This window comes from Pseudomonas sp. BRG-100, from assembly GCF_000737955.1.
GTDB classification, from domain to species: domain Bacteria; phylum Pseudomonadota; class Gammaproteobacteria; order Pseudomonadales; family Pseudomonadaceae; genus Aquipseudomonas; species Aquipseudomonas synxantha_A.
Window position 1 is genome coordinate 208515 of sequence record NZ_JPRX01000001.1, and the last position, 54985, is coordinate 263499.

At 58.6% G+C, this 54985-nt stretch carries 61 protein-coding genes, 1 tRNA gene and 1 pseudogene (1 of these 63 running past the window's edge); 38 read left to right on the plus strand and 25 right to left on the minus strand.

The genetic code is table 11. The features are described from left to right. Positions 1 to 451: 451 nt before the first annotated feature. The 10 genes from JH25_RS25910 (at position 452) to JH25_RS25865 (ending at position 8649) form a co-directional block, all read left to right on the plus strand. Positions 452 to 973, plus strand: a complete 522-nt coding sequence (locus JH25_RS25910; RefSeq protein WP_032875466.1) for a fimbrial protein — start codon at positions 452 to 454, stop codon at positions 971 to 973. Between the two features lie 47 nt (positions 974 to 1020). Beyond that, a complete protein-coding gene (locus tag JH25_RS25905; RefSeq protein ID WP_032875469.1) occupies positions 1021 to 1581 on the plus strand; it encodes a fimbrial protein in 561 nt (186 codons plus the stop codon). A gap of 19 nt (positions 1582 to 1600) precedes the next feature. Continuing rightward, positions 1601 to 4213: an outer membrane usher protein gene (locus JH25_RS25900; protein ID WP_081883267.1), complete on the plus strand. Its 2613-nt coding sequence runs from the start codon at positions 1601 to 1603 to the stop codon at positions 4211 to 4213. After that, positions 4210 to 4971 carry a fimbria/pilus periplasmic chaperone gene (locus JH25_RS25895; protein WP_032875472.1) on the plus strand — a complete coding sequence of 254 codons (762 nt, stop codon included), beginning with the start codon at positions 4210 to 4212 and terminating at the stop codon, positions 4969 to 4971. The genes JH25_RS25900 and JH25_RS25895 overlap by 4 nt, the downstream gene beginning before the upstream one ends. Before the next feature lie 20 nt (positions 4972 to 4991). Further along, positions 4992 to 5564 carry a fimbrial protein gene (locus JH25_RS25890; protein WP_032875475.1) on the plus strand — a complete coding sequence of 191 codons (573 nt, stop codon included), beginning with the start codon at positions 4992 to 4994 and terminating at the stop codon, positions 5562 to 5564. Between the two features lie 10 nt (positions 5565 to 5574). After that, entirely contained in the window at positions 5575 to 6069 is a 495-nt protein-coding gene (locus JH25_RS25885; protein ID WP_032875478.1) for a fimbrial protein, read from the plus strand. A gap of 29 nt (positions 6070 to 6098) precedes the next feature. Then, positions 6099 to 6578: a fimbrial protein gene (locus tag JH25_RS25880; protein WP_032880956.1), complete on the plus strand. Its 480-nt coding sequence runs from the start codon at positions 6099 to 6101 to the stop codon at positions 6576 to 6578. Between the two features lie 11 nt (positions 6579 to 6589). Continuing rightward, positions 6590 to 7129, plus strand: coding sequence for a fimbrial protein (locus JH25_RS25875; RefSeq protein ID WP_032875481.1), 540 nt, complete (start codon positions 6590 to 6592; stop codon positions 7127 to 7129). 117 nt (positions 7130 to 7246) lie between these two features. Continuing rightward, on the plus strand, positions 7247 to 8218 hold the full coding sequence (locus JH25_RS25870) for a fimbrial protein (RefSeq protein ID WP_032875484.1): 972 nt from the start codon (positions 7247 to 7249) through the stop codon (positions 8216 to 8218). Between the two features lie 149 nt (positions 8219 to 8367). Then, on the plus strand, positions 8368 to 8649 hold the full coding sequence (locus JH25_RS25865; protein WP_032875487.1) for a hypothetical protein: 282 nt from the start codon (positions 8368 to 8370) through the stop codon (positions 8647 to 8649). Positions 8650 to 8658: 9 nt separating this feature from the next. Here the strand turns inward: JH25_RS25865 and JH25_RS25860 are convergent, their stop codons facing one another. Together JH25_RS25860 and JH25_RS25855 are read right to left on the minus strand one after the other, a co-directional pair. Next, the gene (locus tag JH25_RS25860) at positions 8659 to 8889 is read right to left on the minus strand and encodes a hypothetical protein (RefSeq protein ID WP_032875489.1); all 231 of its coding nucleotides are present in this window, start codon (positions 8887 to 8889) and stop codon (positions 8659 to 8661) included. Between the two features lie 199 nt (positions 8890 to 9088). Then, positions 9089 to 9439, minus strand: coding sequence for a hypothetical protein (locus tag JH25_RS25855; protein WP_005788197.1), 351 nt, complete (start codon positions 9437 to 9439; stop codon positions 9089 to 9091). 213 nt (positions 9440 to 9652) lie between these two features. Between JH25_RS25855 and JH25_RS25850 the strand changes: the two genes are divergently transcribed. From JH25_RS25850 to JH25_RS25805, 11 genes are all read left to right on the plus strand, one after another. Next, positions 9653 to 9955 (plus strand): DUF1883 domain-containing protein, encoded by a 303-nt coding sequence (locus tag JH25_RS25850; protein ID WP_003173824.1) that lies wholly within the window; start codon positions 9653 to 9655, stop codon positions 9953 to 9955. Between the two features lie 25 nt (positions 9956 to 9980). Next, complete coding sequence (locus JH25_RS28510) at positions 9981 to 10148, plus strand: hypothetical protein (protein ID WP_164699482.1); 168 nt, start codon at positions 9981 to 9983, stop codon at positions 10146 to 10148. 3 nt (positions 10149 to 10151) lie between these two features. Beyond that, the gene (gene alkB / locus JH25_RS25845) at positions 10152 to 10817 is read left to right on the plus strand and encodes a DNA oxidative demethylase AlkB (protein ID WP_032875491.1); all 666 of its coding nucleotides are present in this window, start codon (positions 10152 to 10154) and stop codon (positions 10815 to 10817) included. Between the two features lie 75 nt (positions 10818 to 10892). Continuing rightward, entirely contained in the window at positions 10893 to 11942 is a 1050-nt protein-coding gene (gene ada, locus JH25_RS25840) for a bifunctional DNA-binding transcriptional regulator/O6-methylguanine-DNA methyltransferase Ada (RefSeq protein ID WP_032875492.1), read from the plus strand. Positions 11943 to 12038: 96 nt separating this feature from the next. After that, positions 12039 to 13103: an NAD(P)H-dependent flavin oxidoreductase gene (locus JH25_RS25835; RefSeq protein ID WP_032875493.1), complete on the plus strand. Its 1065-nt coding sequence runs from the start codon at positions 12039 to 12041 to the stop codon at positions 13101 to 13103. Positions 13104 to 13216: 113 nt separating this feature from the next. Continuing rightward, positions 13217 to 13966, plus strand: coding sequence for a molybdate ABC transporter substrate-binding protein (gene modA, locus JH25_RS25830; RefSeq protein ID WP_032875495.1), 750 nt, complete (start codon positions 13217 to 13219; stop codon positions 13964 to 13966). Beyond that, entirely contained in the window at positions 13967 to 14647 is a 681-nt protein-coding gene (gene modB, locus JH25_RS25825) for a molybdate ABC transporter permease subunit (RefSeq protein WP_032875497.1), read from the plus strand. Positions 14648 to 14652: 5 nt separating this feature from the next. Continuing rightward, positions 14653 to 15732 (plus strand): molybdenum ABC transporter ATP-binding protein, encoded by a 1080-nt coding sequence (gene modC, locus JH25_RS25820; RefSeq protein ID WP_032875499.1) that lies wholly within the window; start codon positions 14653 to 14655, stop codon positions 15730 to 15732. A 74-nt stretch (positions 15733 to 15806) separates the two neighbouring features. Beyond that, positions 15807 to 16856 carry a DNA topoisomerase IB gene (locus JH25_RS25815; RefSeq protein WP_005788182.1) on the plus strand — a complete coding sequence of 350 codons (1050 nt, stop codon included), beginning with the start codon at positions 15807 to 15809 and terminating at the stop codon, positions 16854 to 16856. 124 nt (positions 16857 to 16980) lie between these two features. After that, positions 16981 to 18615 (plus strand): ABC-F family ATP-binding cassette domain-containing protein, encoded by a 1635-nt coding sequence (locus tag JH25_RS25810; protein WP_032875501.1) that lies wholly within the window; start codon positions 16981 to 16983, stop codon positions 18613 to 18615. 69 nt (positions 18616 to 18684) lie between these two features. After that, positions 18685 to 19389, plus strand: a complete 705-nt coding sequence (locus tag JH25_RS25805; protein ID WP_032875504.1) for a YoaK family protein — start codon at positions 18685 to 18687, stop codon at positions 19387 to 19389. A gap of 148 nt (positions 19390 to 19537) precedes the next feature. Here JH25_RS25805 and JH25_RS25800 read toward each other — a convergent pair whose 3' ends face one another. The 4 genes from JH25_RS25800 to JH25_RS25785 all read right to left on the minus strand — a co-directional run bounded on the left by JH25_RS25800 (position 19538) and on the right by JH25_RS25785 (position 21354). After that, a complete protein-coding gene (locus tag JH25_RS25800) occupies positions 19538 to 19891 on the minus strand; it encodes a hypothetical protein (RefSeq protein WP_005788175.1) in 354 nt (117 codons plus the stop codon). A gap of 172 nt (positions 19892 to 20063) precedes the next feature. Then, positions 20064 to 20375 (minus strand): AzlD domain-containing protein, encoded by a 312-nt coding sequence (locus JH25_RS25795; protein WP_005788173.1) that lies wholly within the window; start codon positions 20373 to 20375, stop codon positions 20064 to 20066. Then, complete coding sequence (locus JH25_RS25790; protein WP_005788171.1) at positions 20372 to 21067, minus strand: AzlC family ABC transporter permease; 696 nt, start codon at positions 21065 to 21067, stop codon at positions 20372 to 20374. The genes JH25_RS25795 and JH25_RS25790 overlap by 4 nt, the downstream gene beginning before the upstream one ends. Before the next feature lie 71 nt (positions 21068 to 21138). Beyond that, on the minus strand, positions 21139 to 21354 hold the full coding sequence (locus JH25_RS25785) for a hypothetical protein (RefSeq protein WP_005788169.1): 216 nt from the start codon (positions 21352 to 21354) through the stop codon (positions 21139 to 21141). 175 nt (positions 21355 to 21529) lie between these two features. Between JH25_RS25785 and JH25_RS25780 the strand changes: the two genes are divergently transcribed. The 8 genes from JH25_RS25780 to JH25_RS25745 all read left to right on the plus strand — a co-directional run bounded on the left by JH25_RS25780 (position 21530) and on the right by JH25_RS25745 (position 29265). Further along, a complete protein-coding gene (locus JH25_RS25780; protein WP_032880957.1) occupies positions 21530 to 21886 on the plus strand; it encodes a metalloregulator ArsR/SmtB family transcription factor in 357 nt (118 codons plus the stop codon). Between the two features lie 19 nt (positions 21887 to 21905). Further along, positions 21906 to 23189, plus strand: coding sequence for an arsenic transporter (locus JH25_RS25775; RefSeq protein WP_032875509.1), 1284 nt, complete (start codon positions 21906 to 21908; stop codon positions 23187 to 23189). Positions 23190 to 23200: 11 nt separating this feature from the next. Next, positions 23201 to 23692 carry an arsenate reductase ArsC gene (locus JH25_RS25770; RefSeq protein ID WP_032875512.1) on the plus strand — a complete coding sequence of 164 codons (492 nt, stop codon included), beginning with the start codon at positions 23201 to 23203 and terminating at the stop codon, positions 23690 to 23692. 148 nt (positions 23693 to 23840) lie between these two features. Beyond that, positions 23841 to 24452 (plus strand): LysE family transporter, encoded by a 612-nt coding sequence (locus tag JH25_RS25765; protein ID WP_032875515.1) that lies wholly within the window; start codon positions 23841 to 23843, stop codon positions 24450 to 24452. Between the two features lie 318 nt (positions 24453 to 24770). Continuing rightward, a complete protein-coding gene (locus tag JH25_RS25760) occupies positions 24771 to 25064 on the plus strand; it encodes a hypothetical protein (RefSeq protein ID WP_032875518.1) in 294 nt (97 codons plus the stop codon). 235 nt (positions 25065 to 25299) lie between these two features. After that, positions 25300 to 28014, plus strand: coding sequence for a magnesium-translocating P-type ATPase (gene mgtA, locus JH25_RS25755; protein WP_032875522.1), 2715 nt, complete (start codon positions 25300 to 25302; stop codon positions 28012 to 28014). Positions 28015 to 28077: 63 nt separating this feature from the next. Continuing rightward, positions 28078 to 28425 carry a DUF2493 domain-containing protein gene (locus JH25_RS25750; RefSeq protein ID WP_005788155.1) on the plus strand — a complete coding sequence of 116 codons (348 nt, stop codon included), beginning with the start codon at positions 28078 to 28080 and terminating at the stop codon, positions 28423 to 28425. 18 nt (positions 28426 to 28443) lie between these two features. Next, a complete protein-coding gene (locus JH25_RS25745) occupies positions 28444 to 29265 on the plus strand; it encodes a hypothetical protein (protein ID WP_032875525.1) in 822 nt (273 codons plus the stop codon). On the opposite strand, the gene JH25_RS25740 is transcribed toward JH25_RS25745, so the two are convergent. Further along, positions 29262 to 29957, minus strand: a complete 696-nt coding sequence (locus JH25_RS25740; RefSeq protein ID WP_032875528.1) for a tellurite resistance TerB family protein — start codon at positions 29955 to 29957, stop codon at positions 29262 to 29264. The genes JH25_RS25745 and JH25_RS25740 overlap by 4 nt on opposite strands. Positions 29958 to 30082: 125 nt before the next feature. On the opposite strand from JH25_RS25740, the gene JH25_RS25735 reads away from it, so the two are divergent. Then, positions 30083 to 30610 carry a DinB family protein gene (locus tag JH25_RS25735; protein WP_032875531.1) on the plus strand — a complete coding sequence of 176 codons (528 nt, stop codon included), beginning with the start codon at positions 30083 to 30085 and terminating at the stop codon, positions 30608 to 30610. Between the two features lie 114 nt (positions 30611 to 30724). On the opposite strand, the gene JH25_RS25730 is transcribed toward JH25_RS25735, so the two are convergent. Beyond that, positions 30725 to 31201 (minus strand): hypothetical protein, encoded by a 477-nt coding sequence (locus tag JH25_RS25730; RefSeq protein ID WP_032875533.1) that lies wholly within the window; start codon positions 31199 to 31201, stop codon positions 30725 to 30727. Positions 31202 to 31425: 224 nt separating this feature from the next. Here JH25_RS25730 and JH25_RS25725 point away from each other — a divergent pair. From JH25_RS25725 to JH25_RS25715, 3 genes are all read left to right on the plus strand, one after another. Then, positions 31426 to 31512: transfer RNA gene (locus tag JH25_RS25725), tRNA-Leu, on the plus strand. Positions 31513 to 32013: 501 nt separating this feature from the next. Beyond that, the gene (locus JH25_RS25720; RefSeq protein ID WP_032875536.1) at positions 32014 to 32292 is read left to right on the plus strand and encodes a hypothetical protein; all 279 of its coding nucleotides are present in this window, start codon (positions 32014 to 32016) and stop codon (positions 32290 to 32292) included. Between the two features lie 658 nt (positions 32293 to 32950). Further along, complete coding sequence (locus JH25_RS25715; RefSeq protein ID WP_032803527.1) at positions 32951 to 34399, plus strand: serralysin family metalloprotease; 1449 nt, start codon at positions 32951 to 32953, stop codon at positions 34397 to 34399. 124 nt (positions 34400 to 34523) lie between these two features. Here JH25_RS25715 and JH25_RS25710 read toward each other — a convergent pair whose 3' ends face one another. Then, positions 34524 to 35162 (minus strand): NAD(P)H-dependent oxidoreductase, encoded by a 639-nt coding sequence (locus tag JH25_RS25710; protein WP_032875538.1) that lies wholly within the window; start codon positions 35160 to 35162, stop codon positions 34524 to 34526. Between the two features lie 25 nt (positions 35163 to 35187). Between JH25_RS25710 and JH25_RS25705 the strand changes: the two genes are divergently transcribed. After that, positions 35188 to 35724, plus strand: a complete 537-nt coding sequence (locus tag JH25_RS25705; RefSeq protein ID WP_236648006.1) for a MerR family transcriptional regulator — start codon at positions 35188 to 35190, stop codon at positions 35722 to 35724. A 110-nt stretch (positions 35725 to 35834) separates the two neighbouring features. Here JH25_RS25705 and JH25_RS25700 read toward each other — a convergent pair whose 3' ends face one another. From JH25_RS25700 to JH25_RS25630, 16 genes and pseudogenes are all read right to left on the minus strand, one after another. After that, positions 35835 to 37694, minus strand: coding sequence for a calcium-binding protein (locus tag JH25_RS25700; protein WP_032875541.1), 1860 nt, complete (start codon positions 37692 to 37694; stop codon positions 35835 to 35837). Positions 37695 to 38082: 388 nt separating this feature from the next. Continuing rightward, entirely contained in the window at positions 38083 to 38709 is a 627-nt protein-coding gene (locus JH25_RS25695) for a hypothetical protein (RefSeq protein ID WP_032875543.1), read from the minus strand. Then, a complete protein-coding gene (locus JH25_RS25690) occupies positions 38709 to 39407 on the minus strand; it encodes a hypothetical protein (RefSeq protein ID WP_032880962.1) in 699 nt (232 codons plus the stop codon). The genes JH25_RS25695 and JH25_RS25690 overlap by 1 nt, the downstream gene beginning before the upstream one ends. 55 nt (positions 39408 to 39462) lie before the next feature. Continuing rightward, positions 39463 to 40224: a phosphate ABC transporter ATP-binding protein PstB gene (gene pstB, locus JH25_RS25685; RefSeq protein WP_019817112.1), complete on the minus strand. Its 762-nt coding sequence runs from the start codon at positions 40222 to 40224 to the stop codon at positions 39463 to 39465. Between the two features lie 76 nt (positions 40225 to 40300). Beyond that, on the minus strand, positions 40301 to 41194 hold the full coding sequence (gene pstA / locus JH25_RS25680; protein WP_005788134.1) for a phosphate ABC transporter permease PstA: 894 nt from the start codon (positions 41192 to 41194) through the stop codon (positions 40301 to 40303). Continuing rightward, a complete protein-coding gene (gene pstC / locus JH25_RS25675; protein ID WP_005788132.1) occupies positions 41191 to 42159 on the minus strand; it encodes a phosphate ABC transporter permease subunit PstC in 969 nt (322 codons plus the stop codon). The genes pstA and pstC overlap by 4 nt, the downstream gene beginning before the upstream one ends. Before the next feature lie 75 nt (positions 42160 to 42234). Continuing rightward, positions 42235 to 43266, minus strand: a complete 1032-nt coding sequence (gene pstS, locus JH25_RS25670; RefSeq protein WP_005788130.1) for a phosphate ABC transporter substrate-binding protein PstS — start codon at positions 43264 to 43266, stop codon at positions 42235 to 42237. Positions 43267 to 43488: 222 nt separating this feature from the next. Continuing rightward, positions 43489 to 43785 (minus strand): hypothetical protein, encoded by a 297-nt coding sequence (locus JH25_RS25665; protein WP_032875547.1) that lies wholly within the window; start codon positions 43783 to 43785, stop codon positions 43489 to 43491. 27 nt (positions 43786 to 43812) lie between these two features. Then, a pseudogene (locus JH25_RS27740) lies at positions 43813 to 44103 on the minus strand (transporter); the annotation flags it as partial. A 106-nt stretch (positions 44104 to 44209) separates the two neighbouring features. Next, complete coding sequence (locus JH25_RS25655; RefSeq protein ID WP_032875553.1) at positions 44210 to 45628, minus strand: OprD family outer membrane porin; 1419 nt, start codon at positions 45626 to 45628, stop codon at positions 44210 to 44212. Positions 45629 to 45747: 119 nt separating this feature from the next. After that, positions 45748 to 46374: an isochorismate family cysteine hydrolase YcaC gene (gene ycaC, locus JH25_RS25650; RefSeq protein ID WP_003191542.1), complete on the minus strand. Its 627-nt coding sequence runs from the start codon at positions 46372 to 46374 to the stop codon at positions 45748 to 45750. Between the two features lie 64 nt (positions 46375 to 46438). Beyond that, entirely contained in the window at positions 46439 to 47128 is a 690-nt protein-coding gene (locus tag JH25_RS25645; protein ID WP_032875555.1) for an isochorismatase family protein, read from the minus strand. A gap of 248 nt (positions 47129 to 47376) precedes the next feature. After that, positions 47377 to 47535, minus strand: a complete 159-nt coding sequence (locus JH25_RS27745; RefSeq protein WP_081883268.1) for a DUF2474 domain-containing protein — start codon at positions 47533 to 47535, stop codon at positions 47377 to 47379. Next, entirely contained in the window at positions 47522 to 48538 is a 1017-nt protein-coding gene (gene cydB, locus JH25_RS25640; protein WP_032875558.1) for a cytochrome d ubiquinol oxidase subunit II, read from the minus strand. Before cydB ends, JH25_RS27745 begins: the two co-directional genes overlap by 14 nt. 15 nt (positions 48539 to 48553) lie before the next feature. Beyond that, the gene (locus JH25_RS25635) at positions 48554 to 49975 is read right to left on the minus strand and encodes a cytochrome ubiquinol oxidase subunit I (protein ID WP_032875561.1); all 1422 of its coding nucleotides are present in this window, start codon (positions 49973 to 49975) and stop codon (positions 48554 to 48556) included. A gap of 132 nt (positions 49976 to 50107) precedes the next feature. Continuing rightward, complete coding sequence (locus JH25_RS25630; RefSeq protein WP_032875563.1) at positions 50108 to 52432, minus strand: FdhF/YdeP family oxidoreductase; 2325 nt, start codon at positions 52430 to 52432, stop codon at positions 50108 to 50110. A gap of 411 nt (positions 52433 to 52843) precedes the next feature. Between JH25_RS25630 and moaA the strand changes: the two genes are divergently transcribed. The 4 genes in view from moaA to moaE are tightly spaced (at most 46 nt apart) and all read left to right on the plus strand, a layout consistent with a single transcriptional unit that may run on beyond the window. Continuing rightward, positions 52844 to 53842 carry a GTP 3',8-cyclase MoaA gene (moaA, locus tag JH25_RS25625; protein WP_032875566.1) on the plus strand — a complete coding sequence of 333 codons (999 nt, stop codon included), beginning with the start codon at positions 52844 to 52846 and terminating at the stop codon, positions 53840 to 53842. 46 nt (positions 53843 to 53888) lie between these two features. Further along, a complete protein-coding gene (gene moaC / locus JH25_RS25620) occupies positions 53889 to 54383 on the plus strand; it encodes a cyclic pyranopterin monophosphate synthase MoaC (RefSeq protein WP_032875569.1) in 495 nt (164 codons plus the stop codon). Further along, positions 54380 to 54631 (plus strand): molybdopterin converting factor subunit 1, encoded by a 252-nt coding sequence (moaD, locus tag JH25_RS25615; protein WP_032875572.1) that lies wholly within the window; start codon positions 54380 to 54382, stop codon positions 54629 to 54631. The genes moaC and moaD overlap by 4 nt, the downstream gene beginning before the upstream one ends. 3 nt (positions 54632 to 54634) lie before the next feature. Then, positions 54635 to 54985, plus strand: partial view of a molybdopterin synthase catalytic subunit MoaE gene (gene moaE, locus JH25_RS25610; protein WP_032875575.1) — the 5' portion only. It continues 105 nt past the right edge of the window; the window shows 351 of its 456 coding nt (coding positions 1-351); the start codon lies at positions 54635 to 54637; its stop codon lies off the right edge, out of view.

A 54985-nucleotide genomic window follows, 5' to 3' on the forward strand; every position in this document is an offset into this window, starting at 1 on the left:
TGTATTTGTCGGCGCCGTGCGACCTCTCCGCCCTCGACACTTAGTTGTTTCGCTTCGTAATTAACTATTGTTTTTTAGTTCGCGTAATCCCATTCTTACATCCGCAGCCCCAACTAACATATTCTTATTTATTAGAGTGTGGCTCATTTCCTACAGTCAAAATCAGATTTTTGGCAAATCGCCATATCCTTCCTATATATCCTTACACCGTGTAGCTACACAACTAACGGAATGTGCCGACTTACTTTCTCATGGCAAAACAGCACAATCACTTCCACTTCGAGCGTACCCGTGAATTGCAATACAACTAGTTGGAAACTGTGATTATTCAACAGCCGACTCGGCCGACGACTGGCCGGCGTTCCGGGAGCTATGTTTGGGGTGAAACAGTCAGTCCCGCTCGCAATGGTGACGGGGCTCTTCAATGACATTTTTATGCGGGCATCTGCAAATGAAAACCAAGTTCAAAACTGCGCTGTTTACCCTCGGGCTGTTCGCGGGCTCGATTTCTGGAGCTAACGCGGCAGATGGGACCATTACCTTTCTGGGATCGGTCCACTCGGGGGCCTGCTCCATCAAGCCTGAATCCGTAGATCAGAGCGTTCACCTGGGCGCAATCGCAAAGCATCAATTGCAGGCAGGCGGAAAGTCTGAAGCCCGCCGTGTGCTGATAGAGCTTGAAGGCTGTGACCTGGCGGGCCTCACCGACAACACCGTGACCACAACCTTTACCGCGGCGCCGTCAACCGACGTCCCTGGGGCGATCGGCACCGTCGGTAGTGCAGGCCGCGTGGGCATCATGATGACCCATGGCGGCAGCCCTGTTCAGCTCGGTGTGGCGACGGTGCCCCAGGCCATTTCTACCGGTGATAACACCCTGGAGTTCGGCGCCTATGTTCAAGGCGCTGCTACCGGCGACATCGTCCCGGGCGATTTCAGTGCAGTCACTAATTTCACCTTGGCTTATCAGTAAGTTTTCCCCCCGCCACTTTCGGTGGCGGGGGGCTGGTGGAGATAGCGGTGAAAACATTCATAAGTCTAGCGATCACCTCGTCGCTGGCGATGCTCATCAGCCCTTACGTTTTTGCGCAGACGCTTGCACAGGGCGAGGGTGTGGTCACGCTGGGCGGAGAAGTCGTTGACTCGGCTTGCGGGTTGGAGCTGACCAGTGCTGATCAATCCATTGAAATGACGCCCGAACCCATAGGTCGGCTTTTACGCAATGCGTTGGGAGAGCCTCACCCTTTCGAGTTGCGCCTGGTCAATTGCTCGCTGACCCGTCCCGACCCACATCGCCCAGGGGCGACGTTGCCTGATTGGCAACATCTGCGCGTCACGTTTGACGGCCCTCGCGACAGAGAAGGCCGCTCCTTTGCCGCCTTTGGTGATTCACAGGGGATCGCCTTCCATATTTGGGATTCGGCCGGCCAGGAGAGTGTTCCGGGTGAGCAGATGGCGCCGCACCCCTTGGCGGAAGGTGACATGACACTTCACTACACGCTGCGGCTGGTGGGTAACGGGCTGCCGCTGGCACCTGGCGCACATCGCGTCGCCGTGCGGTTCAAGTTGGAATACTTTTGAACATTGATGGGTTGCTTTCATGCTGAATGCGTCGAAGATCAAAAACAAGCTGCGTCCGAGTCTGGTTGGCGGGCTGATGTCACTGGCAGGAACTGCATGGGCCGGCGGTGATATCGAATTCAATACGGACGTTCTTGATCTCAATGATCGCACCAATATCGATTTGTCTCGATTTGCACGCAGCGGGTTCATTTTGCCCGGCACCTACACGATGCTTGTACAGATAAATGGCCAGCCTGTTTCCGAGCAATCGGTGGCATTTTACCCGCCCGAGGATGACCCCAAAGGGAGCCAGGCGTGTTTGTCAGTTGACCTGGTGGAACAACTGGGCCTGAAGGCATCCGAAGCGGCCAGCCTGACCTGGTGGAAAGGTAGCGAGTGCCTGGACATTCACAGCCTGCCAGGTACGGAGGTCAGCGCGGATCTGGCGACCTCCACGCTGAGCATCAACCTCCCCCACGCCTACCTTGAATACAGCGCGATCAATTGGGACCCACCCGCACGCTGGGATGAAGGGGTGCCAGGGCTTTTGATTGACTACAACATGACGGCGCAGTCCAACGCTCAAAAAAACGAGCGTACCCGCAATCACCTCAGTGGTAATGGCACCGTGGGTGCCAATGCCGGGGCTTGGCGCCTGCGTGCCGATTGGCAGGGGCGTGTCGACAGCGCGAGGGACAGATCTGCCGGGGAGCAAAAACTGGAATGGAGTCGTTACTACGCTTATCGCGCGATACCTGCGCTGAAGGCGCGCCTGTTGGTGGGAGAGAACTACCTGTATTCGGATCTGTTTGACAGCTTCCGTTTTACCGGGGCGGCGCTCAACTCGGACGAAAGCCAGTTGCCACCTAATTTGCGCGGTTACGCCCCTGAAGTGCTCGGGGTGGCCAAAACCAATGCCAGGGTGGTAGTCAGCCAGCAAGGGCGCGTGCTGTATGAAACCCTGGTGGCAGCCGGCCCATTTCGCATTCAGGATCTTAATGATGCCGTCGCCGGCACGCTGGATGTGCGCGTCGAGGAGCAGGACGGCTCGGTGCAGACTTTCAAGCTCAACACTGCTGGTGTGCCCTACCTCACGCGCCCCGGGCAGGTTCGATACAAACTGGCAACTGGTCGCCCTTCCAGTCTTCAGTACGGCGCTGACGGTAATCTCTTTGGCACGGGCGAGTTTTCGTGGGGGGTCAGCAACGGCTGGTCGCTGTTTGGCGGCGCTATAACGGATAAGTACTACCGGGCGGCAACGATTGGGGCGGGACGTGACCTTTTGGCTTTGGGCGCCCTCTCGCTGGATGTTACCCAGTCCCACGCCAACGTGTGGAATGAAACGCTGTCCGGTAAATCCTTGCGCCTGCAATATTCGAAGAACTTTGAACAATACGACAGCCAAGTAACCTTTGCCGGCTACCGGTTCTCCGACAAGAACTTCTTGAGCATGAGTGAATACTTGGATGCTCGTCACTACGGAATGAACGGCGAACTGGCTGGGCGCGAAAAATACGATGAGCACGGTCAATACACGGGTGGATGGAAGCCTGTGGGTGGCAGCAAGGCGCTTTATACAGCCACTGTAAATAAGCAGTTTCGAGACTTGGGCGCCACTGTCTACGCCAGTTACAACAAACAAACTTATTGGACCCGACCGGCGACTCAACGCTGGAACTTGACGCTGTCACGTTATCTCAATATTGGCACCGTCAAAAACATGAGCCTGTCTTTGAACGTGTACCGCACTCAGGATTACAACTATAAGGATAACGGTATGGCGCTGACGGTCAGTGTGCCACTGGGGCGCAGCGGCACACTATCGTTGGACGCTAACAGAACCGCGGGCAAAAACGGGTTTTCAACCCGCTACAGTGATCGCATTGATGAGCGCAACAGTTACCAACTCAGTGCGAGCGACAATTCGGCCAGCGGCTATCTGAGCCATGCGGGTGACCAGGCTGACTTGACGCTTGCTGCCAGTCGGCAGCAAGGCAACTACACCAGCCTCAGCATGTCAGCTCGCGGCGGTGGCACGCTCACGCCTCACGGGGCAGCGCTGCATCGTACCAACAGCATGGGCGGGACCCGCCTGATGGTCGATACCGGCGGTGTTGCTGATGTGCCGGTGCGCGGTTACGGCACGCCAACCCGCAGTAATGCGTTTGGCAAGGCCGTCATTTCCGATTTGAGCAGCTACCAGCGTACGGCCGCCAGTGTCGACCTGGAACGCTTGCCGAGCAATGTCGAAGCCACCCAGTCGGTCACCCAACTGACGCTCACGGAAGGGGCCATCGGTTATCGCGCCCTGGAACTCATTTCCGGTGAGAAAGCCATGGCTGTCCTGCGTCTGCCGGATGGCAGTGCGCCGCCCTTCGGTGCAATGGTCAAAAACACAAAACAGCAGGACACCGGGATTGTGAATGACGGCGGCAATGTCTACCTGAGCGGTATTCAGCCAGGCGAGCAGATGGTCGTCAGTTGGAGCGGCCGCGAGCAATGCACCCTTACCTTACCCGTCGTTTTGCCTGCGGATGGCCTGACCAATGCACTGCAACTGGACTGCCGGATGGCAGTCACCGATCAACCCTTGTCCGCGCCGGCAGAGCTGACCGGCAAGCACACCGCCCCGGAGACTACATCATCATGACATTGAACATACGCATCACACTCTCGACCCTCACACTGCTGGCGCTCAGCCTGAGCCAAAACGCCACCGCAGCGATTGGCCTGGACCGTACCCGGGTGATTTTTGATGGCGGCAAGGATGCCACCAGCGTGAGCATCACCAATAACAACACCCAGCTGCCTTATCTGGCCCAAGGCTGGATCGAGGATGAGCAAGGCCAGAAGATAACCACACCCTTGATCGTGTTGCCACCGGTGCAGCGCGTAGAACCCGGCAAACAAAGCCAAGTGAAGGTCCAGGCGTTACCGGCAGCCAAGTCCCTGCCCCAAGACCGGGAGACGGTCTATTACTTCAACCTGCGGGAAATTCCACCTCGCACCGATAAGGCCAACACGTTGCAAATCGCGTTGCAGACCCGTATCAAATTGTTCTACCGACCACAAGCCATCGCGCCCAGCCAACAAGAAGTTTCCAACCCCTGGCAGGAGCGCCTGACCCTTACCCGACAAGGCGAGCGTTATCAAGTCAATAACCCGACGCCTTACTACGTGACGCTGGTGGACGCACGTAGCAGCAAGGACGGCAAGACCGTCGCGGGCTTCGAGCCGCTGATGGTCCCGCCCAAAGGTGCGGTGACGTTAGGCCCGACGATCAAAGCCCTCGGTTCCACGCCTCATCTTGCCTACGTCAATGATTACGGCGCACGCCCACTGCTGGCCTTCTCCTGCAGCGGTGAGACTTGCAAGGTGAACCTGCAAGCAGCACCGCCTAACCAGTAAGTCTGCCGCCGGAGTAAGCCATGAAACCGCACTATATGAAGGTACTGAGCGGCCTGTTACTGGCCTGTTGGGGGAGTGCGCAGGCCGCGGATGTCGAGGGTATGAATGGCGTGCTGAATATTTCCGGGTCCATGCATGAAACACCTTGCAGCCTGGAAATGAACTCGCTGCATCAAACCATTGACCTGGGCGTGGTATCCACCAGCCAGTTACGCCGGCCCGGCGATCAGGCAAACCAGGTGGCGTTCCAGTTGCGCTTTACCGATTGCAATCGCACCGCCGGCAGCATCCGCAGTGAACGCACCGGCAATCTTACGTGGAGTGCCTTTCAGCCGGTGCTATCGGTCGCATTCCTTGCGCCTGCGGATGCCGATGATTCACGGCTGGTCAAAGTGCAAGGCATCACCGGGATGGGCCTGCAGCTGACCGACTCGCTTGGGCGGGATGTACAACTGGGATCGAGGGGCGAACCGCTGTTCTTGCCCCTGGGCGGCAACACCAAAACCTGGAACGTCCGGCCCACTCGCACCTCCGCGCCACTGTCCAGCGGGGCATTCCGCGCCGTGGTGGATTTCAGGCTCAATTATGAGTAAGAGCAGAGCAATGGCTAAATCAAACGGTTCGTGGGCTGTATTTATCGCGAGCAACCTGCTTTTGGCGCTCAGCCAGGGGGTTCAGGCCGATACCAACCTGACCATCCGAGCGGTCATCATCGCGCCGCCCCCGTGTGTCATCAACAGCGGAAGCACGCTCAACGTGCCTTTTGGCAATGACCTGCTGACCTCTCGGATTGACGGCGTCAACTACCGTCGAGATGTGCCCTACACCGTCACCTGCGCCTCCCCTTTCAGCAATGCGTTGACACTGGAACTCAAGGGCACGAGTGCCGCGTTTGACAATCGCGTGCTCGTGACCCGCAAACCGGATCTTGGCGTGAAGCTGTTCGTCAATGGCGCTGATTGGCCCTTGAACACGGCGGTGAACTTTACCTATCCCAACGTTCCGGTGGTGCAGGCAGTACCGGTCAAACGCGCAGGCAGCACCTTGACCGGTGGAACATTCGATGCGGCAGCCACTCTGGTGGTGGATTACCAATGAAATCGATCACCGATAAAGAGAACCGAGCCATGACCCTTTGGCCGCAGAGAGCGCTGCTCGCCTTGTGTTCCATCGGCCTTTGCAGTGGTGCATCAGCCAACCTGACTTTCAGCGGCACGCTGAATGAGCCGCCGCCTTGCACCATCGATGCCGGCAACACGATTGAAGTCGATTTTGGTGACGTCGGGATAAAGCGCGTCGACGGTGTGAGGTACCGCCAGGGCGTCGGCTACACCATTAGCTGTGGCACCGACACCCTGCCATGGGAGCTGAAGTTGAGCGTCAACGGTACCGCCACATCGTTTGACGGTTCAGCCGTACAGACCAGCGTGCCGGAGCTGGGCATTCGGGTTTTCCAGAATAACCAGCCGTTTCCACTCAACACACCCCTGGACATCATCCTGTCGTCACCGCCCGTACTGGAAGTGGTACCGGTCAAACAGCCGGGGGCAACCCTGGCGCCCGCAAGGTTTACGGCGGTGGCCACGCTGTTGGCCGAATACCAGTAGGAGTCGAATCAATGGGACACAAGCGCCATACAGCTTGGCCGTCTACTGCGCTGATACTGGCCCTGGGCCTGATCGGCGAGGGACAAGCAGCGGACAATCTGAGCTTCAAGGGCAACCTGGTTCAGGAGGCTTGCACGCTGCGTCCTGGTGACGATGCCGTCACCTTGGAACTCTGGGACGTCACCAGCAAACACCTCTACATCAACACACGCTCACAGGGCAAAGATTTCAGGCTGCACCTGGAGAACTGCGACACCACGGTTGGCTCCACCGTCACCATCACGTTTGGCGGCAGGGAAAATGCCGCGCTGCCCGGAATGCTCGCGCTGGACGCAGGAAGTGGCGCCTCGGGTATCGGGGTTGGCATAGAGACGCCGAGCAACAAGCCACTGCCGTTGAACACCGTCAGTGATGCGCAGGTGTTGGGTGACGGCAGCAATGTGATCGCGCTTAAAGCCTTTGTGCAGGGCGAGCCGCAGGCCATCAGTGACCAGACCATCGGGCAAGGCGTGTACAGGGTGACCTCTACTTTTACGTTGGACTATCCGTAGCCGCTCCTCGGCAGAGAACGGCATGGACAAACCCTTAACTCTCTTCCGGACGGTTTCAGCACGGGGCTGTATACCTGCGCAGCGACCTGCGGACAGAGGAGCAATGAGAGATCAAAAATGAAACAACTCTATGGAGCTATAGTGCTTCTCGTGCTGCTGAGTAGTGTCACCACGACCGTGCGAGCAGCGGATTGCCGCGTTAATGGCGGACCATGGCAATACGTAGGCGACGGCGGAATTCTTAACCTGCAGGTCCCCGTCAACGTTAGTCTCGGCTCGGACAGCACCCGTATCATTCTTGAAGGCGCGTGGCTGGACTGCCGATTTACCTTCTGGGCTGCTCACCCTACGCGCATAGACTTTTGGGGAACAGCGGCGCCAGCCGGCCCTCCCTGGGTGCCCGGTCCGAAATTTTCCAACCAAGGTACCGGCTTACGCATAAACGGCGCGTTTTATAACACTCCAGTGCCGTTTAACATCCGGATCGCGACCATGCCTAATAACGGTGCGGCGTATCCCATCAGTGTGGCCCCCTATATCTTGCTGCGAAACGATCCGAGCAACCCTATCGAGGTTCAAAGAGGGGATGTCCTGGGCATGCTGAATCTCTACCAAACGAACAATTACAGTTCGGGAACTACGAGGCTCGTACTCACGTACACCGCCGCGAACAACTTCGGCGTCTCCCCATCGACTTGCACGATCAACAATAACAACCCGATCGAGATCAACTTCGGCGACGTAAACCAGCGGGCGATCGGCAGCGATCCACTGACCACGCCCATTCGTACCAACCGCAGGCTAAGCTACTCATGCCCGAATAGCGGAATTACCACGCCGATAACCATCACCTACAAAGGCATCCCGTCGTCGTTTGATAATCGGCTCCTGACAATGACCAACCCCAACGTAGGTACCGCCCTTGTACGTGCAGGCTCTGCGGTTCGAGTCAACGGTTCATTCCTGACCCAAATTACCAACAGTGTAGGAGGCGATGATGTGACGTTTTCGCTGGTGGGACAAGCGGGCTCGCTCCCTGCAGCTGGGGCAATCAGCGGGAGCGGCGTGCTGGTGATGGGAGTGCCCTGACGGCCACCAACAGCTGACTTACGCTAACCAAAGGTGCGCAAGCGCAGTACTTGCAACGGCGACTGCACACCAGGTGGCAGTTCGCTATAATCCGCGCCAACGCCCCACGATAGTGTCAGCGCCCTCTACCCTCTCGACGAAGACCTTTTATGAAAAAAATCCTGGCACTGACTGCGGTACTAGCACTTGCCGGCTGCACGACCGCTTCCGACACTTTGCTGAAAAATGGCGAACAAGGCTTGACTATCGACTGCTCGGGCGAGGCCAACTCATGGGCCAGTTGCTACGAGAAAGCTGACGCCTCTTGTGCCGGCACCGGTTACCGCATCGTCGGCACCAACGGCACGCCAGCCCTCAAGGACAGCGACAAGACCCTGGGCCAGGACGTAGGCAATTTCAAGGGCCGCAGTGTGGTGGTGGTGTGCAAGTAAACCGCCGGGCTACAGATGCACTTCGGCAAACTTGATACCCAGGCCGCGCAAGATTTCGATGAGGTCATCCAGGCGTGCAAATGATTCGACCTCGTCCTGATCGTCTACCAGGAAGTAACTGCGGCCGCCGCTTTTCTTGAAGAATACGATCCACTCGCCCAGATCGGCGGGGTTCTGGATGACATGGGTCGCCGAAATCTGACCTTCGGCCTGACGGGCTTTGACGTGTTCTCGTTTCATAACGGGCTTTCCAGAAAGAACAAATGCCGCTCGAACCCAAGGTTTGAGCGGCATCTTTATAGTGAATGCACGACAGTTTAACGGATGCCCTGCCCGATCAGCACGGACGCATAGGCAAAAAAAGCCCCAATCCTGCAGGATCGGGGCTTTTTATCGGATTCAGTGCGTAGGGTGAGACGCCTTGCCGGCGCAACCAGACTCAGCCGGAAATGCACTCTTCCCCAGCTTTCTTCACGTCGCCCGGCCGGATCGGCACGTTGGACATGCTTTCATAGAGCTTGATACTGCTACCACTGGAGCGGTCTTCGATTTCGAAGATCGCAGAAGGGTCCGCCGAAAACTTCTGCGGCACGATGACCTGGATACCGTCTTTATGGGGTTCGATCTGTGGCGGCCGACGGGTCGCCTCCAGTTTGCGCACAACACACGCCGCATATTCCTGCGGTTTCTTCCCTGAGATGACCACCAACGTTGGCGGGGTCTGCTTGATATCTGCAACCGAAGCACACCCAGCAATTGCCAAGGCCAGCACCAACACACTCCACTTCATACTAAAACCTCCGATAAAGACCCTACGACAGCGGGGATGGTAAATTTCTCCCAGCAACGTAGGATTTATCTCTGATAACACGGTAAATAACTGTTTTTAATTGTCGAAGTCGTCGACGACGGCCCGATAATAAACGCGCTGGGGCTGATAAACTCCATCTTAACCTACGTATCGTTCTGATTTTTCAGAAAAAGCCCTTCTGGAGACACCCGCATGAAATTCATTCACCAGCGTGAGCACCTCAACGAGGGAGACATTGTCGTTATCGAATGTTCACAGACCTGCAACATCCGCTTGATGAGCGATGCGAACTTTCGCAGCTTCAAAAATGGCGGGCGCCATACCTACCACGGCGGTGCATTCGATAAATTCCCGGCCAAGATCACTGCACCCAGCACCGGCTTCTGGAACATCACCCTTGATGTGGTGACCCGTCGCGCCATCAGCGTGACCCGCAAGCCTGCGCTGTCCCACAAGATCCGCATCGTTCGCCGCACCAGCACCAAGCTGAGCTGAACCAGCAACTGACAGGAAAAAAGCAGTGACCCCTACGACCAAATACGTCATCAAGTACAAGCTCAACGGCGAACGCCGCTTCGAATTTGCCCAGTTGCAAAGCAACAGCGTCGAAGAAGCCAAGCAAGCCCTGGCGGAAAGTCACGATGCCAGCGACGTAATTACCGACATCACCGTGAGCAAGGCGCTGTAAGTCATGCCGGGCCCTACTGCCGATTTGTTCGCCGATGATGCCCTGCAACAACCTGCCGGGCGCGAGCAGATCGGTGAAGAGTCCTACGTTCTAAGGGGCTATGCCCTGCCCTGGATTGAGCGGTTGCTACCTGAGTTGCGGCGCGTGCTGGCCCAGTCCCCCTTTCGGCAAATGGTCACGCCCGGTGGCTTTACCATGTCGGCAGCGCTGAGCAGTTGCGGCGAACTGGGCTGGACCACCGATACCCGCGGCTATCGCTACAGCCCACTCGACCCGCGCAACCAGCAACCCTGGCCGGCCATGCCGGATGCGTTGCGCCAACTGGCCATGGCGGCGGCAACCGAGGCCGGCTTCCGCGACTTTCTGCCTGACGCTTGCCTGATCAACCGTTACGTGCCTGGGGCAAAGATGTCCCTGCACCAGGACAAGAACGAGCGCAGCTACAGCGCGCCGGTGGTCTCGGTGTCCCTTGGCCTGCCGGCGATTTTCCTGTTCGGTGGCCATGAGCGCAGTGACAAAACGCAAAAAGTCTCGCTGTTCCATGGCGATGTGGTGGTGTGGGGCGGGGTTGATCGCCTGCGCTTTCATGGGGTGATGCCGATCAAGGCCGGCGAGCATCCGGTCATGGGCGCGCAACGCATCAACCTGACCTTTCGCACCGCCGGCTAATTTGACCGCAAGCTTCGGAGTTTTACCGGTGGGCGACCCGCTTAATCTGCCCCTGAACCGTCTGGAGTGCAGGCCATGAACAACGAACACGATCCGCGCTGGGCCGCCATCATTGCCCGCGATGCCAAGGCAGATGCCCTGTTTGTCTACGGCGTGAAAACCACGGGCGTGTATTGCCGCCCCAGCAGTGCTTCGCGTTTGCCACGCCCTGAGAATATCGAGTTCTTCGACACACCGGCCCAGGCCGAAGCCGCGGGTTATCGTGCCAGCAAACGCGCTACGGGCGATCAGACTCAACTGGCGGCTTACCATGCGCAGTTAGTCGCCGACGCCTGCCGGCTGATCGAACAGGCTGAAACGCCCCCGAGCCTGGATGTACTGGCAAGCCAGGCCGGGTTGAGCCCGTTCCACTTCCACCGTGTGTTCAAGGCCGGCACTGGCTTGACCCCCAAGCGCTACGCCAGCGCCCTGCGCTCACGTAAGGTCCGCGATGGCCTCAAGGGGCAGCAGTCGGTGACAGACGCCCTGTATGACGCAGGCTTTAACGCCAACAGCCGTTTTTATGAAGCGGCTGACCAGCTACTCGGCATGAAACCCAAGGACTACAAAGGCGGCGGCGTCAATAACACCATTCGCTTTGCCGTCGGCCAATGCTCGCTGGGCGCAATTCTGGTGGCGCAGAGTCAGCGTGGCGTGTGTGCGATTTTGCTCGGGGATGATCCGGATAAACTGGTGCGCGACCTGCAAGATCAGTTTCCCAAGGCAGAGTTGGTTGGCGCGGATCAGGATTTCGAACAACTGGTCGCCCAGGTGGTGGGCTTTGTCGAAGCCCCTGCCCTGGGCCTGGATCTGCCTCTGGACCTGCGCGGCACTGCCTTTCAGGAACGGGTATGGCAGGCATTGCGCGAAATCCCGGTAGGAAGTACCGCCAGCTATGCCCAGATAGCCGAGCACATCGGTGCGCCCACCGCCTTTCGCGCCGTGGCCCAGGCCTGTGGTGCCAACCACCTGGCGGTGGCGATTCCCTGTCATCGTGTGGTACGCAGCAATGGCGAACTGTCGGGGTACCGCTGGGGGGTGGAGCGCAAACGTGAGCTGCTGAAGCGCGAAACCCCCTCCTCATAAAATGCCATTCTCGTCCAGTGAATAAAACAGAGTGGCCCGGAGCCAACGGCCCTGCTAAAACAGCGAAATGCCCTACTAACGCTGGAGACGCATCCCATGAGCACCTGGCCAGACACCCGTATTCTCGACCTGCTGGGCATCGACGTGCCGATCATCCAGGCGCCAATGGCCGGCGCGACGACCACCGCCATGGTCATCGCTGCCCAACGCGCGGGGGCGCTGGGTTCCATGCCTGCCGCAGCGCTGAGTATCGAGCAACTGCGTGAAGCGGTCACTGTCATCCGCCAGGCCAGTACACGGCCGTTGAATCTGAACTTCTTCTGCCATCAGCCGCCTGTGGCCGATGAAGAGCGTGACCGCCATTGGAAGGATGTGCTGCAACCCTACTATCACGAACTTGGTGCCGATTTTGATGCGCCCACCCCCGTGTCCAATCGCGCACCGTTCAACGACGCGGCGTGCCAGTTGGTGGAACAACTGCGCCCGGAAGTCGTGAGCTTTCATTTTGGTCTGCCGGAAAAGTCCTTGCTCGATCGGGTAAAAGCCACGGGCGCCAAAGTGCTGTCATCGGCCACCACCGTTGAGGAAGCAATCTGGCTGGAAAAACACGGCTGCGACGCAATTATTGCCATGGGCATTGAAGCCGGTGGGCACCGTGGCCTATTCCTCAGCGATGACCTGAACAGCCAGATCGGGTTGATGGCACTGGTGCCGCAAGTGGTCGACGCAGTCAGCGTGCCGGTGATTGCCGCAGGCGGCATCGGTGATGCGCGTGGCATCGTCGCGGCCCTTGCCCTGGGCGCCTCGGCAGTCCAGATCGGCACGGCGTACCTGTTCACGCCCGAAGCCAGCATCACCGCCTCGCACCACCACGCGCTGCGCCATGCCCAGGCCAGTGAGACGGCACTGACCAACCTCTTCACCGGCCGCCCGGCGCGGGGCATCGTCAACCGCGTGATGCGGGAGCTCGGCCCGATCAACCCGAGCGCCCCGGCATTCCCCAAAGCCGGAGGTGCGTTAATGCCGCTCAAGGCCAAGGATGAAGCAGGTTTCAGCAACCTGTGGGCGGGCCAGGCACTGGGGCTTGGCAAAGACCTGTCCACTTATGACCTGACGCGTCAATTGTCCGAGCAGGCATTGACCGGACTCGCGCGCCACTGACATCAGCGGCAACTTTGCACTGTACCGGCAATGGCCAACCGCTATATATTCCCATACATAGCGGTAGAGCCTTCTACCTGAACGCCCCGTACAGCCCAAGGAGTCGCTTCACGATGAACCGTATCTCGCGCCTGGCCCCCCTGCTTGCCGTGTTCGTGCTAGGTTCGGCCCATGCCGATGAAGTGCAGGTGGCCGTGGCCGCCAACTTCACCGCGCCGATCCAGGCAATTGCCGTCGACTTCGAGAAAGACACTGGTCATAAACTGGTCGCGGCTTACGGTGCTACCGGGCAGTTCTACACCCAGATCAAGAACGGCGCGCCGTTCGAGGTGTTCCTCAGCGCCGATGACACTACCCCGCAGAAGCTCGAAAGCGAAGGCCAGACGGTCAAGGGGTCGCGTTTTACCTACGCCGTCGGCACCCTTGCGCTGTGGTCGGCAACAGCAGGCTACGTGGACGCCAAAGGTGAAGTGCTCAAGCACAATCAATTCAAGCACCTGTCCATCGCCAACCCCAAAGCCGCGCCCTATGGCCTGGCCGCCACCCAGGTACTGGCCAAGCAAGGTTTGACCGCGCAGGTCAAGGACAAGCTCGTCGAAGGCCAGAACATCACCCAGGCCTATCAGTTCGTATCCACCGGGAATGCCGAGCTGGGCTTTGTCGCCTTGTCGCAGATCTATAAAGACGGCAAAGTCACCAGCGGTTCGGCGTGGATTGTTCCGGCATCCATGCATGACCCGATCAAACAGGACGCCGTGATCCTCAACAAAGGCAAGGACAGCGCCGCTGCCAAGGCGCTGGTTGAGTACCTGAAAGGCCCGAAAGCCGCTGCCATCATCAAATCCTACGGCTACGAGCTGTAAATGCCCCTGTCGAGTGCTGACTTTTCCGCGATCTGGTTGACCATCAAACTGGCGTCACTGACTACTGTGATCCTGTTGATCATCGGCACTCCGATAGCCCTGTGGCTGTCGCGCACCACCTCATGGTGGCGCGGCCCCGTCGGTGCAGTAGTCGCATTACCGTTGGTGCTGCCGCCAACGGTCATCGGTTTCTACTTGCTGTTGAGCATGGGCCCCAACGGTTACTTCGGCCAGTTCACCCAATGGCTGGGCCTGGGCACGCTTACATTCAGTTTTGCCGGGCTGGTGATCGGCTCGGTGATCTATTCCATGCCGTTCGTGGTGCAGCCGTTGCAGAACGCCTTTTCCGCCATCGGCACACGCCCATTGGAAGTAGCCGCGACCTTGCGCGCCAATCCGTGGGACACGTTTTTCACAGTGATCCTGCCCCTGGCACGCCCGGGTTTTATCACCGCGTCGATCCTCGGCTTTGCCCATACCGTCGGCGAGTTCGGCGTGGTGTTGATGATCGGCGGCAATATCCCGGACAAGACCCGAGTAGTCTCGGTGCAAATATACGACCACGTCGAAGCCATGGAATATGCCCAGGCCCATTGGTTGGCCGGCGTCATGGTGGTGTTCGCGTTCCTCGTATTGCTGGCGTTGTACTCCAGCCGCAAAACCAGGATGGGCTGGAGCTGATCGTGATGATTGATATACGTCTGAACTTGAAATATTCCGCCTTTGCGCTGGACGTGGACCTGCAATTGCCTGGGCGCGGGGTGACCGCGTTATATGGGCAGTCCGGCTCCGGCAAGACCACCTGCCTGCGTTGTATCGCCGGCTTGGAGCGCGCCGAGGAGGGTTTTGTACAGATCAATGATGAGGTCTGGCAAGACAGCCGCAACGGGCTGTTCGTACCACCGCATAAACGCGCCTTGGGGTATGTATTCCAAGAGGCAAGCCTGTTTGCTCACCTGTCGGTGCGGGCCAATCTGGAGTTCGGCCTCAAGCGCATCCCGCGCGCGCAACGGCGTGTGGATATGGCCCAGGCCACCGAGCTGCTGGGCATCGGTCACCTGCTTGAGCGTCACCCACAACACCTGTCCGGGGGCGAGCGTCAGCGCATCGGTATCGCCAGGGCCTTGCTCACCAGCCCCAGGCTGTTACTGATGGATGAACCGCTGGCCGCCTTGGACAGCAAACGCAAAAACGAGATCCTGCCGTACCTGGAGCGCCTGCACGACGAGCTGGATATCCCGGTGCTCTACGTCAGCCATGCCCAGGATGAAGTCGCGCGCCTGGCCGACCATATCGTCCTGCTCAGCGACGGCAAGGCCCTGGCCAGCGGCCCCATCGGCGAAACCCTGGCGCGTCTCGATTTGCCCCTGGCCCTGGGCGACGATGCCGGCGTGGTGATCGCCGGCAGCGTCATTGCCTACGACGCGCACTATCAGTTGCTCACCCTGCAACTGCCTGACTGCCGATTGCAGATTCGCGTGGCCCATGCGCCGGTGGCGGTGGGTAAACCGTTGCGGGTCAAGATCCAGGCACGGGATGTGAGCCTCAACCTGCAAGCGGACGAACACAGCAGCATCCTCAATCGTTTGCCCGTGACGGTCATCCAGGACATGGGGGCGGATAACAGCGCCCATGTTCTGGTACGCCTGGATGCCGGCGGCACACCATTGCTGGCACGTATCACGCGTTTCTCCCGCGACCAGCTGCAACTGCATCCGGGCCAGGTGCTGTGGGCGCAAATCAAGGCGGTGGCGGTGCTGGCTTAAGCAATTGGCACGACCGCAAAACGCTGCGGTCAATCAGACATACCGGCCTGATTTGTTGCCAAGGAACCCGCACCATGCCCGACTCTTCGTTGCCCGCCGACCTGCCCCGTGACCTGCATTATGTGGATGACACCCAGCCTGGAATCCGCCGTAAAAAGCTGCGGGGCAAGTTTCAATACCTGGACGCAAAAGGCCAGCGCATTACCGATGCTGATGAAATAAAACGTCTGAACGCACTGGCGGTACCGCCCGCCTACACCGATGTGTGGATCTGCGCAGACCCGCGCGGCCATCTGCAAGCCACCGGCCGCGACGCCCGTGGCCGCAAGCAATACCGTTACCACCCACGCTGGCGCGAAGTGCGTGACAGCGACAAGTATTCGCGGTTGCAGGCATTCGGCAGCGCCTTGCCAAAATTGCGCAAACAGCTGGAAGCCCAAATCGCCGAGCCCGGCTTTACCCGCGAAAAGGTGCTGGCCACGGTGGTGACGTTGCTGGACGCCACGCTGATCCGCGTCGGCAATACCCAATACGCCCGCGAGAATAAATCCTACGGCCTGACCACCCTGCGCAATCGCCATGTGGACATCAAGGGCAGCGAAATCCAGTTTCAGTTTCGCGGCAAAAGCGGTGTCGAGCACCAAGTGAGCGTCAAGGACCGACGCCTGGCCCGCGTGGTCAAGCGCTGCATGGAATTGCCCGGGCAGAACCTGTTCCAGTATCTGGACGAAGACGGTGAACGCCACACCGTCAGTTCCCATGACGTCAACGCTTACCTGCACGAACTCACCGGCGAAGACTTCACCGCCAAGGACTACCGCACCTGGGCGGGCACGGCGATGGCATTGGCGGTGTTGCGCGAGTTGGCGTGGCAGCCGGAGTCAGACGCCAAGCGGCACGTGGTAGGAATGGTCAAGGACGTGGCCAGGCAGTTGGGCAACACGCCCGCCGTGTGCCGCAAGTGCTACATCCACCCCGCGGTGCTTGAGCATTTCAGCCTCGGCGAACTGTCGAAACTGCCCAAGCCACGAGTGCGCAAGGGTCTGAAAGCCGAGGAAGTCGCCCTGGCGATGTTCCTGGAGAAGCTGGCCGAAGACTTGCCGCACAAAGCCAAGGTGGGTTAGCCTTTGCGCCCCTTCTGATTTACGGGACGAGCGCCGACGTGAACAACTAAGCCTTCCAGAATGTATCCGCAACGAGCCGCCTGGCGCGCTTGTTGGCCTGTTCGACATTTTTTTGGAGGTGCTGATGACTGACGTCAACCGGCTGCCCGTTCTTGTTTCCCTGCAACATGTGTCTTTCCAGTTCGCCAATGGCGAAACCTTGCTGGAGGACGTGAACCTGTCCATTGATCGCACCCACACCGGCATCGTCGGGCGCAATGGCCGTGGTAAAAGTATCCTGGCGAAGTTGATGGCCGGCATCCTGCAACCGTCTTCAGGCACATTGAAAAGACCACTCAGCCTGATCTATGTGCCCCAGGCGTTGACGATTCAAGCGGGAGAAACTGTCGCCCATATCACCGGCACCGCCCCTGCCCTGGCCGCCCTGGAGCGTATGGCACGCGGCGACGGCCGCCAGGGCGATCTGGAACTGATCGATGATCGCTGGGACCTCGCAGAGCGCCTACGCCTGGCATTGGATGCCGCAGGCTTGCCAACACTTGCCGCCGACACTCAATCCGACCGACTCAGCGGCGGCCAACTGGCCAGGGTCGCGCTGATCGGAGCGCTGTTGGCGGCGCCGCAGTTGTTGATTCTGGACGAACCCAGCAACCACCTCGACAGCGCCGGGCGCGAGTGGCTGTTGCGCGAACTGGCTGATTGGCGCGGCGGCCTGGTGGTGGTCAGCCATGACCGCCAATTACTCGACACCATGGCGCGCATCATCGAATTATCGCCCCTTGGCGTTCAGGTGTATGGCGGCAACTACGCTGCCTATCGACAGCAACGCGATACCCAACAGCACGCCGCTATCGCCGCATGGGAACATGCGCGCCAGGAACGTAGCCGTGAGCGTCGGCGCTTGCAAAAAGACCATGACAGCCTCCAGCGCCATGCTGCGCGCTCACGCAAGCAGGCCGAGACCGCCAACGTCGACCGTTTTACCAAGGCCCGCTGGAAAAGCGCTGCCAAGGAAGTCGTCAGCACGGTGCGCAGTGCCCACCACGATCACAAACACCAACTCGACGCCCAGGTGCGCCAAGCCTACGCGCGCGTAGTGGATGAGACGCCGACCCTGCTCGCCTTGCCAGGCTCGGCAGTACCCAACGGCCGGCAGGTCCTGACTCTGGAACGTGCGCAATTGCCCTGGCTCGACCCCAAGGCGTCGGCCACCTATCTGACGATCAGCCTGTCGGGGGCCGCACGCGTTGCCGTGCGCGGGCCGAACGGTTGCGGTAAATCCACCCTGCTCAAATTACTTGCAGGCCAGTGGCAGGCGGTGAGTGGCGGGTGCACAGTGGCGGTGCCCAGCGCTTATATCGATCAGCAGCTGACGTTGCTGGATGACCGGTGCAGCGTTGTCGAGCAGCTTAACCTGCTCGACACGCCGTTGGCCGAAGCCGAACTGCGCACGCGCCTGGCGCTGCTGCAGCTGGATGCTTCGCGGGTCACGCGGCCGACCGGGCAACTCAGCGGTGGCGAGCGCTTGAAAGCCGCCATGGCCGTTGCCTTGTGGCGTGATACACCGGCGCAATTGTTGCTCCTGGATGAACCCACCAACCACTTGGACCTGGAGTCGGTGCTTGCCTTTGAACAGGCCTTGAAGGGATTTACCGGCGCGATGCTGGCCGTGTCACACGACCCTGCATTCTTGCAGGCGATCGAGCCGACTCATCATCTGACCTGGCACCCCACAGGCTGGCAACTGGAACGTGCCTGAAGTCATTGCGCATACACGCAAAGCGTCCTACGGTAGTGGCCGAATAATCTCATCGTGGAACCCAGCCCCATGCTGCCTTCGTCCCGCAAGCCTTACACCAATGCCACGCTCGCCCATCGCCAGCGCTGGCGTGGCCGCGTGGGCTTGATGCTGGTGGCCTGCCTGTCGGTGCTGGCGGGCATGACCGATGCCATTGGCTTTATGGCCAGCGGCGATTTCGTCTCGTTCATGAGCGGCAACACCACGCGCCTGGCGGTGGCCATCAGCGCGGGTGACCTGGGGCTCACCGGGCGTCTGGTGTTGCTGGTTGCCACCTTTGTGGTCGGTAATGCCTTGGGTGTGGTGGTCAGCCGTTTCAGCAAGCGCCACGCACTGCCGTTGTTGCTGTGCATCGGCGCCTTGCTCTGCGGCGCGGCGCTGTTGCCGGCGACCGACACCTTGCCCGCGTTGCTCGCGGCAATTATTGCCATGGGCATGCTCAACGCGGCGGTCGAAGAAGTGAACGGATTACCCGTGGGGCTCACTTACGTCACCGGGGCGCTCTCACGCTTTGGTCGCGGGCTGGGGCGCTGGGTAATGGGCGAGCGTCGCAATGGTTGGCGCGTGCAATTGATTCCGTGGGCCGGAATGTTTGTCGGTGCCGTGATCGGCGCACTGCTGGAGCAGCAAATGGGACTGCGCGCACTGTGGGTCAGTGGTGCATTGGCGGGTTTATTGGGGCTGGTGACATTGATGATTCCGCGGCGCTGGCACTTGGGTTTTATGCCGCGTTGAGGCTGAACAAAGAGGTGCTCGCTCGACGTTTAAGCCTCGACATCCGTGTACCGGTAAAGAGCCATCACGTCGAGCGAGCGATTGAATCATAAGGCAATGCCCGGCGGCTGTCCCGCCAGGCGTTTCGGAATCGGGTCAAGGCAAGGTATTACAGACAAGTGGCAAGCGCTGCCAGGCGACGTTTGGCTGGCATGTTGTCCTCCACGGCATAGTATTTGACGGTAGAACCCGCCCCTGTGCTTTGTATGTCAACAAAGTAGTCGCCGGCCGTGGTGTAGACGGTGTAGCCACCTGCCTCGGTGGGCTCCTTGAAACCGCCGGCATCAACGCCGAACACGCGCTCATCCTGCCAGCCGAACTGAATGCACTGGGCGACCACCAGGGTGGCCTTGTCCGATGCCAGGGTTTTATAGGGGCTGCCTGCACGCGCCTCTTTCATCTTCGAGCCCGCGCAACCGGCCAGTGCGGCCAGTACCAATGCGCCGATTACCATCTTGAACATGCCTGTGCTTCCTTGGAAAAACCGTGACTCTACCACTGTGCCGCGGCCAACTGACGCGCCCATGAACTTTGTTTCACTGTGACGGGCCAACCCGCCGTCTATAGTGGCCAAGCTCATTTTTTGGAAGTCTCCCTTCTGCCCGCCCTCCCGCGGGCTTTTTTTTGCCCTGGCGTCAGAACCACCAGCGAAACAGATAGAACAGCGCCATGCTCAACAGCACAGTGATCAGCACACTGCGCGTCCAGAACATCAAGGCCACGGCGCAGATACCTGCGAGCAAGTAAGGGTTGCTCGGGCTCAGGTTGAGCCGGTGATCTGCCAGGAAAATAATCGGCCCGCAGATCGCCGTAAGCATCCCCGGCACGGCAAAACCCAGGAACTCACGGGCGCCACGATTAAGCCTCACCGGCAAACGTGGCTCAATAAACAGGTAGCGGTTGAAAAACACCACAAGGCCCATGGCCACAATCATCAGGTAAATCATCGCTGCCCAACTCCCAATCGCTTGCAGGCAAAACCTGCGCTCATCCCCAGTACACCCGAGACCACCACCGCCGACTCCCAGTGCAAATAACTCAACCACACCGAACACAGCAGCGAGACCGCGACACACACCACGGTCGGCACATCGCGCACCACCGGAGTGATCAGGGCGATAAAGGTTGCGGCAATGGAAAACTCCAGCCCCAGCTGATCAAGGCCCGGAATGCTTTTGCCCAACACAATGCCGGCCAGGGTGAAGAGGTTCCAGATGATGTAAAACGTCAGGCCGACGCCCAATGCGTACCAGCGATTGAAGGTCTGGCGGTCATAGTGGTTGACCAGGGCAAAGAATTCATCGGTCAGCAGGAAACCCAGGCTCATGCGCCACCGGACATTGAGCGACGACAGCGTGGGACGCATGTGCATGCCATAGAGCAGATGCTGGGAAGTCAGTAACAAAGTGGTGAGTACGATGGATATCAGGCTGGCGCCACTCTTGACCATGCCGATGGCCACCAACTGCGCCGCACCGGCAAACACGATGGCAGACAAGCCTTGGGCTTGCAGCGGGGTAAATTGCGCATCGATGGCCATGGAGCCGGCGAGCAACCCCCACGGGGCGCAGGCAAGAGACAAGGGAATAACGGCGATGGCGCCGCGAGTGAAGGCGTAATGAGGTAATGCAGTGGGCATGGAAACGGCTCATCGACGGACAGTCGACAAGCATGCCAGTGCAATCAGGGGCTTGTCTTGAACGATCTTGCTCAGGCGAGCCTCACCGAAACCTGCTCCACCGAATCCCGCGCTTCACGCAGTTCGTACGCGTCCTGGTTCAGCCGGTGGATGGTGTTGAGCAGGCGCTGGCGCAGCACTTCGTCACCGAGTTTTTCCACGGCGCGCATCAGGTCGAACGCCGCGGTTTCGTTATTTTCCGCGACGGAATCCAGGGTCTTGCGCAGGTTGCGAGTGGCACGGGTCACGCGGGTTCTTCCTTCATCAGCAATGAGCAGGCACTGTAGGACCTTTGTGTTTCATTTTAATTTCAAACAGTTGTGGCTGTTTCACGGGCATTTGATCCACATCAACTGAAACAGGATTTGACCGAAACATATGGAAATACGTATATTCGAATAACCATATATGGATACCCTGATCATGTCGGATCTCCTCTCTCCTCCCACCCTGTTCAAGTGCCTGGCTGATGCCACCCGCACTCGGATGACCCTATTGATCCTGCGCGAAGGCGAACTTTGCGTATGCGAACTGATCCATGCCTTGGACGATAGCCAGCCGAAGATCTCCCGTCATCTGGCGCAACTGCGCAGTTGCGGGCTGCTGCTGGACCGCCGTCAAGGGCAATGGATCTACTACCGCATCAACCCGGCACTGCCCGCCTGGGTCACACAGGTGCTGGACACCACCCTGCAAGCCAACCAGCCATGGTTGCAGAACGACGCGCTGCGTCTGGATGCAATGGGCGACAGACCACAACGGGCCAGCACCTGCTGCTGAGCCATCGGAGCGTTTATTCATGCTTGTCGCAATTGCGATTTTCCTCGTCACCATCGTACTGGTCATCTGGCAGCCCAAGGGCCTTGGCGTGGGCTGGAGTGCCAGCCTGGGCGCGATCCTGGCCCTGGGTTGCGGGGTGATCAGCCTGGCGGACATCCCGGTGGTGTGGCACATCATCTGGAATGCCACCGGTACCTTCGTCGCACTGATCATCATCAGCCTGTTGCTGGACGAAGCCGGCTTCTTTGCCTGGACAGCCCTGCATGTGGCGCGTTGGGGGCGTGGCCGCGGACGGCGGTTGTTTGCCTATATGGTGCTGCTGGGTGCGCTGGTGTCGGCGCTGTTTGCCAATGACGGTGCGGCGTTGATTCTCACGCCCATCGTGATGTCGATGCTGCTGGCCCTGCGTTTTTCACCGGCAGCGACCCTGGCATTCGTCATGGGCGCGGGGTTTATCGCCGATACGGCGAGCCTGCCATTGGTGGTATCGAACCTGGTAAACATCGTCTCGGCTGATTATTTCAAGATCGGCTTCAACGAATATGCCGCCGTGATGGTGCCGGTGAACCTGGTCAGCGTGGCCGCGACCCTGGCAGTGCTGCTGTGGTTTTTCCGCCCGGACATTCCCCAGACCTACGACCCGGCCGACCTGGAAGACCCCGCCAGTGCCATCCACGACCCCGCGACGTTCCGCGCCGGTTGGTGGGTACTGGGTATTCTGCTCATCGGCTGTTTCGCCCTGGAACCTCTGGGCATTCCCATCAGTGCGATTTCCGCCGCCTGCGCCGTACTGCTGCTGGTGATTGCCGCCAAGGGCCATAAGATTTCCACGCGTAAAGTCCTCAAGGAAGCGCCCTGGCAGATCGTGATCTTTTCCCTGGGCATGTACCTGGTGGTGTATGGGCTGCGTAACGCCGGCCTGACCGACTACCTGGCCACCTGGCTCGACACTTTCGCCACCTATGGTGTGTGGGGCGCGGCTATGGGCACAGGGGTGCTGACGGCACTGCTCTCATCGGCGATGAATAACCTGCCGACGGTGCTGATCGGCGCACTCTCCATCGAGTCCAGCCATGCTGTGGGCGTGGTCAAGGACGCGATGATCTACGCCAATGTGATCGGCAGCGACCTGGGCCCTAAAATCACCCCCATAGGCAGTTTGGCCACCTTGCTGTGGCTGCATATCCTGGCACGCAAAGGCATCACTATCACTTGGGGTTACTACTTCAAGGTCGGGATCGTGCTGACTTTGCCGGTGCTGTTGATCACCCTCGCTGCCCTCGCCTTGCGCCTGAGCGTTTAAAGGAGCCTGCAATGAAAGTGCTTTTCATGTGTACCGCTAACAGTTGTCGCAGTATTTTGTCCGAAGCCATGTTCAATCATATGGCGCCTGAGGGCTTCGAAGCGATCAGCTCCGGCAGTTTCCCCAAGGGCCAGGTTTTGCCCCGCAGCCTGAGCACGCTGCAGGCAGCCGGCATCAGCACCGAAGGTTTGTACAGCAAGGGCAATGACGCCTTTGAAGGCAGCCCGCCGGATGTGGTCATCACGGTGTGCGACAACGCGGCCGGGGAAGCTTGCCCTGTGTATTTCGGTGCGGCGGTGAAGGCGCATTGGGGGTTGCAGGACCCTTCCCACGTGCAGGGTGATGAAGCCCAGGTAGACGCTGCATTCAAGGCCACCCTCGACATTATTGCCGCTCGATGCGAGGCGTTTTTTGCGCTGCCATTTGCCAGCCTCGGCGCGGATGAATTGAAGGTTGAACTTGAGCGTATAGCCTCAATGTGGGAGGGGGCTTGCTCCCGATAGCGGAGGGTCAGCTACAGATGAGCTGACTGACACACTGCTATCGGGGGCAAGCCCCCTCCCACATTTGGATCGTGGACCATTAAAATCTGCATGGTTTCTTAACCCTGCGCTGACGTATGCTTTCGCACTTTCCTGAAAGGACACGGGCATGCTGTCGATCTTTGTCTATGCGCTGGTATTCGGTTTTGTGTTTTGCCTGTCTCCTGGCGCGGTGCTGGCAGAGACCCTGCGTCGCGGCTTGCTGCATGGTTTCACACCGGCCCTGATGGTGCAGTTTGGTTCCCTCGTAGGCGATGCAGTCTGGGCAGTGATCGGCCTCACCGGTATCGCACTGCTGATTCAGCATGATGCGGTGCGAGTGCCACTGACGATCTTCTGCGCGCTGTACCTGGCCTGGCTGGGCATCCGCAGCCTGATTGATGCGTGGCAGTTACCCGCAACCGACAACGTCCCTGCCAGCTCAGGCAAAAATGCGTTGGCCGTAGGCGCGGCGATCTCCCTGGCCAACCCAAAGAATATTGTCTACTGGGGCGCCCTGGGCAGCGCCCTGTCGGGCATCGTCGGCGCAACCCCCAGCCAGGGGCAGACCCTGACGTTTTTTGCCGGATTCATGCTGGCGTCGGTGCTCTCGTGTTTTCTCACCGCCGCGTTGGTGAATCTGCTGCGCAAGAACGCATCACCGACCTGGCAACGCGTGAGTTATGCGGCGTGCGGTTTAGTATTGATCTATCTGGCGATACTCGCCGCGCAAGGTATATAAAGTTATCTGGCCAGTAACTTGAACATGCCTCTTGTCTGAACAAACTCTGAACGCGGACTAATTTAGTTAATCATGCGTTGACATTCTGTAACGCTCTGAGTAGATTGCCCGTGCCCGCAACTGGGGCCTTTTTTAAACCTCACAAAAGAAGCCAATGGACACAGTATCTAGTCGCTGTCCGAGCACCGCCTCTGCGGGCATCGGGCGCCAAACCCAGAATATGACAGGACTCGCCTTCCAGGTCCGGTAAGCTGCGCTAGAGCTCGATGCTCCACCGTAACTGCCTCACCGGTCGCGTGTCCGGTCCCGAGGTGTGTTATGACCTTCCAACTCATTGCTTTACCCGATGTACCTACACTGGCCGCAGCCTTGCGCGCCAAGCTGTGCCGCGAGCCCGTGGGCTTCAGGCCAACCCGCCCGGCCTTTGCTGCACCCTCCTCCCAAGTACGCCCGGTACCGCCGCTGGCGCACTGGCGTATCTGCCCTGACAGCGGCCAACTGGTGCAGCACTGGGATCACGCCGACCCTCAAGACCCACAGAGACCCAAGGTTTCCCGCCTGGCGCAAGCCAGCTTGATGCTCGGTCTTTACGTGAGCGCTCGCGCCGTCTGACCTGGCTGGAAACAACAACTTTCTTATTGATGCCCTGGAGTTCTTTATGAACAAGTCCAGTAGGAGCCCGCTGCGCGCAAGTTAATTAATGCGCTGTTAGCGGGCATTGTAGAAGTTACCTGAACACTTTATTTAAACCGATCGCGAAGTCCGCGGCTCGGCATGCTTTCGCTCGCCTGTATGCAGGTAAGTACCGGGTATGTTTTGTCGAGAATTGGCGACAGGAGTACAGACAATGAGCGCCGTAAAAAACACGCCTCTGCACAAGAAAAATGGCACCGCTGCCGACACCAAGCTGTCGATGCGCGCCGCCCGTGAAGCCCAGAATGGCCTGGCGGCCACCCTCGCCAATGTACGAGCCACCCAGGACGGCCTGACCGAACTGGACGCCTCGGCCCGCCTGCAACGGGAAGGCTATAACGAAGTCGCCCATGACAAGCCGCCACACGCCATCGTCCAGTTCCTGCAGGCACTGAACAACCCGTTCATCTACGTGCTGTTGACCCTGGGCGGTATCAGCTTTGTCACCGACTATTGGTTGCCACTGCAGGCGGGTGAAGAAGTCGATCTGACCAAAGTCATCATCATCATGACCATGGTGTTGCTCAGCAGCCTGCTGCGCTTCTGGCAGGAACACCGCTCGGCCAAATCCGCCGAGGCCCTGAAGGCGATGGTACGCACCACCGCCACCGTGCTACGTCGCGAACAGGTCGGCGCCCAGCCCACTTTGCGCGAAGTGCCGATGCGCGATCTGGTGGCCGGCGACATCGTGCAGTTGTCGGCCGGCGACATGATCCCCGCCGACATCCGCCTGATCGAGTCACGCGACCTATTTATCAGCCAGGCCGTGCTGACCGGTGAAGCCTTGCCGGTGGAGAAGTACGACACCCTGGGCGATGTCACGCAAAAATCCGCCTCCAACCTCGCCGCCGACCAAGGCAATCTGCTGGACCTGCCGAACATCTGCTTTATGGGCACTAACGTGGTGAGCGGCCGCGCCAAGGCGGTGGTGGTGGCTACCGGACCGCGCACTTACTTCGGCTCCCTGGCCAAGGCGATTGTCGGCTCGCGGGTGCAAACCGCCTTCGACCGTGGCGTGAACAGTGTCAGTTGGCTGCTGATCCGCTTCATGTTGGTGATGGTGCCGATCGTGTTCTTCCTCAATGGCTTCTCCAAGGGGGACTGGGGCGATGCCTTCCTGTTTGCCCTGGCGGTGGCCGTCGGCCTGACCCCGGAAATGCTGCCGATGATCGTCAGTGCCAACCTGGCCAAAGGCGCTACAGCCATGGCCAAGCGCAAAGTGGTGGTCAAGCGCCTCAACGCGATCCAGAACTTCGGTTCAATGGATGTGCTGTGCACCGACAAGACCGGCACCCTGACCCAGGACAAGATCATCCTTGAGCATCACGTCAACGCCTTCGGCCAGCGCGACGACGCGGTGCTGTCCCTGGCCTGGCTCAACAGCTTTCACCAGAGCGGCATGAAGAACCTGATGGACCAGGCCGTGGTGCAGTTCTCGGCGCAAAACCCCAAGTTCCAGGTGCCATTTGCCTACAGCAAGGTCGATGAATTGCCCTTCGACTTTGTACGCCGTCGCCTGTCGATCGTGGTCAAGGATGCCGCCGGTGACCAGTTGCTGGTGTGCAAAGGGGCCGTGGAAGAGATGCTGAGCATTTCAACCCACACCCTGGAAGACGGCGCCGCCGTACCCCTGGACGATCGCCGTCGCGAGGCACTGCTGGCGATTGCCAACGACTACAACGAAGACGGTTTCCGGGTACTGGTGGTCGCAACCCGCCATATCCCCAAGGCATTGGCGCGTCAGCAATACACCACTGCCGATGAACGCAACCTGGTGATCCAGGGCTTCCTGACCTTCCTCGACCCGCCGAAGGAAACCGCGGGCCCGGCAATTGCCGCGCTGCAACAGATTGGCGTGGCGGTCAAAGTGTTGACCGGTGACAACGCGGTGGTCACCAGCAAGATCTGCCGCCAGGTTGGCCTCGAACCCGGCCAGCCGCTGCTGGGCGTGGAAATCGAAGCCATGGACGACGCCACCCTGCTGCGCCGCGTGGAAGAACGCACGGTGTTCGCCAAGCTGACACCGCTGCAAAAATCCCGTGTGCTCAAGGCGCTGCAAGCCAACGGCCATACGGTGGGCTTTCTCGGCGACGGCATCAACGATGCACCGGCGCTACGGGATGCCGACGTGGGTATTTCGGTGGACAGCGGCACGGATATCGCCAAGGAGTCGGCCGACATCATCCTGCTGGAAAAGAGCCTGATGGTGCTGGAAGAAGGCGTGCTCAAGGGCCGCGAAACCTTCGGCAATATCATGAAGTACCTGAACATGACCGCCAGCTCCAACTTCGGCAACGTGTTCTCGGTGCTGGTAGCCAGTGCGTTCATTCCGTTCATGCCGATGCTGGCGATCCACCTGCTGCTGCAGAACCTGATGTACGACATCTCCCAATTGGCTCTGCCGTGGGACAAGATGGACAAGGAGTACCTGGCCAAACCGCGCAAGTGGGATGCAAAAAATATCGGCCGCTTCATGATCTGGATCGGGCCGACCTCATCAATCTTCGACATCACCACCTTTGCCCTGATGTGGTACGTGTTCTCGGCCAACAGTGTGGAAATGCAGACGCTGTTCCAGTCCGGTTGGTTTATCGAAGGGCTGCTTTCGCAAACCCTGGTGGTGCATATGCTGCGCACCCGCAAGATTCCGTTCTTCCAGAGCACGGCCGCATGGCCGGTGTTGATGATGACCTGCATTGTGATCGCCTTGGGCATCTACGTGCCGTTCTCGCCGCTAGGCACCCTGGTGGGTCTGCAACCGCTGCCGATGGCGTACTTCCCATGGCTGGTAGGCACCCTGCTGGCTTACTGCTGCGTCGCTCAACTGATGAAAACGATCTACATCCGCCGCTTCAAGCAGTGGTACTGATCCCCCGCCATTCAAACGGTGGTGGTCGCCCGGCCGCCACCGTGCAATACAAGGATGCTCCCTATGCGCGTCTTGATCTGTGCAGGTCGTCATTACGCCGACACCAAAAAGTCCCGCCACGTGCTGGACGCTTACCACCGCCTGCACCCAGTGCAGGTGTTGATCCACGGCGGCAACCAGTTCCTCGGCAGCGAGATCGAGGAATGGGCGCGGGAAATCGGTATCGACGTGGTGCGCTACCCACCCAATTGGCAGCGCCACGGCAAACAGGCGGAACGCCAACGCAACCACTTCATGCTGGCCGACAGCCGCCCCGACCTGATCATCGCCCTGCCCGGCGGTGACGATACTTCGGAGCTGGTCTGCCAGGCCAAAGCCAGCGGCATTTCGGTGCTTACCGTAGAAAGCTGAATTCAAGCGAGGTGCACCATGCACACCCCACACAACCCGAAGCACCCGGACGGGTTTGCCAAATATCGCGCGCGCCATTTGCGCAGGGCGCGTCCCACCCTGCTGCTCTTGCCACCGGCCAAGCGCCGCGCCTTGCAGCGCAACCTGATCTTTATCGGCGTGACGCTGGGCACGCTGTTAATCCTCGCCCTGGTTTCCAAGGCGAATGCTGCCGGCGGCGCCTACGTGGTGGATGATGGCGCGATCAATGCGCCTGGCGAATGCAACATCGATGCCTGGCACACCGCCAATCGGCACGCAGGCAGTACGCAGAACGAAACCTTGTCCCCGGCCTGCACGTTCAGTGGTATGCCATGGGTGCAGTGGGGCGCGGCTCTATCGCGGGCCACTGACGCGGGAAAGGGCGAAACGCAAGTCACCCCACAGGTGAAGGCGCAGTTGTTGTCGCGAGAAGACTTGGGGCTGGAGCTGGCAATCGCCGCCGGGGCGCACATTGCCCTCGATCGTCAGCACGCATTCGACGGCGCTGACTTCAACCTGCCGTTAACGTGGCAGGCCATGGATGCATTGCGCCTGAACCTGAATGCCGGCTGGAACCATGCCTATAACGACGGCGCGCAACAGCACCGCCTGACCTGGGGCATGGGTTTCGAATACCAGCTTGCGCAGGTGTTGACGTTGATTGGCGAACGCTATGGCCAGGAAGGCGGTGAACAAGCATGGCAGGCGGGGCCGAGATTCCACGTCGGCAAGTTTGTCGACGTGGACCTGGTGGTCGGGCGCAGTTTGACTGGGGACCGTGCCCAGTGGCTGACCACTGGGGCTACTTTCAGGTTCTAGGCCTTGGCCTGTTGCTCCAGGTGTACCTGCAACTGGGGGTCGATTTGCAGCTGCCCGGCCAGATCGTCCAGGTAGTTTCGCTCGGCGTCCTGCTGATCATTGACCAGCAGGACGCTGGCCAGGTAAATCTCCGAAGCGATTGCTGGGTCATTGGCATATTCAGCGAAATCTGCGGCATCCAGTGGCTTGGCGACTTCGGCGTCGAGCCACTGCTGCAGTTGTGGATCGTCGGTATGACGGCCGATCTCGGTAGAGATCATCTTTTTCTCTTGCTCATCGATCCTGCCGTCCGCCTTGGCTGCTGCGATCATTGCACGCAGTACGCCGTGGCTATGGGCTTCGGCTTCAGGCCCTTCAAGCTGGTCAACGGTCTGGATGGCTTGCTGCGGCGCAGTCGCCTGCTGACGTTGCCACGCTTGATACGCCTGGAAGGCGGCCATGCCGAGAGATGCCAGCGCCGCGTAATTCATTCCGCCGCCGCTACGCGTCTGGGTCGTGCCGCCTGCCGGAGCGCCGCCCAACAAGCCACCCAGGCCACCCAGTAAACCACCCAAGCCGCCACCGGCTGATGCATTGCCGGTACCGGCGTTTTTCAACAAACCTCCAAGCAATCCGCCCAGGCCGCCGCCCGAAGCGCCGCCGCCTTGCTGCCCTGCTCGCCACAGTTGTTCCAGTAGATCGCTGGTATTCATGGTGTCGCCCTCCCGGGGCGCAATAATGGCGTTTATCAAACATAGTTCGCCTGCGATGGAACACCATGACCGCCGGGCGGGCAAGCTTTATGATGTCGCCACCATGCCGTCAAGGGAGAACCGCGGTGAACCGCATCGAGCATATTGGGTTGATGGCCCACTACAATCAATGGATGAACCGTAAGGTCTACGCCGCCGCCGGCACCTTGACCGACGCGGAGTTGACGGTGGATCGCCAGGCGTTTTTCGGCTCGATCCTCGGCACCTTGAACCACCTGATGCTGGGCGACACAGTCTGGCTCAAGCGCTTTGCCGAACATCCGGCGGGCTTTCGCGCGTTGGCACCGTTGAGTGACATCCCTACACCGGTGGATCTCAAGCAATTGGCCTTTACCAACTTGAGTGAACTGTCAGCCCATCGCGCCTGGCTGGATCAATTGATCATTGATTGGGCCAACACGCTGCAGGAGTCTGATCTGGACCAGCGCCTGCGCTACCACAACATGCGCGGCGTAGCAGGCGAGAAGCCCTTCTTCGGCCTGCTGGTGCACTTTTTCAACCACCAGACCCACCACCGGGGCCAGGTGACAACACTGCTGACCCAGGCTGGCGTGGACGTGGGTACTACCGACCTGCTGGCACTGATTGACTGAACGCGGGCACAGCGCATTACACAAATCTTGTGGGAGCGGGCTTGCTCGCGAATGCGGTACGTCAGGCACTGAGCCAGTTACTGAAGCACCGCTTTCCCGAGCAAGCCCTCTCCTTTACTTCACCTTGCTGCTCAACGTCTCCACACTGCGCTTCAAATCATCCAGGCCGCGCTTGAGGCCGGCGATTTCGTCTTTCTGCCGATCTATCGTATTTTTCTGCTCATCCACCGTGCGCTTGAGACTCGACAACTGGCTATCACTGCTGCTGGAACTCGACCCGTCTTTACGCTTGAACTCGTCAAATGCACGATCCTGATCATCCATTTTGGTTTTCAGGCTTTGCAGCTCGCTTTCGCTACGCTTTTGCGCCGCTTGCAACGCCTCGATATCGCCGACGGAAATACTCGACGACTTCAACACATAGGTATTGCCCGCCTCTACCGAGGCGCCCGTCAATCTGTCTGTCGACGATGCACTGAACTCTCCCCACCGCACCGCACTCGCCGCCTGCGCCGGGCCAGCTATCGCCGCACCCCACAGCCCCACCACGCCTGCAGCCATCATCCAAGAACGCCTACGGACACTGAGCATCAACTGACTCCTTTGCGATTTGCCGGGATGGCATGTCGCTATGACTGTCATTTATGAGGCGTGTTCCTGCGCCGCAAGCATTCATCAGGACTTAACCCGAAGGCCCTGTAGATCACTGATCTGCCACACTTTTTCATCGGTATCTTTATGCAGGAAAGCGCGCTTCGAGGTTGCGCCGAAGCGACAGGATCTATATATTCCCAACCCTGCTACACCGCGCTACCGCCCGAATGGCGAAACTGGTAGACGCATGGGACTTAAAATCCCCCGCTCGTAAGGGCGTCCCGGTTCGATTCCGGGTTCGGGCACCATAGATATCAAGGGCTTGCCAGGGAAACCTGAGCAGGCCCTTATCTTTTCAGCTCCGCAATTCTCTCTAAGCTCTACGAAAACCAACTGGCTCTAGAAACTTCCATCATTGAGTTGCCGAGCCGGGTGGAAGCAGCGAGGGCTAAAGTGCTTATTTACTCCAGATTGAATACTAGGCAATGGGCCTATGCGAAAGAACTCGAGTGAATAACAACTATTTCAAAATCTTATTTAACCATTCGTCGGAATCGACGCGTTGGCAAGGTAATGACACCTTGCATTTTCCCGCCTGTAGGCTTGACTGCGGAAGCAGGTAGAACAATATACATGCAACAAATTACATTTTACTTGGAGTCCAGCATCGAGCTGGACTCCAGTATCAATTGAATATGGCGCCAGCGAGTTAACCTAACTACGGCTTTTCTGTAGCAGTGGCAAGTCTGCAGCTTTATTTTAAATAGGGAGACAACTCATGGAATTTAAAATCCAAAAGGAATGCAAATATGGCTATCACAATCACAAACGGCGCAAGCAGAATTGTCAAAATTGCAGTAAGTGCATGGCATACTGATACAAACCCCAGTGAGGACTACTACCCAATAGAGCAAGGTAATAGCGACACGTGGACGCGCAGCGATTCAAGAGGCTATTTAATGGTCGTCCAAGGTCTAGCAAAGACAAACGAGTACTACATTTCTTCCAGCAGCAAAATCGTTATCGAGGATGACCGTGTCAAAGATCACGGCCAATCTATTAGCCCACTAACGTCTGTAAATGCCTGATGTGTGTCGGTAAACGCATGTAGAGGTCACTCAAAACAGGAGACGGCCGAGAAAATTCATGCCCGGGTGGGAGTTGCCAACCCGACAAATTAGTAAGTATTGGCACGTCCTCTTCAGTATTTTGGTACTTCTATAGTTCCCCCATCTGCAAAAAACTCCGTAGATTTCAATCTACGGGGTTTTTAAGAGTGGAGGCCAAGGTTTTTTGCGAGAGCAATCTACGGGCGAGTGGGATCAAATCGTTCGTTCGCTTTCGTTGTTATCTCGAAGCGAGAGCAATGCCAGGCAGAAGACAGCTGCACGACCGATCTCTACATACTGACCGGCTAATTGGCCGAGTCAGCATGAGAAGTGATCTGGCCGTGATCAATATATTGAGGACGAGCCATCAATACGCCACCACACTACTTAGCCGCCTCTTGGATGCACCTTTAGAACCGTGAATTACCGCCCCGCAATAAAATCAGTCAATTGACTCACCAACCCAAGGTGTTTTAATAATTTTTAAGAATATATCAACAAGTTATATACCATATTTAATTTTTAAATAACACTAAACCCATAAGTCCTTTATAAATGACTACCACAACAAGAAGGCAACGAAAACGTGATAAGCATATAACACTTCAAATCAATGGACACGAAGGAATGTACTCGTATGACTATCTTGGCGAAAAATCTTGTTAGCCCACTCACCACTTCGGCGCAGCTGCGAACAAGTGAAGATTACCAGGCACTCTATAATTTTTCACACACCTATGATCGAGGAGGATTTAACTCCTCACAGGGCAAGCCGTCTTACACTATTGCGCAGGCCGCGGATGAAATAACTCGAGGAGGTTACTATTGGGGTGACAACGACCACAATGGGAAATACAACTTCACCTACAGCTTTCTGACTTCAGAAAGTCAAGCATACGCCTCCGAGAATGTTTCTGGCTTCAGCGCATTCAACGCTCAACAGAGATCCCAGGCAGCCCTTTCGTTCCAATCCTGGTCGGACGTCGCCAACATTTCATTCATCGAATCCAGAAGCGGAGGCGACGCACATATATCACTGGGTAATTATAGTAACGACCTGCAGCATGGAGGTGCCAGGTCGGCTTTCGCCTTTTACCCTAATAACAGCGGAAATAGCGATGCGTTGTTTTATACCAATCAAAACTATCAAGAAAATTTAACACCGGCAAACGGCAATTACGGTCGTCAAACCTTGACCCATGAAATTGGTCACACGCTTGGACTGCAGCACCCAGGTTCGTACGACGCCAGTGTGGGTCAACCGTCGTATTCGGATGCGAAATATGCCGAAGATACACATGCTTACTCCGTGATGAGTTACTGGAGCGAGAGCAACACCAACCAGAACTTCAGTAAAGGTGGTGTCGAAGCCTATGCTGCCGGCCCGCTGATCGACGACATCGCCGCGATCCAGAAGCTCTACGGTGCCAACTACAGCACTCGCGCCGGTGACACGACCTACGGGTTCAACTCCAATACCGGGCGTGATTTCCTCACTGCCACATCCGATGCCGACAAGCTGGTGTTCTCGGTGTGGGACGGCGGCGGCAAAGACACTCTGGACTTCTCCGGTTTCACTCAAAACCAGAAGATCAACCTCACTGCCACCTCGTTTTCTGATGTGGGCGGCCTGGTGGGCAACGTGTCGATCGCCAAGGGCGTCACCATCGAGAACGCATTCGGCGGTTCGGGCAACGACCTGATCATTGGTAACCAGGTCGCCAACCTCATCAAAGGCGGGGCCGGTAACGACCTCATCTATGGAGGTGGCGGCGCAGACCAATTGTGGGGCGGCGCCGGCAACGACACGTTCGTGTACGGTGCCAGTTCCGATTCCACGCCACGCGCTGCGGACAAGATCTTTGACTTCACCTCGGGCTCCGACAAGATCGACCTGTCGGGCATTACCAAAGGTGCGGGCTTGAGCTTCGTCAATGCATTTACCGGCCATGCCGGCGATGCTGTGCTGAACTATGCCTCGGGTACCAACCTGGGCACCTTGGCTGTGGACTTCTCCGGACACGGTGTGGCGGATTTCCTCGTCACCACCGTTGGCCAGGCAGCCGTCAGCGACATCGTGGCGTGATACAAAGCGCGGCGCTTCGCGCGCCGCGCTCAATGATTGGAAAGGAACTCACGATCAAATACTCAGTTCTACCCATGCAGCTGCGCCCCACTATTGCTGCAATGTGGAGCGGCTGCACTTCTCCCTAGTTGATTTCGGTTACGAAATTTTCGCGAGAGCGCCGTACTTTTTTCAGGTTTACCAGCCAGTCAGACTCTGCTGCCCGATACCCCAAAGGCAGGAGCACCACACTGCGCAGATGCCTGGTTCCCAGTCCCAGAATCTCATCGACAGCCGATGGGTCGAAACCTTCCATGGGCGTCGCGTCGACTTGCTCGGATGCCGCGGCGATTAAAGCCGAGCCCAGGCCAATATAGGCTTGGCGCGCAGCCGCTTGATAGTTGGCCTCCTGCCCACGCTCGGCGACTATACCGAGGAGCATTTGACGGTAATCTTCCCAACCCTGGTTGACGGTAGCTCGTACCGTATTGGTCAGGTCGAACATCATGTTGACACGCTCAGGCGTGATGTCATCCCAGGCGGCGAACACCAGTAAATGAGAGCAGTCGGTCACCTGGGACTGATTCCAGCTGACCGCCTTAATCTTTTCGCGAATTTGCGGATTGGTCACCACCAGCAATTCAAATGGCTGGAGCCCGCTCGACGTCGCCGTCAGGCGTACCGCCTCCAGGATTCGCTCCAGCTTTTCAGCAGGTATTGTCTTGGACGAATCGTAACTTTTCGTCGCATAACGCCAATTCAGCAACTCGGTTATTTTGCTCATTCTTCACATTCCACGTAGGTCAACGGTGTTTATCCAGCCCAATCCGATTACCTTCCGGATTACGCTGCGGCTTATACTGCGGATTAAAGTCAACTTGAAGGTCAAGCAAAAAATGAAGATAGGCGAGATTGCGCGACGTACCGGCCTTGCTGCTTCAGCAATACGCTACTACGAGGAGCAAGGCCTGCTGGACGCCCCCACGCGCGACATGAACAACTATCGCTATTACAGCGAGTCCACCATTAAACGCCTGGAAGTCGTGATCCACGCGCAAAGGCTGGGGTTTTCCCTCGACACCATTCGTGGCCTTTTCCTTCATGACGGGAGCTGCTCCAAATCCCTCACTCTGGAACAGATCAATGTACGCCTGGAGGAGATACAGCAAATCGAAGCCACGCTAAAAGTGCAGCGTGAGGAGTTGTTGATGCTGCAACAAACCCTTGAAGAAAGCCTTCGTACTGGCATCGCACCGGGATTGGATTGCCCGCGCAGCGCTGAGCGATCAAGGCCTGATCGAGCCGTAGTCATGCGAAGCAAGCACATGATGGCTACCGGCAAGTGAGGAAAACGCGATACTGCGGGATATAGATTGCTATAAAACGATAAGCAAGAAAAAACCCCACAGCATCAGCGATCCTGTGAGGTTTTACCGCCAACTGTACCGATGCCGCATCAAACCACGCTGATCATCTCTGCGCTCAGTTGTGCCGCATTGAACCCCACCAGGGTGACACTGCTGTCCCCCGCCAGAATCACGCTGTCACTGCCGTTCTGGGTGGTGGACCCGATTACAGCATCGGCGCTCGCAAACAACGACTTGGCGAACACCAGCAGATCATGCCCGTTCTGATGGATGTTGAAGTCGCTGATCACGTCGTGGCCGAACCCGCGCTGATCGAACACAAACAAGTCGCTGCCCACGCCACCACTGAGCTGGTCATTGCCCTGCCCGCCGATCAAAACATCATTACCGCTGGCGCCATACAGCGAGTCGTTACCCATGCCGCCCAGCAACGTGTCGTTGCCGTCACCGCCGTGCAGCAGGTCATTGCCGGCGCCACCGTCGAGCCGATCATTGCCGTTCTGGCCGAATATCAGGTCGCGTGCTGCAGTGCCTTTCAGGGTGTCGGCCAGTTGGCTACCTTCAATGGATCTGGCGTAAGCCTTGTCGGCGCCGAACAGGCCATCGAAATCCAGCTTGCCGTTGGTGACCGTATAAGACGGCGTCAGCGTCTGCCCGATACCGCTGAAGATGCCACCGATAACAGGCAGTTGACCGAGCGTGTTGGCAAGGCCCGTTTCGAACTCGACATGCTCTACGCCATGCAGTTCTTTAAGGCCGTATTGGCCGCTGCTATCGTTCAAAAACAACGTACCGTCGCTCAGTTTAACGGCTTCGTAGGCGGACGCCGTACCTTTGAGAAAGACTTTGTCATCGCCTGCACCGCCAGCAACGATATCGGTACCGGTACTGACCCGGAAACTGTCGTTACCACTGAACCCGTCGAGGAAGTCATCGCTGCGACCATCCTGCAGCTTGTCTGCACTGTCGGTGCCCAGCAGGAAGGCCGGTGTACCGTAATGGTTGGAGGTGGCGGTCTGTTTGTCGCTGACCCAGGTGAAGCTGCGGCTGATCGCGTCGAGGTTGCTGATCACGATGGTGCTATCGCGCTCGATGTAATCGTAGAACGTCGACTGGGCGATGCGCTGGATGGGGTTGATGAAAATACCTTCGAGGTGCGCGGCCCATCCTGACAAGTTGGCGATGGAAAACGGACCGTTGGGCCAGGTTGGCAGGGCGTAGATCGTATCGAACAGCACGATATTGTCGGTCGTCGAGGTGTAACTGGCGTCACTCCCCTGAAGAGCGTCGATGATGGCGCTTCCCACGTTGGTTTCCTGACCGGTGAGGCGGTGCACCACATCGTTTTCAAAACCGAAGTTGTAGATTCCGTCGCTGTTGCTGGACTTGGGTGACTCCATGCCAAAGTAGTCCGAATCCTTGAAGAAACCGTCTGCCAGCGTGTCTTTGCCGATATACATACTGTTAGTGACTGAGCCACCCTGGCTGTAGCCGGTTACCAGCACATCCTTGCCGCTCAGGTTGTGGCCTATCGCGTAATCCTTGATTGAATTGAGCAGGTACTCATAGCCGTTGATATACGAGTTATCGATCATGGCCGGCCAGCCCAGCAGATCAGTCAGGGAGTTGGTGCCGGCAATGGAAAACCCCATTTTCAGCAATTGACCACTGTCATCGTATTGACCAAACACCCTGGCCTGGGAACCGAACACGCCATCGCCGGTGAAGCTTCCGGTGATATCGGTGTGACTGCTATCAACGCTCAGTTCATTGGCGCCGATTTCACGCCAGCCTTTGGGCAATGCAAAGGTGTTGCCCTCCCCCAGTACCGCCCCTGGAAGGTTGTAGAGCGCGCCTACGGTCGCGACACCGCTGGTGTAAGTGGCGAGGTTCCAGGCATCTGAAATCAGCACACGGGCATCTTGACCCTTGTAATCGAATATAGCCATGTCAGTACTCCTTGAGCCCAGCGATCAACACCGAAGTCGACGGTAATAACTGATACGTCGGGCTAAACAATATGCATTGAAGTTGTTGTTGTGCATTCTGTTCAGGCTGCTTCTTTTCTTAATATCGACTTTGACCATTAAGGAAGCTTGTCAACATTAGCGTAGAAACATTGCCGTACATCGACCGACTATCGGATTGTAAGGAGCTGTTATTAAGCGCCCATACAAAAAAAGCGCCGGGAGCGCTATTCAACAAACAATAAGTGGGCGTTTGTTTTTTACGTGACTAATGGGTCAGGACTAATTAAACCCGCCGCGCGCGCTATGGATGACTTACTCAACCCAATAACGATCCAATATCAAATAGCGATGCAGATAACACTCGCCCTCAGGAAGAAAAAACTTCAGCACCTTGTCGCGCCGGCTTTTGATATCGGGGCACTTGCTGCCTGGCCAATTGCGCCTGCACGCCCGCGACAGCTTCAAGTACTCTCTGCGCCCACTGCCCATCCTGCGGGTCAACCACGACCACACGAAAGCCATGTTCATGACCTTCTATGCGCACGCCCTCGGAATCATCCACGTGTAAATCGATATCGAAGGCCGACGGAAGCTTTGACGGCGTGTTCAACAGCCCGCGCGCGTTGAGGGCTTGGTTATGCACGACGCTGTTCACCACGCCATCGACGCGTATGCCGTACAGCATCAGCCAACGCCTGATATACGAAGGCGCCCGGCCTGACGAGGTGTAAACCCAGATGCTGCACCCCTGGCGCCGTAGCTCCCGGGTCAGGGAGCGGGTGCCGACACGCAGCGGCTCGCCCCACCAGCGATGGACGCAGGCCGGCAACCAGCTGCTTTCCACGGGCGAGTGATCAAGTTGGCAGGCCAGGGTGTCGTCGATATCAAACGAGATCCGTACGCGTGGCCGTGTGAGCAGACGCGTGGACAGGGCTTGAACGAGTAGGTTGGCGGACGTTCGGCATTTGCCCGCAAAGGTTTGATACCTGCTCATCATTGGCCTCCCTGATAGATTGGTTGCGGTGCGTCGCTCAAGAAAAACACACCCGGATCAGGCGCTTGTTCCTCCAGGAACGCGGCGTACTTTTTCTTGATCTTGGGCAATTCATACAGGGCCTTCACCCCATGTTTGGCCGAGTTGCGGATCACCGAGGAGGGGTTGAAGTAGCCTTCGGCGTTTTCGAGTGTCAGCACGAACGGCGGCAACCCTGCACGCATCAGCAGGTAGCTGACGATCAGCGAGCCACTGCGGTTATTACCTTCGATGAACAATTGCGGTTTGCTGAGGATGCGTACATACACACCTGCTGCACGCTTCCACACCGATTCACTGCGGTAGGCGCAGTACCAATTGAACAAGTCCTTGATGCCACCCTCAACGTTGTTGAAGAAGTGCTCCTCGGTTGCGGCCAGGTGTTGCGCGTATTCCAGGCGGCGTGCCGGATCTCGACCACAGAGCACCGTGGCGTTGATCTCCAGCATCAGGTCAAGGTGGTGCAGATCAAACAGGTCCACGCCCTGGGCGACGTAGTCGTCAACCAGCGCATAACCTGCAAGCACATTCTCCAACACCTCGTCCGTCAGCGGGTCCCGCGGCTCGGTAAACTGCGTGCTGAGCTGGGCAAAGCGGCTCTGCACCTTACGCAGGGCGCGTTCAATCGCTGGCAAATCTAGACGATGCGTTACAGGCATTGGCATTCCCGAGAAGACGTTGGCGCAGGTGCGGCTGTTATCGAACATGGATGGTTCAGCTGAACTTGCCGCTGATGTAATCCTCGGTCATCTGCTCACGCGGGCTGCCGAAAATCTGCGCAGTCGGGCCCATTTCCACCAGGTAGCCAGTGCGCGTGCCTTGGGAAATATCCACCGAGAAAAACGCCGTGGTGTCTGCTACCCGGATGGCCTGTTGCATGTTGTGGGTCACCAGTGCGATGGTGTAGTCCTTCTTCAATTCCACCATCAGCTCCTCCACCCGGCGGGTCGCGATAGGGTCGAGGGCCGAACACGGCTCATCGAGCAACAGCACTTCCGGCTCGGTGGCGATGGCGCGGGCGATACACAACCGCTGCTGCTGACCACCAGAAAGCGACAAGCCACTGACCTTGAGCTTGTCCTTGACCTCATCCCACAGCGCCGCGCCTTGCAGGGCGTGCTTGACGCGGTCGCCGAGGTCGCCTTTGTAGCGGTTCAGGCGCAGGCCGAACGCGACGTTGTCGAAGATGCTCATGGAAAACGGGTTGGGCTGCTGGAACACCATGCCGATATAGCGGCGTACCACCACCGGGTCGACGCCCTTGCCATACACGTCCTGGCCGAGGAAATGCACGTGGCCCTCGAAGCGAAAGCCCTTCACCAAATCGTTCATGCGGTTGAGGCTGCGCAGCACAGTACTTTTGCCGCAGCCCGACGGGCCGATAAACCCGGTGATCTTGTTTTTTTCAATCGGCACATGGCTGTCACGCACCGCCATGAAGTTGCCGTAGAAAATCCTGTCCAGCTTGCAGTCCATGACCACAGGCGACTGGGTGACAAACGGAGCGGCTATTTGCGCAGTTGAGACGTTCAAAATTCAGATGCTCCCGTTCTTAATACTTGGGCTTGCCGAAGATACGGCTGACAATATTGACAACCAGCACAATCATCACCAACACCAACGAGGCCGCCCAGGCGAGCTCAAGCTGGTTGTCGAACGGCATGCCGGAGAAGTTGTAGATCAGCACCGCCAGCGAGGCCGTGGGGTTCATGACCGCGAGGTCGCCGTCGTGGTAGATCCAGTAGTTGCTGAACAGCGCGGTAAACAGCAGCGGCGCGGTTTCGCCGGCAGCCCGGGCCACGGCGAGCATCACGCCGGTGAGGATCGCCGGCAGGCCGGTCGGCAAGATGATTTTCCAAATCACCTGCGAGCGCGTACAGCCCATGCCGTAGGCGGCGTCCTTCATGATCTTGGGCACCATGCGCATCGACTCTTCGGCGGTGAGTACCACGATCGGCAGCATCAGTACCGCCAGGGCTACACCGCCCGCTGGCGCCGAGTAAGTACCGGTGGTCATGACCACCAGGGCGTAGGCGAACACCCCGGCCAGGATCGACGGCAGGCCCGTGAGCATCTTGGCGGCAAAGCGCGCAGTGTTCGCCAATTTGCTGTCCGGCCCCAGTTCGGCCAGGAAGATCGCCGCCATGATGCCGACCGGCACCGCGATGGCGGCAGCAATGCCGACCATCACAAAGGTGCCTGCCATGGCGTTGCCGAAACCGCCGCCGGTTTCGAAGCCGGTGGGCGGCAGTTCGGTGAACACTTCCAGGCTCAGACGTGCGCCGCCACGGGTGATCAGCATGTAGAGCACGGAAATCAGCGGCACACTGGCCAGCAGCGCTCCCAGCCAGACCAATGTGGTCAACACCAGGCTGCGCAGGGCGCGGCCTTCGAACTTGCGCTGCAGGCTGGGCACCGCGGTGATTGGGGACGTGAGGTCAGTCATTGTTTAGTACCGCGCTGGGCGTAGAGCATGATCATGGAACCGATGACGTTCACCAGCAGCGTGATAAACATCAGCACGAGCGCGGCGTACATCAACACCTCGATCTCATTCGGCCCGGCTTCGGGAAAGTTCAGCGCCAACAAGGCCGCCAAGGTATTGGCCGGCGCAAACAGCGACAGTGAGATGTTGTTGGCGTTGCCCACCAACATCGCCAGCGCCATGGTTTCACCCAGCGCGCGGCCGAGGCCGAGCACCAGCGAACCGAAAATACCGGTGGCGGCAGAAGGCACCATCACCTTGAGAATCGCCTCCCAATGGGTAGTCCCCATACCGTAGGCAGCCTGCTTGGTTTTCATCGGCACGCTGGTCAGGGCGTCCTGGGACACGGCGGCAATCGTCGGCAGAATCATGATCGCCAATACCAGCGCCGCAGGCAGCAACCCTGGCCCGCTCAAGGAGGTGCCGAAAAACGGGATCCAGCCCAGTTCACTGTTCAACCAGGTGGTCAGTGGCCGGATCGCCGGGATCACCACGTAGATGCCCCACAGGCCATACACCACGCTGGGGATGGCCGCGAGCAATTCAACGATGGTGCGAAACACCGCCGCCAGCTTCGCCGGCAGGAAATCCTGAGTCAGGAAAATCGCCATGCTGACGCCGAAAACCCCTGCAATCAGCAGCGCAATCAGGGCGCTATAGAGCGTGCCCCAAATCGCTGGCAGGATCCCGTACTTGCCTTGGTTGACATCCCAGACACTGCCAAAAAGCACGTCGAAACCGTGCTTCTCCATGCCGGGAAGAGCCTTGCGTCCCACCTCGAATACCAAGGCTGCGACCAACGCCAGAATCAGTACCACCCCGATTCGCGCAAGCCCACGGAAGGTGCGATCGACCAGGAAGTCTTTTGCAGAGGGGGGTTGGCAGGCAGAATCCGGGTTAACCGGAACGACGAAAGGTTTGATCATGGGCGAATTCCGGAACAAGGGGGGAAACGCTCCCGGCCTGGCTGACAGCCCAGGCCAAGAGCGACCTCACGGGTGTTACTGGATGTTGGCGGAAGCTTTACGCACCTGATCGACCACCGATTGCGGCAGTGGGATGTAGCCCATCGAGTCGGCGATTTTCTGCCCCTCGGTCAAGCTGTACTCGACCATTTCGCGCATGGCCTTGGCCTTGGCCGGATTACCGTTGTCCTTGCGGAAGATCATCCAGGTGTAGGACGTGATCGGGTAGGACTTGGCACCGTCCGGATCCGGCAGCCAGGCCACCAGGCTTTCCGGCATTTTCACTGCTGCCAGGGCCTCGGCACCGCTCTCGGCGTTCGGTACCACGTACTGGCCGGCCTTGTTCTGCAACTGGGCGAAGTCGACCTTGGCCAGCTTGGCGAAGCCGTACTCGATGTAGCCAATCGCGCCTGGCGTCTGGCGTACGGTGGCCGTCACGCCATCGTTCTTGGGCGACTTGATGAATTTGTCGCTGGCAGGCCAGTTGACCGTGTTGCCCTCGCCCAGCGCCGTTTTGAATTCAGGATTGATGGTCGCCAAATGCTTGGTGAACACCGCCGTGGTGCCGCTGGAGTCTGCACGCACTACCACGGTGATCGGTGTGTCGGTCAGTTTCAGGTCCGGGTTGGCGGCGACTATCTGTGGGTCGTTCCACTTGGTGATCTTGCCCAGGAAGATATTGGAATAAACGTCGCGTGGCAGCTTGAGGCCCTTGGGGTTACCCGGCAGGTTATACGCCAGCACGATTTCACCCGCGGTCATCGGCAGCAATTGCACGCCTTCGGCCACCTTGGCGATGTCTTCATCCTTCATGGCCGAATCACTGGCGGCGAAATCGACGGTTTTATTCAGGAAGTCCTGCACACCGGCGCCGCTGCCCTTGGATTGATAATCCACCGTGACGCCAGCGGTCTTCTTGCTGAAGTCCTTGAACCAGGTGAGGTAGATCGGTGCAGGGAAGCTGGCGCCGGAGCCGGTGAGACGCACGTTTTCGGCGGCGAAGGTCATGGAGGAGGCACACAGAGAAACCGTAACGGCCAGTGCTGCAGACTTCATCAAGCTTTTCATTAAAAGAACTCGTTGTGGTGACGGGCTCCCGAACTGTGCAGCAGGGTTGTTACATTTTTATGAAAATTGAATGGCGAACCGGGGTTTTGTCCCTGTTTGCCGCTACAACGATGTATTTTCGGGCGATTGGTTAGTAACAAATTGCGTCTAAAATGCTGCGATCCCCTATAGCGGGGGCGCTTGCTCCTGCTGAGCTACGCAGCAGCCCCGCCCCCGCAGGGCTCATGGCTGGCGACAAATCAAGGCGGCCCCCCTGATCTCGGCGCCATCGGCCGTTTCCTTGCCATCTGCCACAGCCATGCTGTCTGCCCCAAGAACCGCCGCCTGGTTGAGCGCCCGTCGCAAGGTGTCATCCGGCCCAGCCCCCTGCACGGTGAACATTTCAATCAGTCGACACTGGTTCGAAGACGAGGCAGTGACCAGGTTGACGTTAAAACCGCGCTCGGTCAGTTGGGTGGAACACGCAGGCAATACGCTTACCGCCGCAAAGGCCAGCGTTACTAGAAAAAGATTGTGCATAGCATGACTGCCTCTAAGTATTAAGCGCTAAAACGCCTGGAGGTAACGTAGCGTCAGTTGCGTCCCTTGGGCGCGATTTTCAGCGCCACTTTCAAAATACAGGTTCGCAAAGAATGTTCGCTTGCCTTGCTGATACATCACGCCGGGTCCTATGCCTACCACTTGCTTCCTGGAGTGCTGTTGCCGATGGCCATCGATACGGTCATCGCTGATCTGCTTGAGTTGATACCCCGTCACGCCGACCCGCCAGCGTTCGGCAACGGCGTAGGACACCGCGAGGTTACTGTGGATCGCTTGGCCCGGCTGGATACTGCTGGCGTTCTCACACTGTCCGCCTCGCTGGTGGCGCAGGCCAATGCAGAGCTGATGCCCAGTACCTGAATCCATTGTGTTTGACGCATACAGCACCTTCATTGACTGCCGATTAAAAAACGTTGAATGGGTAATCCACGATCACCCGGTACTCATCGGCATTCGAGTTGCCACGGGTATTGCCCGGCGCGGTATAGCCTTGGCCGGATCGATGCGCGGCCCAGCGCAATGTAACGTTCAAGCCCTTGGCCTTGCCGCCCGGCACCGCATAACGCAGGGCGACGTCGCGTTCCCAGTGGTGCGCATCCTTGCCCGCAGCGTTATAGATGTAGCCGTAGCCGGTGCTGTTGGGGTCGACTCGCGTCAGGTCCGCTTCACCCTGGGTGTAGGAGGTGCTGAGCTGGAAGTCCGGTGCGTTGATGAAGGCCAGGCTGGTCTGATATTGGATCTTCCAGGACCTTTCACCCGGGGCATTGAAGTCGGCGTATTGCTGGGAATTGTTCAGATACATAAACGTGCGGTCGTCCTGCACGACGTAGTCGAACGGCGTGTCGCCGTCGACCTTCTGCACACCGAGGGTCAGGCTCTGGCCTGCGCCGGACAGGGTCAGGCCGCCGGTGTAAGTATTGTTGTCGATGCGCCCCAAGTGGCTTTGGCCCTGGTCACGGGTCTTGAAGTAATGCACATACGGCGTCAGCGTGACCCCATGGCTCAACGTGAAGGGGTAGCTGACCCCAGCGTAATACTGGCTCCAGATATCGCTGAGCTGGCCGCCATACAGCGTCAGCTTAACCCCGCCCGGCGCACTGTAAACGCCGCCCAGCCAGCTCATGTGCGAACTCTCGCGCTCGGCCGCCACACCGGCCTTGTTGCCAGTGCCGTAACTGGTGGTCAGGTGGCTCTGGCCGCTCTGGTTGCGCAGGCGTGTGGAATCGACCCAGCCGGTGTCGAGGGTCAGGTTTTGCAAGCTGTAGTTCTTCAGCGTGACGCCACGAAAGGTCTGTGGGAACACCCGGCTCACACCGCTGGCCACCAGTGGGTTATCCAGATACTGGTCACCTGCCTGCACCAAGCTGCCCAAGCCGCGCAGCTTGAGTGCCGCGCCCGCTGCCGAGAAGTCAGAGTCCGGAGCCTTTTTCGAATCCAGCGGCAGCAAACCCGCGCCGCCACTGCCTCCACCGCCATCGAGCTTGAGACCATAGAACCCATGCACATCGACCCCCACACCAATCGGCGTGTCGGTGTAACCCGAGCGAAACGACAGGTACACACCTTGCACCCATTCACGCTGATCCAGGCGCGACGGCGTGTTGTGGTTATCGCGGCCCAGGTAGTAATTGCGCAGCAGCCCATTGAGGGACGAGCCGCTGACAAATCCCGGCGTCACCGCCAGTTCGGCTTTCTGTCGTTCATTGATACCGGTGCTGAGGTTATCCCGTTGGCCCAAGGAGTTATCGGCCTGCACGCCCGCCGCCGAGAGTGACACCGTGAGCGATATGGAGACACGCACGATCCGCTTGAAAATAGGCATCAGCGTTGCTCCTGTGGTTGTTCAATCACCGTCACGGTCGCCGTAGTGCCCGCGCGCAAGCGGCCCTATCCCAGGAGCAAGTGCAAGCTGCCAATACATCGGCAGCCTGCATTCCAGGCTTACTTGCCTTCAGTCAACGCGTTGTAGCTGGTGAACAGGTTGCGGTAGTCAGGGATGTGGTTGGAGAACAACGTCCCCAAGCCTTCGATATCGTTGCGCCAGTCGCGGTGCAGCTCACAGGCCAGGCCAAACCAGGTCATCAGTTGCGCGCCGTTGGCCGACATGCGGGCCCAGGCCGATTGCTGGGTCAGCTCATTGAAGGTGCCGGAGGCATCGGTCACCACGAACACTTCAAAGCCTTCCGCCAGCGCCGACAGCGCCGGGAATGCCACGCACACTTCGGTCACCACGCCGGCAATGATCAGTTGCTTCTTGCCGGTGGCCTTGATGGCCTTGACGAAGTCTTCGTTGTCCCAGGCATTGATCTGGCCAGGACGGGCGATATACGGGGCGTCCGGGAACAGCGCCTTGAGCTCGGGTACCAGCGGGCCGTTCGGGCCGGTTTCGAAACTGGTGGTCAGGATGGTCGGCAGCTTGAAGTACTTGGCCAGGTCAGCCAGGGCCAGCACGTTGTTCTTGAATTTGTCCGGGTCGATGTCGCGGACCAATGACAGCAAGCCAGCCTGATGGTCGACCAACAGCACAGCGGCGTTGTCTTTGTCCAAGCGAACGTAAGGTGTAGACATGGTGGTACTCCTGATAAATGAAGGTGATGCCCCGAGTGGGCGCCCGGTAAAGAACCCAGCGTGTTTACTTGCGCTGTGAGTCTAGTTCTTCGTGATTGTTTGCCACTTCCTGAGCCTTGATGTAGCTCTCGATCAGCAGTTGGTAGTGCGGCATGGCCTGGGTGTAGACATTCGCCCACTCCTGAGCATCCGGGCGGTTCCAGGAACCTTGCAGCTCCGACAGCGTGCCCATGATGTCGATCGGCACTGCGCCGGCTTGGGCCAGGCGCGCGATGGTCAGGTCAGTGGCCAGCTTGGAGTGGTTGCCCGAAGCGTCGACCACCGCAAACACCTTGTAGCCTTCATGCACCGCCGCGATGGACGGAAACGCCAGGCATACGCTGGTCAGGGTGCCGGCGATCACCAGGGTTTTCTTGCCGGTGGCTTTGACGGCGGCGTGGAACTCAGGGTTGTCCCAGGCGTTGATTTCGCCACGGCGGGCGACGTATTGGGCATGCGGCGCGGCCTCGTGGATTTCCGGGATCAGCGGGCCATTGGGGCCTTGTGGAACCGAAGCGGTAGTGATGACCGGGATTTTCAACAGGGTCGCGGCCTTGGCCAACGCGATAGCGTTAGCGCGCAGTTGAGGAACATCAATGTCCTTGACGATCTGGAACAGACCACTCTGGTGGTCGATCAGCAACATGGCCGTGTCGGCGGGATCAATCGTCGGCTTTTGACCATTGAAGTTTGCAGCGTTACCTGATGCAGTCATTTGCATTTCCTCTTTGCTTGGATAAACCTCCCTGGAATGGTGTGCCGGAACAGTGCCCGGCAGTGTCTGCACTTCCTGTATAGACACGCTCCGACCGGTATCCACGACTTGCGCCTGTAGGACACCTGCGAAAAAACAATGGAGCCACCTTAATCATCAGGTTCAGGGTTAGGTAGTGGCTGAACCGGGCCGCTGCATCTCAAAAATGGAACGATGTGCCGCCCCTTCCACATTGGATCAGGCTCGCCTCAATGGCTGATCATGCCAGCCATGTGCATCATCCAGCGCAAGCCACTCGCAAGGATGCCGAGGGCGAGCACGCTGGCGAACCAGATAGCGATCAGCCAGAACACCCGCTGGTACCAACGGCCAGCAGGCCGCGGCTTTTCACCCTTAGTGGTAGCCATCGCCAATCCTCACTTTGCCGCGGAATACGTAGTAGCTCCAGCAGGTGTACATCAGGATGATCGGCAGGATGAACAGCGTGCCGATCAGGATGAACAACTGGCTCGAAGGCGGCGATGCAGCGTCCCACAAGCTGATGGATGGCGGCACAATGTTCGGCCAGATGCTGAAGGCCAGCCCGATATACCCCAGGAACACCAGCATCAGGGTGAATACGAACGGCCAGTGCGAGTGGTGTTGGCGCAACGTTTTCAACAGCCCCACCAGTGCCAGTACGCCCAGCAGCATCAGGCCGCCAAACACCACAATGTGCGCCTGGGCAAACCAGCGCAGGGCGATTTCCGGGTGCAGCCACGGCGTCCACACGCACAGCACCGCCACCACCGCCATCAGCGCGAAGGCCAAGTAGCGGCTGAACAGGCGCATGCGCGATTCGAGCATGCCTTCGGTCTTGACCAGCAACCAGGTGCTGCCCAGCAACGCGTAGGCCACCACCAACCCAACCCCGCAGAACAGCGGGAACGGCGAGAGCCAGTCGAGGCTGCCCCCGGCAAACTGGCGATTGACCACCGCAATGCCGGCGATGTAGGTGCCGATCACCACGCCCTGGCAAAAGGTCGCCAGGAACGAGCCGCCGATAAACGCCATGTCCCAGATATGCCGCTTCTGCGGGCTGGCCTTGAAGCGGAATTCAAACGCCACGCCACGAAAGATCAGCCCGGCCAGCATGAAAATCAGCGGTAGGTACAACGCCTCCAGGATCACCGAGTACGCCAGCGGAAACGCCCCATACAACGCCGCGCCGCCGAGTACCAACCACGTCTCGTTACCGTCCCATACCGGCGCCACGGTGTTCATCATCACGTCGCGCTCCTGCTCGTCCGGGATCAGCGGAAACAGGATGCCCAGGCCCAAATCGAAGCCATCCATGATCACGTACATCATCACCCCGAAGGCAATGATCACGCCCCAGATCAACGACAGGTCTATACCTACAATGCCCATGTGCAATCCCTTTGATCAGTTGGTGTGGTCGCCGGACGCGAGCGTCTCGGTGACAGCGGACAGAGGACGGCGCGGTGTGCGTTCCTGGCCGGGGCCGCCCTGTGGCGGATGGTCGTGATGGGGCTGCGGGCCCTTGCGCACCAGCTTCATCATGTAGCCGATACCCACGGCAAATACCGAGAAGTAGATCAGCACAAACAACGCCAGGGAGATGCTCAGTTGCGTGACGCTGTGATTGGACGCCGCGTCTGCGGTACGCATCAGCCCGTAAACCACCCACGGCTGGCGCCCTACTTCAGTGGTGATCCAGCCGGCCAGCATGGCGATCAGCCCGGTCGGCCCCATGAACAGCACCAGGCGCAGGAATAACCGATTGCGATACAGCGCGCCGTTACGGCGCAACGCCAAGCCCAGTATCCCAGTGAGGATCATCAACATCCCCAGCCCGGCCATGATCCGGAAACTGAAGAAAATGATGCTCGAGTTCGGCCGGTCTTGCTTGGGGAAGCTCTTGAGCGCCGGGATCTGTTTGTCCAGGCTGTGGGTGAGGATCAGGCTGCCCAGGTACGGGACTTCTATCGCGTAGCGGGTCTTTTCGGCCTCCATGTCAGGGATACCGAACAGCACCAGCGGCGTCGCGCCGTTACCGACGTTTTCCCAATGCCCTTCAATCGCAGCAATTTTCGCCGGCTGGTGCTCCAGAGTGTTCAAACCATGGGCATCACCGACGACCGCCTGGATCGGAGCCACGATCAACGCCATCCACAACGCCATCGAGAGCATTTTACGCACTGCCGGGGTGTCGTTTTTACGCAGCAAGTGCCAGGCCGCCGATGAGCCGACGAAGAACGCCGTGGCAACAAAGGCAGCGATTGCCATATGCGCCAGGCGGAACGGGAACGACGGGTTGAAGACGATGGCGAACCAGTCCAGCGGCACCACCCGGCCATCCACGATGGAGAAGCCCTGGGGCGTTTGCATCCAGCTGTTGGACGCCAGGATCCAGAACGTCGAGATCAACGTCCCGATGGCGACCATCACCGTAGAAAAGAAGTGCAAACCGCGCCCTACCCGGTTCCAGCCAAACAGCATGACCCCGAGGAAACCCGCTTCCAGGAAGAACGCCGTCAGCACCTCATAGGTGAGCAACGGCCCGGTGATGCTGCCGGCAAAGTCCGAGAAGCGACTCCAATTGGTGCCAAACTCGTAGGCCATGACCAGGCCCGAGACCACGCCCATGCCGAAGTTGACGGCGAAGATCTTCGACCAGAAGTGATACAGGTCCTTGTAGACCGCGTTGTTGGTTCTCAGCCACAAGCCTTCGAGCACCGCCAGGAAACTGGCCAGGCCGATGGTGATAGCGGGGAAAATAATGTGAAACGAGACCGTGAAGGCGAATTGAATTCGCGCAAGGTCCAGCGCCTCGAAATTTAACATGGCAATACCCTTATTGAAACACGATGCTCACGCGCACCCGGCCCGGCGTGCCTCAGGCCTCGTGGCCTGGGGCAAACGGATGTGCAGTGATCAGGGAAACCCAGGGCGCCATACTGGCCGCCCCGGTACGACTCAAGCGCCGTGGGACTGGATCAGATTGCTGACCGGCGCGGGTTCAAGCCGGATGGCGATGAACTTCGACGTCGGGGTAAAGGTGCGGTCGCCATAGCTTTCCAGCGGCACCAACGGGTTGGTTTCGGGGTAATAGGCGGCGGCCTGCCCGGCGGGAATGTCATAGGCGATCAAGGTGAAGCCGCTGACCCGACGCTCACGGCCATCGCCCCACAGCGAGACCATGTCGACTTTCTGCCCCGGCTCGTAGCCCAGTTTGCGGATGTCCTGTTCATTGACGAACACCACATCGCGCATGCCATAGACGCCGCGATAGCGGTCATCGAGCCCGTACAGGGTGGTGTTGTACTGGTCGTGGGAACGCATGGTCTGCAGGATCAGCTCCGGCTTGACGTCCAGGTTGCGCACGCCTTCGCTGACCAGGTGCGCCGGCAACACGCTGGAGACAAACTGGGCTTTGCCGCTGTTGGTTTTCCAGATGCGTCGCGCTGCGTCGTTGCCCAGATGAAAGCCGCCCGGGTGCAGCAGTTTGGTGTTGAAGTCCTTGAAGCCGGGAATGGTGTCGGCAATCAAGTCGCGGATGCGGCCGTAGTCGGCCACCGTCCACAGCCAGTCAATCGGGTGATTGCCCAGGGTCGCATTGGCGATCCCGGCAATGATTGCCGGTTCCGAACGCATCAGCGGCGATTTGGGTTTCAGCTGGCCGTGGGAGATGTGCACCATGCTGAAGGTGTCTTCAACGGTCACGCCTTGCGGGCCTTGTTCCTGGATGTCGATATCGGTGCGGCCCAGGCACGGCAGGATCAAGGCTTCGCGCCCCGTCACCAGATGGCTACGGTTGAGCTTGGTGGCGATATGCACGGTGAGGTCGCACTTGCGCAGTGCCGCGTGGGTGCGCGGGGTGTCCGGCGTGGCTTGGGCAAAATTGCCGCCCAGGCCGATGAAGACCTTGGCGCGCCCTTCTTCCATGGCCGCAATCGCCATGACCGTGTTGTGACCATGGCGGCGCGGGACCTTGAAGTCAAAGCGTGCTTCCAATGCGTTGATCAATTCCGGCGGCGCCAGTTCGTTGATGCCCATGGTGCGGTCGCCCTGCACGTTGCTGTGGCCACGCACGGGCGATAGCCCCGCCCCTGGCCGGCCGATATTGCCGCGCAACAGTTGCACGTTGATGATTTCCTGCACGGTCAGCACCGAGTGTGTGTGCTGGGTCACGCCCATCGCCCAGCACATGATCACCCGCTTGGCGCGTCGGTACATGCGTGCGGCCAGCTCGATATCCTCAAGGCTCAGGCCCGATTGCGCGACGATATGCTCCCATGAGGTGGCGTCCACTTGCGCCAGATAGTGCTCCAGGCCCGAGGTGTGCTGGGCAATGAAAGCGCGGTCGAAGACTGCCTCGCCATCGTTCTCCAGGGCTTCACGTTCCCATTTGAGCAGGAACTTGGCGATACCACGAAAGGCCGCCATGTCGCCGCCCAAGGCCGGGCGAAAGTACGCCGACGAGGTAGGTTCGGAACCGTTGGTGAGCATCTCCAGGGGATGCTGCGGGTGTTGGAAACGCTCCAGCCCACGCTCCTTGAGCGGGTTGAAACAGATCACCTGGGCTCCGCGCTTTACCGCCTCGCGCAGCGGTTCGAGCATACGTGGGTGGTTGGTGCCGGGGTTCTGGCCGATGACGAAAATCGCGTCGGCTTCTTCCAGGTCATCGAAGGTCACCGTGCCTTTGCCCACGCCAACACTGTCGTCCATGCCCAGGCCGCTGGCTTCGTGGCACATGTTCGAACAGTCGGGAAAGTTGTTGGTGCCGTAGGCGCGAACGAACAGCTGATACAAATAAGCCGCCTCGTTACTGGCGCGGCCCGAGGTATAGAACTCGGCCTGGTCCGGCGACTCCAGTTCGTTTAGGTGCTTGGCGATCAGGGCAAAGGCATCATCCCAAGTGATTTCGACATAACGGTCCAGGGAGTCGTCATAGCGCATCGGGTGTGTCAGGCGGCCCTGGTATTCGAGCCAATAGTCACTTTGCGCTGCCAGCGACGACACCGTGTATTTGTTGAAGAACGCCGGATTGACCAGGCGCCCGGTGGCTTCCCAGTTGACCGCCTTGGCGCCGTTCTCGCAGAACTTGACCATGCCGCTTTCCGGCGACTCGCCCCAGGCGCAACCGGGGCAGTCGAAACCGCCGTTCTGGTTGGTCTTGAGCATCGCACGAATGTTCTTGAGCGCGTTTTCACTGCCCAGCCAGTTTTTCGTCACCGCGATCAGCGCGCCCCAACCGGCGGCGGCCCCCTTGTACGGTTTATAACGTTCAACTTCGCTCATGATGTTTCTCCAGGACTTCACGCATAGGCAGCGCCTAACTTAAAGCCTTTATTGATGGTTATTTTCAGGCATTGCAGAACGCAAACAGTGTTTGCACCGATCTTTCCACGGTCTAGAAATCGGTTTACATATTCAGGCTAGGCCCTGCAAAAACATCTGTCTAATCACAAATAACGACCACGCCATCGACACCATCTATCAAGATTAAAATCTTTATTTTTCATAGTGATACGAACCTGGAAAGCCCCAATAAAATCGTTATAGATTTCATCGATCACTCAGTTGTTAATAGTGATTAGACGCCCTTGAAAAACAACTTTAGGCTTGAATCAAATAAGGCTCCCATCTCTGTCGAGCGCTCAAAAACAACGCCATGGCTACGCTCTTATTGAGTCGCAGCCGGAGGTTTCCATGACCGATAAAATCCTGATGGATAGTTTTTCTCGCCGGGTCGACTATCTCAGAATGTCGGTGACCGACCGCTGCGATTTCCGTTGTGTGTATTGCATGGCCGAGGACATGCAGTTCCTGCCGCGCCAACGCATCCTCACACTGGAAGAGCTGTATCAACTGGCTGAAAGCTTCGTCACCCTGGGCACTCGCAAAATCCGCCTGACCGGCGGCGAGCCGCTGATTCGCCCAGGTGTGGTTGACCTGTGCCAGCGCATCGCCGCCCTCCCCGGCCTGCGCGAGCTGTGCATGACCACCAACGGCTCGCAGTTGGGCAAGCTCGCCGCCCCCTTGTTCGAGGCTGGCGTGAAGCGCCTGAACATCAGCCTCGACAGCCTTGATCCCCAGCGCTTTCGCGAACTGACGCGCACCGGCGATCTGGCCAAAGTCATCGCCGGTATCGACGCTGCGAATGCTGCGGGTTTTCAACACACCAAACTCAATTGCGTGGTGATGAAAGGCCGCAACGATCACGAGATCAACGACCTGGTAGCGTTCGCCATCGAACGCGGCGTGGATATCAGCTTTATCGAGGAAATGCCCCTGGGCGTGATCAGCGAACACAGCCGTGCCGAGGCTTTCTATTCCAGCGCGCAAGTGCGCGAGCGCATCGCCGAACGCTACACCCTGATCGACTCGGCCGAATCGACCCAGGGCCCTTCACGCTACTGGCGCCTGGCCGAAGCACCGCATATTCGCCTGGGCTTTATTTCCCCCCACAGCCACAACTTCTGCGGCACCTGCAACCGCGTGCGGCTGACCGTTGAAGGCCGCTTGCTGCTGTGCCTGGGCAACGAGCATTCGGTCGACCTCAAGGAGGTGCTGCGCCGTTACCCGGGTGAACCGCAACGGCTCGAGCAGGCCATTCTCGAGTCGATGAAGATCAAGCCGTACCGACACAACTTCGAGCTCAACGATGACGTGCAGGTGGTGCGTTTCATGAACATGACCGGCGGCTAGCTGGCCGGCTTCTCTTTCTTTGTACTCAGTTGACCCGAGGTACCCCATGCACAAACACTCGCCTACCCTGACCCATCTGGACGCCGCAGGCCGAGCCAGCATGGTCGACGTGACCGACAAAGCCGCCACCACCCGCGAAGCCCAGGCCCAGGCTTGGGTGCACATGTTGCCGGCCACCTTGCAACTGATCCAGGCCAACGGCCATCCCAAGGGCGATGTGTTTGCCGTGGCACGTATCGCCGGGATCATGGCCGCGAAGAAAACCCATGAGCTTATTCCGCTGTGCCACCCGCTGATGCTCAGTTCGATCCACCTCGAACTGCGCGCCGTCGAGCCTGACAGTGTGCAGATCCTCAGCACCTGCCGGCTCAACGGCCAGACCGGCGTCGAACTCGAAGCCCTGACCGCCGCCAGCGTGGCAGCCTTGACGATCTATGACATGTGCAAGGCCGTGGATCGGGGCATGGTCATCGACCGAATCCAGCTGCTGAAAAAACACGGCGGCAAATCAGGCACCTTCATTGCAGGAGACGACCAATGATTCTGATCAACTACTTTGCGCGCTACCGTGAACAACTGGGCGTTGGCGGTGAAAAGCTCGTATTGGATGAGTCCCTGCGCACCATTGCAGACGTCAGGCAATTGCTATGCGCCCGCGGTGAGACCTGGCAGCAGGTGCTGGGTGAAACCAGCCTGATGTGCGCGCTGAACCAGGAACTCTGCACACCGGACGCGCTGATCGAAGACTTCGACGAAATTGCGTTCTTCCCCCAAGTGACCGGAGGTTGACCCATGCCGGTTCAGGTGCAGACCGAGTTGTTCGACCTGGGTGAACTGACCCGCAGCGTACACGCCGAAGACCCCGGCGTTGGCGCCGTGGCCACGTTCGTCGGTTATGTACGCGATATCAACCAAGGCGATCAGGTCAGCGCATTGTTCCTTGAGCATTACCCCGGCATGACCGAGCGCGCACTGCAGTTGATCGTTGATCAAGCCCATGAACGCTGGCCGCTACAGCGGGTAAGCATCGTTCATCGTGTGGGCCCTCTGAAGGTGGGTGAGCCCATCGTCTTCGTCGGCGTCGCCAGCCGACATCGCCTGGCTGCCTTTGAGGCCTGCGCGTTCCTGATGGACTACCTCAAG

What these genes read in the sequence shown, in the direction of transcription:
- JH25_RS25720 (WP_032875536.1), top strand. Translation starts at nt 32,014, where the DNA reads ATGGCTATCACAATCACAAACGGCGCAAGCAGAATTGTCAAAATTGCA.
- modC (WP_032875499.1), top strand. Translation starts at nt 14,653, where the DNA reads ATGATTGATATACGTCTGAACTTGAAATATTCCGCCTTTGCGCTGGAC.
- JH25_RS25760 (WP_032875518.1), top strand. Translation starts at nt 24,771, where the DNA reads ATGACCTTCCAACTCATTGCTTTACCCGATGTACCTACACTGGCCGCA.
- JH25_RS25810 (WP_032875501.1), top strand. Translation starts at nt 16,981, where the DNA reads ATGACTGACGTCAACCGGCTGCCCGTTCTTGTTTCCCTGCAACATGTG.
- JH25_RS25865 (WP_032875487.1), top strand. Translation starts at nt 8,368, where the DNA reads ATGAAAAAAATCCTGGCACTGACTGCGGTACTAGCACTTGCCGGCTGC.
- JH25_RS25835 (WP_032875493.1), top strand. Translation starts at nt 12,039, where the DNA reads ATGAGCACCTGGCCAGACACCCGTATTCTCGACCTGCTGGGCATCGAC.
- JH25_RS25895 (WP_032875472.1), top strand. Translation starts at nt 4,210, where the DNA reads ATGACATTGAACATACGCATCACACTCTCGACCCTCACACTGCTGGCG.
- JH25_RS25740 (WP_032875528.1), bottom strand. Translation starts at nt 29,957, where the DNA reads ATGAATACCAGCGATCTACTGGAACAACTGTGGCGAGCAGGGCAGCAA.
- JH25_RS25665 (WP_032875547.1), bottom strand. Translation starts at nt 43,785, where the DNA reads ATGCACAATCTTTTTCTAGTAACGCTGGCCTTTGCGGCGGTAAGCGTA.
- JH25_RS25795 (WP_005788173.1), bottom strand. Translation starts at nt 20,375, where the DNA reads ATGATTTACCTGATGATTGTGGCCATGGGCCTTGTGGTGTTTTTCAAC.
- cydB (WP_032875558.1), bottom strand. Translation starts at nt 48,538, where the DNA reads ATGGGCATTGTAGGTATAGACCTGTCGTTGATCTGGGGCGTGATCATT.
- modB (WP_032875497.1), top strand. Translation starts at nt 13,967, where the DNA reads ATGCCCCTGTCGAGTGCTGACTTTTCCGCGATCTGGTTGACCATCAAA.
- JH25_RS25870 (WP_032875484.1), top strand. Translation starts at nt 7,247, where the DNA reads ATGAAACAACTCTATGGAGCTATAGTGCTTCTCGTGCTGCTGAGTAGT.
- modA (WP_032875495.1), top strand. Translation starts at nt 13,217, where the DNA reads ATGAACCGTATCTCGCGCCTGGCCCCCCTGCTTGCCGTGTTCGTGCTA.
- JH25_RS25850 (WP_003173824.1), top strand. Translation starts at nt 9,653, where the DNA reads ATGAAATTCATTCACCAGCGTGAGCACCTCAACGAGGGAGACATTGTC.
- pstS (WP_005788130.1), bottom strand. Translation starts at nt 43,266, where the DNA reads ATGAAAAGCTTGATGAAGTCTGCAGCACTGGCCGTTACGGTTTCTCTG.
- mgtA (WP_032875522.1), top strand. Translation starts at nt 25,300, where the DNA reads ATGAGCGCCGTAAAAAACACGCCTCTGCACAAGAAAAATGGCACCGCT.
- JH25_RS25885 (WP_032875478.1), top strand. Translation starts at nt 5,575, where the DNA reads ATGGCTAAATCAAACGGTTCGTGGGCTGTATTTATCGCGAGCAACCTG.
- JH25_RS25880 (WP_032880956.1), top strand. Translation starts at nt 6,099, where the DNA reads ATGACCCTTTGGCCGCAGAGAGCGCTGCTCGCCTTGTGTTCCATCGGC.
- JH25_RS25765 (WP_032875515.1), top strand. Translation starts at nt 23,841, where the DNA reads ATGCTGTCGATCTTTGTCTATGCGCTGGTATTCGGTTTTGTGTTTTGC.
- JH25_RS25750 (WP_005788155.1), top strand. Translation starts at nt 28,078, where the DNA reads ATGCGCGTCTTGATCTGTGCAGGTCGTCATTACGCCGACACCAAAAAG.
- JH25_RS25730 (WP_032875533.1), bottom strand. Translation starts at nt 31,201, where the DNA reads ATGCTCAGTGTCCGTAGGCGTTCTTGGATGATGGCTGCAGGCGTGGTG.
- JH25_RS25860 (WP_032875489.1), bottom strand. Translation starts at nt 8,889, where the DNA reads ATGAAACGAGAACACGTCAAAGCCCGTCAGGCCGAAGGTCAGATTTCG.
- JH25_RS25855 (WP_005788197.1), bottom strand. Translation starts at nt 9,439, where the DNA reads ATGAAGTGGAGTGTGTTGGTGCTGGCCTTGGCAATTGCTGGGTGTGCT.
- JH25_RS25630 (WP_032875563.1), bottom strand. Translation starts at nt 52,432, where the DNA reads ATGAGCGAAGTTGAACGTTATAAACCGTACAAGGGGGCCGCCGCCGGT.
- moaA (WP_032875566.1), top strand. Translation starts at nt 52,844, where the DNA reads ATGACCGATAAAATCCTGATGGATAGTTTTTCTCGCCGGGTCGACTAT.
- JH25_RS25655 (WP_032875553.1), bottom strand. Translation starts at nt 45,628, where the DNA reads ATGCCTATTTTCAAGCGGATCGTGCGTGTCTCCATATCGCTCACGGTG.
- JH25_RS25775 (WP_032875509.1), top strand. Translation starts at nt 21,906, where the DNA reads ATGCTTGTCGCAATTGCGATTTTCCTCGTCACCATCGTACTGGTCATC.
- ada (WP_032875492.1), top strand. Translation starts at nt 10,893, where the DNA reads ATGAACAACGAACACGATCCGCGCTGGGCCGCCATCATTGCCCGCGAT.
- JH25_RS25690 (WP_032880962.1), bottom strand. Translation starts at nt 39,407, where the DNA reads ATGCCTGTAACGCATCGTCTAGATTTGCCAGCGATTGAACGCGCCCTG.
- JH25_RS25790 (WP_005788171.1), bottom strand. Translation starts at nt 21,067, where the DNA reads ATGCCCACTGCATTACCTCATTACGCCTTCACTCGCGGCGCCATCGCC.
- JH25_RS25745 (WP_032875525.1), top strand. Translation starts at nt 28,444, where the DNA reads ATGCACACCCCACACAACCCGAAGCACCCGGACGGGTTTGCCAAATAT.
- JH25_RS25815 (WP_005788182.1), top strand. Translation starts at nt 15,807, where the DNA reads ATGCCCGACTCTTCGTTGCCCGCCGACCTGCCCCGTGACCTGCATTAT.
- JH25_RS25890 (WP_032875475.1), top strand. Translation starts at nt 4,992, where the DNA reads ATGAAACCGCACTATATGAAGGTACTGAGCGGCCTGTTACTGGCCTGT.
- pstC (WP_005788132.1), bottom strand. Translation starts at nt 42,159, where the DNA reads ATGATCAAACCTTTCGTCGTTCCGGTTAACCCGGATTCTGCCTGCCAA.
- JH25_RS25695 (WP_032875543.1), bottom strand. Translation starts at nt 38,709, where the DNA reads ATGAGCAGGTATCAAACCTTTGCGGGCAAATGCCGAACGTCCGCCAAC.
- alkB (WP_032875491.1), top strand. Translation starts at nt 10,152, where the DNA reads ATGCCGGGCCCTACTGCCGATTTGTTCGCCGATGATGCCCTGCAACAA.
- JH25_RS25770 (WP_032875512.1), top strand. Translation starts at nt 23,201, where the DNA reads ATGAAAGTGCTTTTCATGTGTACCGCTAACAGTTGTCGCAGTATTTTG.
- JH25_RS25805 (WP_032875504.1), top strand. Translation starts at nt 18,685, where the DNA reads ATGCTGCCTTCGTCCCGCAAGCCTTACACCAATGCCACGCTCGCCCAT.
- pstB (WP_019817112.1), bottom strand. Translation starts at nt 40,224, where the DNA reads ATGGACTGCAAGCTGGACAGGATTTTCTACGGCAACTTCATGGCGGTG.
- JH25_RS25700 (WP_032875541.1), bottom strand. Translation starts at nt 37,694, where the DNA reads ATGGCTATATTCGATTACAAGGGTCAAGATGCCCGTGTGCTGATTTCA.
- moaD (WP_032875572.1), top strand. Translation starts at nt 54,380, where the DNA reads ATGATTCTGATCAACTACTTTGCGCGCTACCGTGAACAACTGGGCGTT.
- JH25_RS27745 (WP_081883268.1), bottom strand. Translation starts at nt 47,535, where the DNA reads ATGGCTACCACTAAGGGTGAAAAGCCGCGGCCTGCTGGCCGTTGGTAC.
- JH25_RS25910 (WP_032875466.1), top strand. Translation starts at nt 452, where the DNA reads ATGAAAACCAAGTTCAAAACTGCGCTGTTTACCCTCGGGCTGTTCGCG.
- JH25_RS25900 (WP_081883267.1), top strand. Translation starts at nt 1,601, where the DNA reads ATGCTGAATGCGTCGAAGATCAAAAACAAGCTGCGTCCGAGTCTGGTT.
- ycaC (WP_003191542.1), bottom strand. Translation starts at nt 46,374, where the DNA reads ATGTCTACACCTTACGTTCGCTTGGACAAAGACAACGCCGCTGTGCTG.
- JH25_RS25800 (WP_005788175.1), bottom strand. Translation starts at nt 19,891, where the DNA reads ATGTTCAAGATGGTAATCGGCGCATTGGTACTGGCCGCACTGGCCGGT.
- JH25_RS25875 (WP_032875481.1), top strand. Translation starts at nt 6,590, where the DNA reads ATGGGACACAAGCGCCATACAGCTTGGCCGTCTACTGCGCTGATACTG.
- JH25_RS25715 (WP_032803527.1), top strand. Translation starts at nt 32,951, where the DNA reads ATGACTATCTTGGCGAAAAATCTTGTTAGCCCACTCACCACTTCGGCG.
- JH25_RS25635 (WP_032875561.1), bottom strand. Translation starts at nt 49,975, where the DNA reads ATGTTAAATTTCGAGGCGCTGGACCTTGCGCGAATTCAATTCGCCTTC.
- JH25_RS25780 (WP_032880957.1), top strand. Translation starts at nt 21,530, where the DNA reads ATGTCGGATCTCCTCTCTCCTCCCACCCTGTTCAAGTGCCTGGCTGAT.
- JH25_RS25710 (WP_032875538.1), bottom strand. Translation starts at nt 35,162, where the DNA reads ATGAGCAAAATAACCGAGTTGCTGAATTGGCGTTATGCGACGAAAAGT.
- pstA (WP_005788134.1), bottom strand. Translation starts at nt 41,194, where the DNA reads ATGACTGACCTCACGTCCCCAATCACCGCGGTGCCCAGCCTGCAGCGC.
- moaC (WP_032875569.1), top strand. Translation starts at nt 53,889, where the DNA reads ATGCACAAACACTCGCCTACCCTGACCCATCTGGACGCCGCAGGCCGA.
- JH25_RS25645 (WP_032875555.1), bottom strand. Translation starts at nt 47,128, where the DNA reads ATGACTGCATCAGGTAACGCTGCAAACTTCAATGGTCAAAAGCCGACG.